The sequence below is a fragment of the Duganella sp. GW821-FHT07G03 genome, from assembly GCF_059418605.1.
On record NZ_JBWKQE010000024.1, the window covers coordinates 1 to 57671 of the forward strand.

At 66.2% G+C, this 57671-nt stretch carries 49 protein-coding genes (1 of these 49 running past the window's edge); 31 read left to right on the forward strand and 18 right to left on the reverse strand.

Annotated features, from left to right (window positions below; all coding sequences use genetic code 11):
- Positions 1-80 precede the first annotated feature (80 nt).
- Positions 81-629 carry a Crp/Fnr family transcriptional regulator gene (locus AC07OK_RS24710; protein ID WP_494692772.1) on the reverse strand — a complete coding sequence of 183 codons (549 nt, stop codon included), beginning with the start codon at positions 627-629 and terminating at the stop codon, positions 81-83.
- Between the two features lie 307 nt (positions 630-936).
- On the opposite strand from AC07OK_RS24710, the gene AC07OK_RS24715 reads away from it, so the two are divergent.
- Positions 937-2568 carry a methyl-accepting chemotaxis protein gene (locus AC07OK_RS24715; RefSeq protein WP_494692773.1) on the forward strand — a complete coding sequence of 544 codons (1632 nt, stop codon included), beginning with the start codon at positions 937-939 and terminating at the stop codon, positions 2566-2568.
- 35 nt (positions 2569-2603) lie between these two features.
- Here the strand turns inward: AC07OK_RS24715 and aqpZ are convergent, their stop codons facing one another.
- Together aqpZ and AC07OK_RS24725 are read right to left on the reverse strand one after the other, a co-directional pair.
- Positions 2604-3296 (reverse strand): aquaporin Z, encoded by a 693-nt coding sequence (aqpZ, locus tag AC07OK_RS24720; protein ID WP_494692774.1) that lies wholly within the window; start codon positions 3294-3296, stop codon positions 2604-2606.
- Between the two features lie 107 nt (positions 3297-3403).
- Positions 3404-4966, reverse strand: coding sequence for a response regulator (locus tag AC07OK_RS24725; protein ID WP_494692775.1), 1563 nt, complete (start codon positions 4964-4966; stop codon positions 3404-3406).
- Positions 4967-5318: 352 nt separating this feature from the next.
- On the opposite strand from AC07OK_RS24725, the gene AC07OK_RS24730 reads away from it, so the two are divergent.
- The 13 genes from AC07OK_RS24730 (at position 5319) to AC07OK_RS24790 (ending at position 19166) form a co-directional block, all read left to right on the forward strand.
- Positions 5319-6419, forward strand: a complete 1101-nt coding sequence (locus AC07OK_RS24730; RefSeq protein WP_494692776.1) for a methyl-accepting chemotaxis protein — start codon at positions 5319-5321, stop codon at positions 6417-6419.
- 44 nt (positions 6420-6463) lie between these two features.
- Complete coding sequence (locus tag AC07OK_RS24735) at positions 6464-6832, forward strand: response regulator (protein WP_026334860.1); 369 nt, start codon at positions 6464-6466, stop codon at positions 6830-6832.
- Between the two features lie 26 nt (positions 6833-6858).
- On the forward strand, positions 6859-7167 hold the full coding sequence (locus AC07OK_RS24740) for an STAS domain-containing protein (protein WP_494692777.1): 309 nt from the start codon (positions 6859-6861) through the stop codon (positions 7165-7167).
- 47 nt (positions 7168-7214) lie between these two features.
- Positions 7215-9410 carry a chemotaxis protein CheA gene (locus AC07OK_RS24745; protein WP_494692778.1) on the forward strand — a complete coding sequence of 732 codons (2196 nt, stop codon included), beginning with the start codon at positions 7215-7217 and terminating at the stop codon, positions 9408-9410.
- 16 nt (positions 9411-9426) lie between these two features.
- A complete protein-coding gene (locus AC07OK_RS24750; RefSeq protein ID WP_494692779.1) occupies positions 9427-10011 on the forward strand; it encodes a chemotaxis protein CheW in 585 nt (194 codons plus the stop codon).
- Between the two features lie 13 nt (positions 10012-10024).
- Positions 10025-10831, forward strand: coding sequence for a CheR family methyltransferase (locus tag AC07OK_RS24755; RefSeq protein WP_494692780.1), 807 nt, complete (start codon positions 10025-10027; stop codon positions 10829-10831).
- Positions 10828-11364 (forward strand): chemotaxis protein CheD, encoded by a 537-nt coding sequence (locus tag AC07OK_RS24760; RefSeq protein WP_494692781.1) that lies wholly within the window; start codon positions 10828-10830, stop codon positions 11362-11364. Before AC07OK_RS24755 ends, AC07OK_RS24760 begins: the two co-directional genes overlap by 4 nt.
- Positions 11361-12434 (forward strand): protein-glutamate methylesterase/protein-glutamine glutaminase, encoded by a 1074-nt coding sequence (locus tag AC07OK_RS24765; protein ID WP_494692782.1) that lies wholly within the window; start codon positions 11361-11363, stop codon positions 12432-12434. The genes AC07OK_RS24760 and AC07OK_RS24765 overlap by 4 nt, the downstream gene beginning before the upstream one ends.
- Positions 12435-12445: 11 nt before the next feature.
- Complete coding sequence (locus AC07OK_RS24770; RefSeq protein WP_494692783.1) at positions 12446-13714, forward strand: EAL domain-containing response regulator; 1269 nt, start codon at positions 12446-12448, stop codon at positions 13712-13714.
- Positions 13715-13756: 42 nt separating this feature from the next.
- A complete protein-coding gene (locus tag AC07OK_RS24775) occupies positions 13757-14281 on the forward strand; it encodes a chemotaxis protein CheW (protein ID WP_494692784.1) in 525 nt (174 codons plus the stop codon).
- A 31-nt stretch (positions 14282-14312) separates the two neighbouring features.
- A complete protein-coding gene (locus AC07OK_RS24780) occupies positions 14313-16013 on the forward strand; it encodes a methyl-accepting chemotaxis protein (RefSeq protein ID WP_494692785.1) in 1701 nt (566 codons plus the stop codon).
- A gap of 49 nt (positions 16014-16062) precedes the next feature.
- A complete protein-coding gene (locus AC07OK_RS24785) occupies positions 16063-17586 on the forward strand; it encodes a methyl-accepting chemotaxis protein (RefSeq protein WP_494692786.1) in 1524 nt (507 codons plus the stop codon).
- Between the two features lie 98 nt (positions 17587-17684).
- Positions 17685-19166, forward strand: a complete 1482-nt coding sequence (locus AC07OK_RS24790; RefSeq protein ID WP_494692787.1) for a methyl-accepting chemotaxis protein — start codon at positions 17685-17687, stop codon at positions 19164-19166.
- Between the two features lie 4 nt (positions 19167-19170).
- Here the strand turns inward: AC07OK_RS24790 and AC07OK_RS24795 are convergent, their stop codons facing one another.
- From AC07OK_RS24795 to AC07OK_RS24805, 3 genes are all read right to left on the reverse strand, one after another.
- A complete protein-coding gene (locus AC07OK_RS24795; RefSeq protein ID WP_494692788.1) occupies positions 19171-19875 on the reverse strand; it encodes a hypothetical protein in 705 nt (234 codons plus the stop codon).
- Positions 19872-20501, reverse strand: coding sequence for a hypothetical protein (locus tag AC07OK_RS24800; RefSeq protein ID WP_494692789.1), 630 nt, complete (start codon positions 20499-20501; stop codon positions 19872-19874). Before AC07OK_RS24800 ends, AC07OK_RS24795 begins: the two co-directional genes overlap by 4 nt.
- A gap of 123 nt (positions 20502-20624) precedes the next feature.
- Positions 20625-21437, reverse strand: coding sequence for a class I SAM-dependent methyltransferase (locus tag AC07OK_RS24805; RefSeq protein ID WP_494692790.1), 813 nt, complete (start codon positions 21435-21437; stop codon positions 20625-20627).
- Between the two features lie 432 nt (positions 21438-21869).
- On the opposite strand from AC07OK_RS24805, the gene AC07OK_RS24810 reads away from it, so the two are divergent.
- Genes AC07OK_RS24810 through AC07OK_RS24855 form a run of 10 tightly spaced genes read left to right on the forward strand, consistent with a single transcriptional unit; the run spans position 21870 to position 35189 of the window.
- Positions 21870-23507 (forward strand): TldD/PmbA family protein, encoded by a 1638-nt coding sequence (locus tag AC07OK_RS24810; protein WP_494692791.1) that lies wholly within the window; start codon positions 21870-21872, stop codon positions 23505-23507.
- A 17-nt stretch (positions 23508-23524) separates the two neighbouring features.
- Positions 23525-24862 (forward strand): TldD/PmbA family protein, encoded by a 1338-nt coding sequence (locus AC07OK_RS24815; protein ID WP_494692792.1) that lies wholly within the window; start codon positions 23525-23527, stop codon positions 24860-24862.
- Positions 24863-24916: 54 nt separating this feature from the next.
- Positions 24917-26554: a TldD/PmbA family protein gene (locus AC07OK_RS24820; RefSeq protein ID WP_494692793.1), complete on the forward strand. Its 1638-nt coding sequence runs from the start codon at positions 24917-24919 to the stop codon at positions 26552-26554.
- A gap of 3 nt (positions 26555-26557) precedes the next feature.
- On the forward strand, positions 26558-27895 hold the full coding sequence (locus AC07OK_RS24825) for a TldD/PmbA family protein (protein ID WP_494692794.1): 1338 nt from the start codon (positions 26558-26560) through the stop codon (positions 27893-27895).
- Between the two features lie 10 nt (positions 27896-27905).
- Positions 27906-28526: a DUF4159 domain-containing protein gene (locus AC07OK_RS24830; protein WP_494692795.1), complete on the forward strand. Its 621-nt coding sequence runs from the start codon at positions 27906-27908 to the stop codon at positions 28524-28526.
- Positions 28527-28528: 2 nt separating this feature from the next.
- On the forward strand, positions 28529-29527 hold the full coding sequence (locus tag AC07OK_RS24835) for an AAA family ATPase (RefSeq protein ID WP_494692796.1): 999 nt from the start codon (positions 28529-28531) through the stop codon (positions 29525-29527).
- Between the two features lie 9 nt (positions 29528-29536).
- Complete coding sequence (locus tag AC07OK_RS24840; protein ID WP_494692797.1) at positions 29537-30454, forward strand: DUF58 domain-containing protein; 918 nt, start codon at positions 29537-29539, stop codon at positions 30452-30454.
- Positions 30455-30467: 13 nt separating this feature from the next.
- Positions 30468-31514, forward strand: a complete 1047-nt coding sequence (locus AC07OK_RS24845; RefSeq protein WP_494692798.1) for a BatA domain-containing protein — start codon at positions 30468-30470, stop codon at positions 31512-31514.
- Complete coding sequence (locus AC07OK_RS24850) at positions 31498-33534, forward strand: hypothetical protein (RefSeq protein ID WP_494692799.1); 2037 nt, start codon at positions 31498-31500, stop codon at positions 33532-33534. Before AC07OK_RS24845 ends, AC07OK_RS24850 begins: the two co-directional genes overlap by 17 nt.
- 5 nt (positions 33535-33539) lie before the next feature.
- Positions 33540-35189 (forward strand): hypothetical protein, encoded by a 1650-nt coding sequence (locus tag AC07OK_RS24855; protein WP_494692800.1) that lies wholly within the window; start codon positions 33540-33542, stop codon positions 35187-35189.
- Positions 35190-35261: 72 nt separating this feature from the next.
- Here AC07OK_RS24855 and AC07OK_RS24860 read toward each other — a convergent pair whose 3' ends face one another.
- The 3 genes from AC07OK_RS24860 to AC07OK_RS24870 all read right to left on the reverse strand — a co-directional run bounded on the left by AC07OK_RS24860 (position 35262) and on the right by AC07OK_RS24870 (position 39936).
- Positions 35262-37988 (reverse strand): TonB-dependent receptor, encoded by a 2727-nt coding sequence (locus AC07OK_RS24860; RefSeq protein WP_494692801.1) that lies wholly within the window; start codon positions 37986-37988, stop codon positions 35262-35264.
- Between the two features lie 186 nt (positions 37989-38174).
- Positions 38175-39191: an alpha/beta hydrolase gene (locus AC07OK_RS24865; RefSeq protein WP_494692802.1), complete on the reverse strand. Its 1017-nt coding sequence runs from the start codon at positions 39189-39191 to the stop codon at positions 38175-38177.
- A 79-nt stretch (positions 39192-39270) separates the two neighbouring features.
- Entirely contained in the window at positions 39271-39936 is a 666-nt protein-coding gene (locus AC07OK_RS24870) for a pyridoxamine 5'-phosphate oxidase family protein (RefSeq protein WP_494692803.1), read from the reverse strand.
- Positions 39937-40017: 81 nt separating this feature from the next.
- On the opposite strand from AC07OK_RS24870, the gene pdxR reads away from it, so the two are divergent.
- Entirely contained in the window at positions 40018-41505 is a 1488-nt protein-coding gene (gene pdxR / locus AC07OK_RS24875; RefSeq protein WP_494692804.1) for a MocR-like pyridoxine biosynthesis transcription factor PdxR, read from the forward strand.
- Here pdxR and AC07OK_RS24880 read toward each other — a convergent pair.
- The 9 genes from AC07OK_RS24880 to AC07OK_RS24920 all read right to left on the reverse strand — a co-directional run bounded on the left by AC07OK_RS24880 (position 41502) and on the right by AC07OK_RS24920 (position 53036).
- Complete coding sequence (locus AC07OK_RS24880; protein ID WP_494692805.1) at positions 41502-43940, reverse strand: TonB-dependent receptor plug domain-containing protein; 2439 nt, start codon at positions 43938-43940, stop codon at positions 41502-41504. The genes pdxR and AC07OK_RS24880 overlap by 4 nt on opposite strands.
- Positions 43941-44156: 216 nt before the next feature.
- Entirely contained in the window at positions 44157-44930 is a 774-nt protein-coding gene (locus AC07OK_RS24885) for a spermine/spermidine synthase domain-containing protein (RefSeq protein ID WP_494692806.1), read from the reverse strand.
- A gap of 64 nt (positions 44931-44994) precedes the next feature.
- Positions 44995-45465, reverse strand: a complete 471-nt coding sequence (locus tag AC07OK_RS24890; protein ID WP_494692807.1) for an FxDxF family PEP-CTERM protein — start codon at positions 45463-45465, stop codon at positions 44995-44997.
- A 248-nt stretch (positions 45466-45713) separates the two neighbouring features.
- On the reverse strand, positions 45714-47075 hold the full coding sequence (locus AC07OK_RS24895) for a sensor histidine kinase (protein ID WP_494692808.1): 1362 nt from the start codon (positions 47073-47075) through the stop codon (positions 45714-45716).
- Positions 47075-48415: a sigma-54-dependent transcriptional regulator gene (locus AC07OK_RS24900; protein WP_494692809.1), complete on the reverse strand. Its 1341-nt coding sequence runs from the start codon at positions 48413-48415 to the stop codon at positions 47075-47077. Before AC07OK_RS24900 ends, AC07OK_RS24895 begins: the two co-directional genes overlap by 1 nt.
- A 47-nt stretch (positions 48416-48462) precedes the next feature.
- On the reverse strand, positions 48463-49698 hold the full coding sequence (locus AC07OK_RS24905) for an ABC transporter permease (RefSeq protein ID WP_494692810.1): 1236 nt from the start codon (positions 49696-49698) through the stop codon (positions 48463-48465).
- A 9-nt stretch (positions 49699-49707) separates the two neighbouring features.
- Positions 49708-51024 (reverse strand): ABC transporter permease, encoded by a 1317-nt coding sequence (locus tag AC07OK_RS24910; RefSeq protein WP_494692811.1) that lies wholly within the window; start codon positions 51022-51024, stop codon positions 49708-49710.
- A gap of 10 nt (positions 51025-51034) precedes the next feature.
- A complete protein-coding gene (locus tag AC07OK_RS24915; protein WP_494692812.1) occupies positions 51035-51745 on the reverse strand; it encodes an ABC transporter ATP-binding protein in 711 nt (236 codons plus the stop codon).
- 22 nt (positions 51746-51767) lie between these two features.
- Positions 51768-53036, reverse strand: coding sequence for an efflux RND transporter periplasmic adaptor subunit (locus AC07OK_RS24920; protein WP_494692813.1), 1269 nt, complete (start codon positions 53034-53036; stop codon positions 51768-51770).
- Between the two features lie 193 nt (positions 53037-53229).
- Between AC07OK_RS24920 and AC07OK_RS24925 the strand changes: the two genes are divergently transcribed.
- The 6 genes in view from AC07OK_RS24925 to AC07OK_RS24950 are tightly spaced (at most 54 nt apart) and all read left to right on the forward strand, a layout consistent with a single transcriptional unit that may run on beyond the window.
- A complete protein-coding gene (locus AC07OK_RS24925) occupies positions 53230-54783 on the forward strand; it encodes a MutS-related protein (protein ID WP_494692814.1) in 1554 nt (517 codons plus the stop codon).
- A gap of 54 nt (positions 54784-54837) precedes the next feature.
- Positions 54838-55365 carry a GbsR/MarR family transcriptional regulator gene (locus AC07OK_RS24930; RefSeq protein WP_494692815.1) on the forward strand — a complete coding sequence of 176 codons (528 nt, stop codon included), beginning with the start codon at positions 54838-54840 and terminating at the stop codon, positions 55363-55365.
- A gap of 1 nt (position 55366) precedes the next feature.
- Positions 55367-55765: a thiol-disulfide oxidoreductase DCC family protein gene (locus AC07OK_RS24935; protein WP_494692816.1), complete on the forward strand. Its 399-nt coding sequence runs from the start codon at positions 55367-55369 to the stop codon at positions 55763-55765.
- A gap of 47 nt (positions 55766-55812) precedes the next feature.
- Complete coding sequence (locus AC07OK_RS24940; protein ID WP_494692817.1) at positions 55813-56265, forward strand: cell division protein; 453 nt, start codon at positions 55813-55815, stop codon at positions 56263-56265.
- Positions 56262-56882, forward strand: a complete 621-nt coding sequence (locus AC07OK_RS24945) for a DUF4166 domain-containing protein (RefSeq protein ID WP_494692818.1) — start codon at positions 56262-56264, stop codon at positions 56880-56882. Before AC07OK_RS24940 ends, AC07OK_RS24945 begins: the two co-directional genes overlap by 4 nt.
- Positions 56879-57671, forward strand: partial view of a TIGR01777 family oxidoreductase gene (locus tag AC07OK_RS24950; protein ID WP_494692819.1) — the 5' portion only. It continues 656 nt past the right edge of the window; only the first 793 of its 1449 coding nucleotides appear in the window; its start codon is at positions 56879-56881; the stop codon falls past the right edge of the window. The genes AC07OK_RS24945 and AC07OK_RS24950 overlap by 4 nt, the downstream gene beginning before the upstream one ends.

Genomic DNA, 57671 nt, shown 5'->3' on the forward strand with positions numbered 1-57671 from the left:
CACCATCGCTCTTGGCGAGCTGAGATCGTTAATCGCTATCTTCAAAATTTGAGGGGAAGGTTCAGGACTTGACCCCAATTTTATTTGGACGGCGCGCCGTCGTTGCGCAGCAGCTGCGACATGTATTGCGGCGTGATGCCGAGGAACGATGCCACCACCTTTTGCGAGATGCGCTGCTCCAACCCCGGATACTCGCGGCGGAACGCGCTCAGCCGCCCCTGCGCCGGCGAGGCGCTCAGGTAGCGGCGCCGGCTCTGGTCGATGATGCCGCGCTCCGATACCTTCAAATAGTAATCGCGCAACAGGTTGTTGCTGTGCGCTAGCTTGCTGATCTCCAGCCAGTCCAGCCGATAGCCGTGCACCGCCGTCTCCGCCACCACGAAGTTGAGCGCCGGCTCGTCCTCGCGCGCGCGCAGCAGGTCGTCGTGCGCCGCCGCCGGTTCGCCGTCGGTCAGGAAGTGCAGCGTCACCTCGTTGCCGGTCTCGGTGATGAAACCGGTGCGCGCGACGCCGCTGTGCAGCCACACCACACTGTTGGCCAGCGTGCCGATGCGCTGCAAATACTCGCCCTTGCGCACGCTCACGGCCACCGCCAGCGGCGCCAGCATGCGCGTCACTTCGTCGTACATTTCAGGAGTGACTTTGTATCGGCGGGCAACAATATCCCGGTACTTTGCTCTGTGTTCTAAGAATGCCTGGTTCATTTTTCGTGGTCGTCTTCATCCCGGCATGTAAATGGCCGTACATATCAGGCGGAAGTGTAAACGTTTTCTCAGTCCTTCACGCAATTTTTGTTGTGATTTGGAATGGAAAACGAAAATATATTTTAAACTTCAACTAGATGAATGGCGCGCCGGATTGGCGTTACCATGGGGGCGCAGCACGCCAGCCGGCGGCCAAAGTCCGGCCTACAACGCACGCCCCAGGGAGACTGCCATGAAGATCACCGACCTCAGCATAGGACGGCGTCTGTCGCTTGGTTTTGCTGTCATTCTTGCGATTCTGATACTGAATACGGGGCTGGGGATTTACCGCCTGCAAGGCGTGGCGGCCTCGACCCGCGCGATGATGGAGCTGCCGCTGGCCAAGGAGCGCCTGATCGCCGACTGGTACCGGGTGGTGTTCGCCGGCATCCGCCGCACCACCGCCGTGGCCAAGAGCGCCGACCCGGCGCTGGCCACCTTCTTTGCCGACGAGGCCAAGAATTCCACCGCCTACGCCCAGGGCTTGATCAAGCAGATCGAGGCGCTGGCCAGCGACGACGACAAGGCGCTGATGGGCGACCTGGTCGCCACCCGCAAGGCCTACGTCGCCGGACGCGACGGCGTCATGAAGGCCAAGGCCGCCGGCGACGCCGCCGAAGCCACGCGCCTGCTCGACGCCGTCTACCTGCCGGCCGCCAAGGTCTACGAAACGATGTTGCAGAAAATGCTGGAGCACCAGCGCACCCAAATCGACGCCGCCGCCGCCCGCATCGACCAGGTGGCGCAGGACAGCCGCAACCTGTTGCTGGCGATGGCGGCGCTGGTGGTGGCCTTCAGCGTGGCGTTCGCCTGGTGGCTGACGGCGGGCATCACCCGCCCCATCAACGAGGCGGTGGCGCTGGCCGAGTGCGTGGCCGGCGGCGACCTGGTCGACCACAGCGGCCACGCCGCCAGCGGCTACAGCCAGGACGAGCCGGGCAAGCTGCTGCAGGCGCTGCACCGCATGTCGGGCGGCCTGGTGCGCATCGTCACCGAGGTGCGCAACGGCACCGACGCCATCGCCACCGCCTCGTCGCAGATCGCCGCCGGCAACCTCGACCTGTCTTCCCGCACCGAGCAGCAGGCCAGCTCGCTGGAGGAAACCGCCTCGTCGATGGAGCAGCTGACCTCCACCGTCAAGCAGAACGCCGAGAACGCCCGCCAGGCCAACCAGCTGGCGGCCTCGGCCTCGGACGTGGCCCAGCGCGGCGGCGCCGTGGTGGCGGACGTGGTGCACACCATGGCCTCGATCGACGCCTCGTCGAAGAAGATCGTCGACATCATCGGCGTGATCGACGGCATCGCGTTCCAGACCAATATCCTGGCGCTCAACGCGGCCGTCGAAGCGGCGCGCGCCGGCGAGCAGGGCCGCGGCTTCGCCGTGGTCGCCAGTGAGGTGCGCAACCTGGCGCAGCGCTCGGCCAGCGCGGCCAAGGAGATCAAGGCATTGATCGACGATTCGGTCGGCAAGGTGGCGGCCGGCACGCGCCTGGTGGGCCAGGCCGGCAGCACGATGGAAGAGGTGGTGAGCAGCATCGGCCGCGTGACCGCCATCATGGCCGAGATCAGCAACGCCAGCAGCGAGCAGACCAATGGCATCGAGCAGATCAACAATTCAATTACGCAGATGGATCATGTGACGCAGCAGAACGCCGCGCTGGTGGAGCAGGCCGCCGCGGCGGCCGATGCGATGCAGGAGCAGGCGGCCAAGCTGGCCGACGCCGTCAGCATCTTCAAGCTGGGCGACGCCGCGCCGAGGCGGGCGGCGCCATCGGCAACCCTGGGGCGCAGCGTGGTGCGCCCGAAGCTGGCCAGCAGCCGCTGATTCCGGCCTGGCGCGGCCGAAACCAGCTAAACGGTTTACGCCTTTTCCGGCGTACCGATGAAGCGGTAGATCGCCGCGCCCAGCAGCGCGCCGGCGATCGGCGCGACCCAGAACAGCCACAGCTGGCTGGTGGCCCAGTCGCCCACATACAGCGCCACGCCGGTGCTGCGCGCCGGGTTGACCGAGGTGTTGGTGACCGGGATGCTGATCAGGTGGATCAGGGTCAGGCCCAGGCCGATCGGCAGCGGCGCGAAGCCTTTCGGTGCGCGCTCGTCGGTGGCGCCCAGGATGATCAGCAGGAACATCATGGTCATCACCACTTCCGTCACCAGCGCGGCCAGCAGCGAGTAGCCGCCCGGCGAATGCGCGCCGTAGCCGTTGGAGGCGAAGCCGGCCATGACGTCGAAGCCGGGCTTGCCGCTGGCGATGGTGTACAGCACGCCGCCGGCGACGATCGCGCCCAGCACCTGCGCCACGATGTAAGGCAGCAGCTTATTGGCCGGGAAGCGGCCGCCGGCCCACAGGCCGATCGACACCGCCGGATTCAGGTGGCAGCCGGAGATGTGGCCGATGGCGTAGGCCATGGTCAGCACCGTCAGGCCGAAGGCCAGCGAGACGCCCAGCAAGCCGATGCCGACACCGGGAAAAGCCGCCGCCAGCACCGCGCTGCCGCAGCCGCCGAGCACCAGCCAAAAGGTTCCAAAAAATTCCGCGCCGTATTGTTTCATATGATTCCCCGTATTCAATAATTAGATCTTGATAGTCAATTTTGCATCATTATCATGCAACGTTGGCAATCTAACCGGGAAGCGCGCAAATGTCGAGTGCAGAGTTTTCAAGCGGACGGTAAACACAGCAGCAGGCGGGTGCGGGCGCTGTCGTCCTGGGCCGCCAGGGTGCCGCCCTGCACCTGCGCCAGCAGGCGCGCCGCGTACATCGTCAGCTCCGCCTCGCCGCCGGGCCGTTCGGCCTGGCCGTGCAGGCAGGCGCGCTGCGCGGCCGGCAGCACGCCGGCGTATTCCACCGTCAGCGCCCAGTTGCTCCCTTCCAGCGTGGCGCCCAGCACGATCGAGGTGCCGGCCGGCGTGTGCGCCGCCGCGTTCAGCAGCAGGTGCTCGCACAGCATGGCGCACAGCGCCGGATCGCCCAGCAAGGTGGCCGGCTGCGCCGGCAGCATCACCGGATGGGTGACGGCGATGGCGGCGGCGGCGTGCGCCAGCAGCGGGTTCAGCGCCACCGGCGCGGCCTGCGGCTGGCAGGCGCCCTGTTCGATGCGGCACAGTTCCAGCGACAGCCCGGCCAGCCGCAGCGCGCGCCGCGCCGCCTGGTCCAGCGCCTCGAGCCGGGCGCGCAGCGCCGGCGCCGCCGCCAGCGCCGGCTCGGCCATCAGCCGTGCGCTGGCGGCCAGCACCTCGGCCAGCGGCGTGGCCAGGTCGTAGCGGCTCAGGCGCTCGACTTCCTCGCGCAGCTGGGCGTTGTCGGTCACGGCCGAATTCTGCCGGCGCAGCTCGGCCATGGTGCCGGCCAGGCGCAGGTGGGTGCGCAGGCGCGCCTTGAGGATGGCCGGGTCGACCGGCTTGGTGACGTAGTCCACCGCGCCGAGCTCGAGGCCGACGATGATGTCGTCCGCCTGGTCCTTGGCCGACAGGAAGATCACCGGGATGTCGGCGGTGGCCGGATCGGCCTTGAGCCGGCGGCACACTTCGAAGCCGTCCATCTCCGGCATCATCACGTCGAGCAGGATGATGTCGGGCCGGTGCACGGGGATGATCTCCAGCGCCTTCTTGCCGGAGATCGCCACCTTCACGCCGTAGCCGTCCTCGGCCAGCATGCCGGCGATCACCTTGATGTTGGTGGCGATGTCGTCCACCACCAGCACGGTGGCCTCGCGCAGCCTTTCCTCCAGCGGGCGCTCCATGCCGATCAGCGGCGCCGGCGCGCTGGCCATGACGGCGGCGGGCAGGGCGGCGCGCCGCAGCGCCGCGCGGCGCGCGGCGGCGTCGCCGCGCGATTGGAACATGGCCTGCAGCTTGCTGTGGAAGGTGGCCAAGGTGAAGGGCTTGATCAGGCAATCGGTCACGCCGGCCTGGGCCGCCGCGCGCAAGCCGTCGCGGTTGGCCTCGCTGGGCAGCAGCATGAACGGCAGCTCGCGGTCGGAAAGATTGCTGCGCACCCATTGCAGCAGCTGCAGGCCGTTCATGCCCGGCATGTCGAGGTCGGAGATGACGGCGGCGATCGGCCGCTCGGCCAGGATGCGGCAGGCTTCCTCGCCGCTGCCGGCCAGGGAGACGTTGACGAAGCCCAGGTCGGCCAGGATGCCCTTGACCACGGAACGCATCTGCTGGTTGTCGTCCACCACCAGCAACGGCAGCGCAGGGTCGATATTCAAGGCGGGCATAGGCGGGTTCCAGCATGAAAGTAAATCGCCCGGCGGAGGGTGCTCCGGCGGGCGGTTGCGCGGGTGCAACAGGTGCGCCGGTGGCGGGCGCATAGGCCCACATCTTAACGTTAAATTATTTCCCTTCGGAAGCAATTTAAAGCGCTGTCGCGTAAAACAACCGATACAATTGAATTGCCACCTACATTGTGGCGCAGGCTGAGTTTCTGGGATACAGTTGGACTCACGGCATCCACCGAACGAGGTGCCGAGAGACTCTACAGCGGGGTGGCGTCCAGTGAAGAACACTAGCGGCTTCGATAGTAAGATTTTGCTCCCCTTCGGCCTGGCCGGGGGGGGCGCTCTGGGGACGATGTGGGCGGGGTGGGGCGCCTGGGGCTGGTACACGGTGCTGTGGTCGGCCGCGCTGCTGGCGGCCGCGGCATGGAGCGTGCGCGGCGCCGCCGCGTCGGCGCTGGGCGGCGGCGAGCGCGCCATGATCGAGGACTATCTCGACGCCCGCGAACGCTTCGGCGACGCCGTGCTGCCGATCTGGTGCCGCCACATCGAAAACTCCCGCACCCAGATGGAAGAAGCCGTGGCCGACCTGGCCGGGCGCTTCTCCAGCATCGTCGACAAGCTCGACGACGCGGTCCACGTCTCCAGCCACGACAGCGGCCAGGACGGCAAACACGACGGCAGCTCGATGACCGAAATCTTCTCGCGCAGCGAAACCCAGCTCGGCTCGGTGGTGACGTCGATGAAATCGGCCATGTCGTCCAAGCACGCCATGCTGGCCAAGATCAAGGACCTGGAACGCTTCACGCGCGAGCTGCGCGACATGGCCGAAGGCGTGGCCAGCATCGCCGCCCAGACCAATCTGCTGGCGCTGAACGCCGCCATCGAAGCGGCGCGCGCCGGCCCGGCCGGGCGCGGCTTCGCGGTGGTGGCGCAGGAAGTGCGCAACCTGTCGAGCCGCTCGGCCGAGACCGGCCGCAACATCTCCAACCGCGTCGGCCTGATCAGCAGCGCCATCCTGGCCGCCAGCCAGGCGGCCGAGCAATCGAGCGAGCAGGAAGACAAGTCGATGCAGTCGGCCGAAGGCATGATCGACTCGGTGCTGGGCGATTTCCGCCGGATGACCGACGCGCTGGTGCAGTCGGCCGACAAGCTCAAGCAGGACAGCATCGGCATCCAGGGCGAGGTGGGCGAGGCGCTGGTGCAGCTGCAGTTCCAGGACCGGGTCAGCCAGGTGATGGCCCACGTGCGCGAGAACATGGAGCTGCTGCCGGCGCTGCTGCGCGACAACCGCGAGCGCTACGCCGCCGACCAGGTGCTGGAGGCGCTGGACGCCCAGCTGCTGCTGCACGAGCTGCAAAAGACCTACGCCATGGCGGAAGAGCACGCGGTGCACGGCGGTTCCAACCACGCCGCGCCGGTCGCCGCGGCCGCCGACGAGATCACCTTTTTCTGACGCTTTTTTGACGCATTTTCTTACGATTAACCGAGGTAGACAAAATGGCTAAAACCATCATGGTGGTCGACGATTCGGCCTCCCTGCGTCAAGTGGTCGGCATCGCGCTCAAGGGCGCGGGCTACGAGGTCATCGAAGGGCGCGACGGCGTCGATGCGCTGTCCAAATGCACCGGCCAGAAGATCCATTTGGTGGTGTGCGACGTCAACATGCCCAATATGGACGGCATCACCTTCGTGCGCGAATTCAAGCAGCTGCCGCTGTACAAGTTCACACCGGTGATCATGCTCACCACCGAGTCGCAGGAGAGCAAGAAGGAAGAGGGTAAGGCGGCCGGCGCCAAGGCCTGGGTGGTCAAGCCGTTCAAGCCGGAAGTGCTGCTCGGCGCCGTCGCCAAACTTGTCATGCCATAACTCGTGCCATAACCACGGAGGACGCCATGTCCGATGAATCAGGAGTCGCCGTCGCCCGCATCGCCATCGACGGCGAGATGACGATCTACCGCGCCGCCGACCTCAAGGCGACCGTGCTGGACGCCCTGCGCAAGACCCAGGTGCTGGAGATCGACCTGTCCGGCATCACCGAGCTCGATACGGCCGGCCTGCAAGTGCTGATGCTGGCCAAGACCACCGCCAACGCCCACCAGCGCGAGCTGCGGCTGGTCAAGCACAGTCCGGCGGTGGTGGAAATCCTGGAAATGCTGGACCTGGGCGCCTTTTTCGGCGACGCCCTGCTGATACACACCTGAAGCACCTGAGCGATTCATCTGTTTAATTTTGTTCCGAGGGCATTGCCATGAACCTGGACGAAGCACTACAGACCTTCATCACCGAAAGCCGCGAGCTGCTGGAAGACATGGAGAACGCGCTGCTCAACGTCGACATCGCCGGCGACCAGGGCGAGGCGATCAACGCCATCTTCCGAGCGGCGCACACCATCAAGGGCTCGGCCGGGCTGTTCAGCCTGGACCACATCGTCGCCTTCACCCACGTGGTCGAGAGCCTGCTGGACGAAGTGCGCGACGGCCGCGTGACGCTCAACGATGAAATGATCGTGCTGCTGCTGTCCTGTTGCGACTACCTGTCCGGCATGACCGACGCGCTGGCCGCCGGCCAGCTGGAGGCCGATCCCGACACCGCGCCGGAAGGCGAGATGCTGCTGCAACAACTGCGCCGCCACATGGCCGGCGGCGCCGCCGACGCCCACGCCGAGCCGGTGGCCGACGGGACCTCGGCGCCGCTGGCGGTGCACGCCGAGCCGGGCGTCGAGCGCATCGACCAGCAACGTGGCGACAGCGACTACTGGCACATCTCGCTGCGCTTCGGCCGCGGCGTGCTGCAGAACGGCATGGACCCGATCGCCTTCCTGCGCTATCTGGCCAAGCTGGGCAAGATCGTCGGCATCGCCACCGTGCCGGACGCGCTGCCGACCGCCGACGACATGGACGCCGAGCTGTGCTACCTGGGCTTCGAGATCGCCTTCGACAGCACGGCCGACCGCGAAGCGATCGCCGGCGTGTTCGAGTTCGTGCAGGACGACTGCGAGATCCGCATCATCCCGCCGCACAGCAAGGTCTCGCACTACGTCGACCTGATCCGCGCGCTGCCGGAGCAGGCCGCGCGCCTGGGCGAGATCCTGGTGCGCTGCGGCAGCGTCACCTCGCACGAGCTGGAGGGCGCGCTGCACCAGCAATCCCATCCCGACAACGGCCACGACGAGATCATGCCGCAGCAGCTGGGCAGCATCCTGGTCGGCGCCGGCAGCGTGCCGCCGGTGGTGGTGGAGGCCGCGCTGGCCAAGCAAAAGCAGGTCAGCGAGCAGAAGGCGCAGGAGAGCCGCTCGATCCGCGTCGATTCCGACAAGCTCGACCGCCTGATCGACCTGGTGGGCGAGCTGATCATCGCCGGCGCGCGCGCCAACATGATCGGCCAGCACATCCAGAACACCGAGCTGCAGGAATGCACCTCGACCCTGTCCGGCCTGGTGGAGGAGGTGCGCGACGCCGCGCTGGAGCTGCGCATGGTCAAGATCGGCGCCACCTTCAACCGCTTCCAGCGCGTGGTGCACGACGTCGCGCGCGAGCTGGGCAAGGACATCGGCCTGATCGTCGACGGCGAGGATTCCGAGCTCGACAAGACGGTGGTGGAGAAGATCGGCGATCCGCTGATGCACCTGGTGCGCAACGCCATGGACCACGGCATCGAGCCGGGCGACATCCGGGTGGCCAACGGCAAGCCGGCCAAGGGCATGATCAAGCTCAACGCCTTCCATGAATCGGGCAGCATCGTCATCGAGGTCAGCGACGACGGCGGCGGCCTGCGCAAGGAGAAGATCCTGGCCAAGGCGGTCGAGCGCGGCCTGGTCGACGCCGACCGCAAGCTCACCGACAGCGAGATCTACAACCTGATCTTCGAGGCCGGCTTCTCCACCGCGGAAAAGATCACCAACCTGTCCGGGCGCGGGGTCGGCATGGACGTGGTCAAGCGCAACATCACGGCGCTGCGCGGCAGCGTCGACGTCTCCAGCAAGGAGGGCGCCGGCACCACCGTCACCGTGCGCCTGCCGCTGACCCTGGCGATCATCGACGGCTTCCTGGTGCAGGTGGGCGGCTCGGTGTTCGTGATCCCGCTCGACATGATCGAGGAGTGCATCGAGTACGCCACCGAGCCGGGCCAGGACTATTGCAATCTGCGCGGCCAGGTGCTGCCCTTCGTGCGGCTGCGCGAGTTGTTCCGCATCGGCGGCGCCTGCACCCGGCGCGAGAGCATCGTCGTGCTCAAGCTGGGCAACCACCGCGCCGGGCTGGTGGTCGACACCCTGCTGGGCGAGTTCCAGACCGTCATCAAGCCGCTCAGCCCGATGTTCAGCGAAGTCAAATGCATCAGCGGCTCGACCATCCTGGGCAGCGGCGAAGTGGCGCTGATCCTGGACGTGTCGGCGTTGATGCACACCGTCAGCGGCAAGGGCGCCACCGTCGCGCTGGCCGCCTAATTGGGAAGAGGACGAGATGAATACAGCAGCGACCGAATCAGTCAACAAGGCAGTTACTTACGGCGTCGACGCTGGCGCGTCGACCGCGATGATGGTGCTGCAAAGCGGCGCCGCCCTGCCCAGCCAGTTCCTGACCTTCATGCTGGGCGAGGACCCGTACGCGGTCGGCATCCTGCACATCAAGGAGATCATCGAGTACGGCGCGCTGGCGGCGGTGCCGATGATGCCGCCCTGCGTGCGCGGCGTGATCAACCTGCGCGGCGCGGTGGTGCCGGTGATGGACTTGTCGGCGCGCTTCGAGCGCGGCCCCAGCGTGATCGGCAAGCGCAGCTGCATCGTCATCGTCGAGGTCGACGGCGGCCCCGGCGACAACAAGCAGGTGCTGGGCATGCTGGTCGACGCCGTCAACGCGGTGGTGGAGATCGCCGCCGGCGACATCGAGCCGGCGCCGGCCTTCGGCACCCGCATCCGCCCCGACTTCATCGCCGGCATCGGCAAGTACAACGGCAAGTTCGTGATCCTGCTCGACATCGAGCATGTGCTGTCGAGCGAAGAAATCGTCGAGCTGGCGCGCGGCACCGTCGCCATGCACCATTGCTGAAGCGGCCGACGCCATGCCTGCAGTGACCATCACCGAGCGCGAGTTTTCCCAGTTCCAGCGCTTCATCTACGAGGCGGCGGGGATCTGCATGGCCAACGGCAAGCAGGCGCTGGTGAGCGGGCGCCTGGCCAAGCGCCTGGCGCACTACCAGCTGGAGAGCTATAGCGACTACCTGCGCCTGCTCGAGAGCCGCGCCCAGCCGGCCGAGCTGCAGGTGGCGGTCGACCTGTTGACCACCAACGAGACCTATTTCTTCCGCGAGCCCAAGCACTTCGCGCTGCTGCGCGAGCTGGCGCTGGAGGCGCGCGACAAGCGGCAGACGCCGCGCATCTGGAGCGCGGCCAGCTCCAGCGGCGAGGAAGCCTACAGCATCGCCATGGTGCTGGCCGACGTGCTCGACGAGGGCCCGTGGGAAGTGCTGGGCACCGACATCAGCACCCGCGTGCTGGAGCGCGCGCGCTGCGGCCACTACCCGCTCGAGCGCGCCAGCCAGATGCCGCCGGCCTACCTGAAGCGCTTTTGCCTCAAGGGCCAGGGCAGCGAGACCGGCACCCTGCTGGTCGAGCGCGCGCTGCGCCAGCGGGTGCAGTTCCGCCACCTGAACCTGAACGAGCCGCTGCCCAAGCTGGGCAGCTTCGACGTGATTTTCCTGCGCAATGTGATGATCTACTTCAACCTGGCCACCAAGCGCCAGGTGGTGGCGCGGCTGCTGACGCAGCTGCGCCCGGGCGGCTATTTCCTGATCGGCCACTCGGAAACGCTGAACGACATCAACGACACCCTGGTTGCGGTGGCGCCCTCGATCTACCGCAAGCCATGATCGTGACGCTGACCATGCCCGAGGCTAAGCTCATCGATATCTTCCTGATGCCCGGCGACTATTTCGTCGGCGATGAGCGCTATCGGGTGCGCACCTTGCTGGGCTCGTGCGTGTCGGTCACGCTGTGGCATCCGGCGCTGCGCATCGGCGCCATGTCGCACTTCCTGTTGCCGGGCAGCGGGCGCAAGAAGTGCCACGACAAGCCCGGCATGTACGGCGCCGACGCCATGGACCTGCTGATGCGCGGCATGGCCCGCCACGGCGTGCCGCTGACCCAGTGCCAGGGCAAGATCTTCGGCGGCGCCGCCATGTTCCCGCGCAGCATCAGGGTGCGCGACATCGGCATGCAGAACGGCGACTATGCCCGCACGCTGTTGCAGCAGCACGGCATCCGCGTGGTGTCCGAAAGCCTGTTCGGCGAAGGCCACCGTCAATTGATCTTCACCATCCGCAGCGGCGAGGTGTTGAGCCGCCAGGTGCCGCCGGAGGCTGCCGTCGGCGGCACGGCGGGGCCGGACAAGGAGAAGGCATGAGCGCAATCAATGTCATGATCGTCGATGACTCGGCCGTGGTGCGCCAGGTGCTCAGCAGCCTGCTGAACGCGGCGCCCGGCATCGTGGTCGGCCACGCGGTGGCCAACCCGCTGCTGGCGATGGAGCGCATGAAGGTGCAGTGGCCGGACGTGATCGTGCTCGACGTCGAGATGCCCAAGATGGACGGCATCACCTTCCTGCGCAAGATCATGAGCGAGCGGCCGACCCCGGTCGTGATCTGTTCGACGCTGACCGAGAAGGGCGCGCAGACCTCGGTCGAGGCGCTGTCGGCCGGCGCGGTGGCCATCATCACCAAGCCGCGGCTGGACCTCAAGCAGTTCCTGCACGATTCGGCCGACGAGCTGGTGTCGGCGGTGCGGGCGGCGGCCGGCGCCCGCGTCGGCAAGCTGGTCAACCGTCCGCCGCCGCCGCCGGTGACGGCCAAGCTGAACGCGGACGCGGTGCTGCCGCCGGTCGATCATCGGCCGATGACCGCCACCACCGAGCGGGTGGTGGCGATCGGCACCTCGACCGGGGGCACCCAGGCGCTGGAGGAGGTGTTGACCTCGCTGCCGCGGGTCTCGCCCGGCATCGTGGTGGTGCAGCACATGCCGGAGAAATTCACCGCCGCCTTCGCCGCCCGCCTCGACAGCGTGTGCCAGGTGCGGGTCAAGGAGGCGGCCAACAACGACCGCGTGCTGCAAGGGCTGGTGCTGATCGCGCCGGGCGGCAAGCACATGCTGCTGCGCCGCACCGGCGCCCAGTACTTCGTCGAGGTGGTCGACGGCCCGCTGGTCAACCGCCACCGGCCGTCGGTGGACGTGCTGTTCCGCTCGGCCGCGCGCGCGGCCGGCGCCAACGCGCTGGGCGTGATCATGACCGGCATGGGCGACGACGGCGCCGCCGGCATGCTGGAGATGCACAAGGCCGGCGCCCGCACCGTGGCGCAGGACGAGGCCAGCTGCGTGGTGTACGGCATGCCCAAGGAAGCGGTCAAGCGCGGCGGCGTCGAGAAGTCGCTGCCGCTGAACGCGATCTACCGCGAAATCCTGCAACAGTTGTCCTACTGATGGCCGCCACCATGCCCACCCTGACCTTCGCCGACAGCCTGACCGCGACGGCGCGCGCCTGGACCGGCCAGCGGGTGCTGGTGGTGGAGGACAGCCTGGTGCAGCGCGGCTACCTGGCCGGCCTGCTGCGCCAGCTGGAATTCGGCGAAGTGCTGGAGGCGGCCGACGGCAACGAAGCCTTGCAGGTGCTGGAGCGCCAGGGCGGCGAGGCGATCTTCCTGGTGCTGACCGACCTGGAGATGCCGGGCATGGACGGCATCGAGCTGACCTGCCAGCTGCGCGAGCGGCAGCTGGCGCAAAACCTGATCGTGGTCAGCGCGCGCGATCCGCGCCTGCTGGAGATCATCGAGAGCATGAACTTCGACGACGCCTGCATGGACCTGCTGGGCACCCTGCTCAAGCCGGTGCAGCTGGACGCGCTGGCGATGCTGCTCGACCGCGCCGGCAAGAAGGCGCTGCCGAGGGCGGCCTGCGCCAAGCCGGACCTGCCCAGCCCGGACGAGCTGGCGCAGGCGGTGGCGCGGCAGGAGTTCCTGCCCCACTTCCAGCCCAAGGTGACGATCCAGAACGGCCACCTGAAAGGGCTGGAGGCGCTGGCGCGCTGGCAGCACCCGAGCCGCGGCCTGCTGGCGCCGCAGTACTTCATCGACGCCATGGAGGGCACGCCGCTGATGGCGGAGTTCACGCTGAGCATGGTGCGCCAGGTGCTGGACCGGCTGCTGGAATGGACCAAGCACGGCCTGCCGTCGCTGACGGTGTCGGTCAACCTGTCGGCCGACAACCTGGCCGAGCGCGGCTTCATCGACCGCCTGATGGCGCTGGTGATGGCCTCCGGCGTGCCGCCGTCGGCGCTGGTGTGGGAGGTGACCGAGACCAGCGTGATGCGCCAGCTGTCGCAGGCGCTGACCAATATGGGGCGCTTGCGGCTGATGGGCTTCGGCCTGGCGATGGACGATTTCGGCATCGGCTATTCGTCGATGCAGCAGTTCGCCCGCTGCCCCTTCACCGAACTGAAGATCGACCGCGCCTTCGTGCACGGCGCCTCGCAATGGCCGAACCGCCACGTGGTGCTGAAAAGCGCGCTGGACCTGGGCCAGAGCCTGGGCGTGGCCACCGTGGCCGAGGGCGTGGAAACGCTGGCGGACTGGAAGCTGCTGCGCGAACTGGGCTGCGACATGGCGCAGGGCTACCTGTTGGCCAAGCCCATGCCGGCCGAAGAACTGGTGACCTGGATCAAGCAGGACCGGCGCCGCCTGCGCGCGCTGGCGGAGCAGCCGTAGTTAAAAAAATATCCGTTTTGTAAAATTCTGAGCGAGGCAGCGATGAATACTTTGACTGTATCCGAGACCCGGCAACTGGCCGCCAGCGGCCCTGCGCAGTACCTCAGTTTCATGCTGGGGCAGGACATGTTCGCCATCGGCATCCTGGCGGTGCGCGAGATCCTGGAATTTGCCGGCGTGACGCCGGTGCCGCAGATGCCGGCCTGCATCAGCGGCGTGATCAACCTGCGCGGCACCGCCGTGCCGGTGCTGGACCTGGCGCGCCGGCTGGAGCGCGAGCCGTCGCCGATCGGCAAGCGCACCTGCATCATCGTGGTCGAAGTCGACAGCGATGAGGGCGCCTTTGTGATCGGCATCCTGGTCGATGCCGTCAACGCGGTGCTCGATATTCCACCGTCCGACGTCGAGCCGGCGCCCAGCTTCGGCGCCCAGGTGCGCGCCGAGATGCTGCAGGGGATAGGCAAGGTGCAGGGGCGCTTCGTGCTGCTGCTCAACGTGCAGCACGTGGTCGCCGCCAGCGAGCTGGCGGCGCTGGCCTCGGGCGGCGCGCTGCCGCTGGCCTCATAACACTGACAACGCAGGCAACCGGGAGTCGCACATGTTTTCTACCATAACCGTCAGGACCAAGATCCTGACACTGATCGCCGTCGCCGTGCTGGCGCTGTTGCTGGTGGTGCTGATCGCCTTCGCCGGCCTGAAAAAAGAGGGCGCCATGCTGGACGAGATCGGCAAGAACCGCATGCCGTCGGTGCAGGCGCTGATGGAGATCAACGAGGCCAAGACGGCGATCCGCTCGGCCAATCGCGGCGCCGACGCGATCGCCATGTATCCGGAAGATGTGGCGGAAATCGCCTTGCAGATCAAGCGCCGCGCGGAAATTTTCGCCCAGGTGGAAAAATCCTGGAAGATCTATGACGCGCTGCCGCAGACCAGCGAGGAAGCGGCCTTGTGGAAGACCTTCGTCAAGCAGTGGGACACGTGGAAGCGGCGCAATGACGAGTTCACCGACATTCTCAAGCAGATCCAGGGCGCCGATGGCGCCAAGCACAAGGAGCTGTTCATCGCGCTGCACCGCAACCTGATCGACAACCGGCCGTCCTTCCACGAGGTCGAGGACAGCCTGGACAAGCTGGTGGCGATGAACGTCAAGTACGGCGAGGAAGCCGTGGCCGAGGCCGACGTGGCGTCGGCCAGCGCGCTGCGCAGCATGTACCTGGCCTCCGGCGTGGCGCTGGCGCTGCTGGTGGCGCTGGGCATGCTGATCCTGCGCGGCATCCTCAAGCAGCTGGGCGGCGACCCGGGCTATGCGGCCGAGATCGTGCGGCTGGTGGCGGACGGCGACCTCAGCGCCGAGGTCGCGCTCAAGCACGGCGACACCACCAGCCTGCTGGCGGCGATGAAGGGCATGATCACCAAGCTGTCGCAGGTGGTGCAGGAAGTGAACAACGGCGCCGAGGCGCTGGCCAGCGCCTCGGAGGAAGTGAGCGCGACCGCGCAATCGCTGTCGCAGGCGGCCAGCGAGCAGGCCGCCGGCACCGAGCAGACCAGCGCCTCGGTGGAGCAGATGACGGCCTCGATCTCGCAGAACACGGAAAACGCCAAGGTCACCGACGGCATCGCCAGCAAGGCGGCGCTGGAGGCGGCCGAGGGCGGCGAGGCGGTCAAGTCGACGGTGGCGGCGATGCGCCAGATCGCCAAGAAGATCAGCATCATCGACGACATCGCCTACCAGACCAACTTGCTGGCGCTGAACGCGGCGATCGAAGCGGCGCGCGCCGGCGAGCACGGCAAGGGCTTCGCGGTGGTGGCGGCCGAGGTGCGCAAGCTGGCCGAGCGCAGCCAGGTGGCGGCGCAGGAAATCGAACAGGTGGCGTCGAGCAGCGTGCAGCTGGCGGAAAAGGCCGGCAACCTGCTCGACGCCATGGTGCCGAATATCCGCCGCACCTCCGACCTGGTGCAGGAAATCACGGCGGCGTCGGAGGAACAGTCGGCCGGGGTCGGCCAGATCAATTCGGCCGTCACCCAGCTGAGCCAGACCACCCAGCAAAACGCCTCCAGTTCCGAGGAGCTGGCCGCCACCGCCGAAGAAATGAGCGGGCAGGCCGAACAGCTGCAGCAGACCATGTCCTTCTTCAAGCTGGCCGGCACGTCGCGGCCGATCCGCACGGTGGTGGCGCCCAGGACCGCCAAGCCGCGCAAGCCGGCGGGCCGGGCGGGCGCCAGTCCAGCCGTTGCGGCCAGCAGCCGCACCATGACGGATATGAGCGAACCGGACGAATCGCATTTCGTTAAATTCTGAGCCCGGCCGCCGGTTGCGGCCCACCCCACATCCTGACCAGGGAGATGTCATGCTGCGCCAACTGAAAATCAGCACGTATCTGGGTTTGTCGTTCGGGTTCATCGTCGTGCTGCTGATCGGCGGTATCTTCCTTGGCATCTCCAGGCTGGGGGCGATCAACGACCTCAACAACGTTGTCATCCAGGACCGCTATCCCAAGGTGGTGCTGACCTATAAGTGGATCGGCGACGTCAACCTGATTGCGCGTTCGCTGCGCAACGCCATCATTTTCACCGACCCCAAGACGGTCAACCAGGAACTGGAACGCATCGCCACGGCCGATGGGCGCATCGCTGAAAACGTCAAGAAACTCCAGGAGATCGTGCGCAACCAGAAAGGCAAGGACTTGCTGGCCAAGACGCTGGAGGCCGAGAAGCACTACCTGGCGGTGCGCGCCGACTTCATGGCCCTGGTGCGCGCGGGCAAGCGCGACGAGGCCCGCCCCGTCCTGATCGACACGCTGCGACCGGTGCAGAATACTTATTTCGGCGCGCTCGACGCCATGAACGATTACCAGGCCGAGGCGATGGCATCGGCCGACAAGGAAACCGACGAGCAGTACGACAGCGCGCGCCGGCAGTTGATCAGCACCGGCGCGGTGGCGGCCGTCGTCGCCACGCTGCTGGCCTTCCTGATCGTGCGCGGGCTGATGCGCCAGCTGGGCGGCGAGCCGGCCTACGCGGTCGACGTCGTGCGCGCCGTCTCCGAGGGCGACCTGAGCATCGAGGTGCAGCTGCGCGCCACCGACCGCAGCAGCCTGCTGGCGGCGATGCAAGTCATGATCACCAAGCTGTCGCAGGTGGTGCAGGAAGTGAACACCGGCGCCGAGGCGCTGGCCAGCGCCTCCGAGGAAGTGAGCGCGACCGCGCAATCGCTGTCGCAGGCGGCCAGCGAGCAGGCCGCCGGCACCGAGCAGACCAGCGCCTCGGTGGAGCAGATGACGGCGTCGATCTCGCAGAACACGGAAAACGCCAAGGTCACCGACGGCATCGCCAGCAAGGCGGCCGAGGAGGCCACCGAGGGCGGCGAGGCGGTCAAGTCGACGGTGGCGGCGATGCAGCAGATCGCCAAGAAGATCAGCATCATCGACGACATCGCCTACCAGACCAACCTGCTGGCGCTGAACGCGGCGATCGAGGCGGCGCGCGCCGGCGAGCACGGCAAGGGCTTCGCGGTGGTGGCGGCCGAGGTGCGCAAGCTGGCCGAGCGCAGCCAGGTGGCGGCGCAGGAAATCGAACAGGTGGCGTCGAGCAGCGTGCAGCTGGCCGAGAAGGCCGGCAGCCTGCTCGACGCCATGGTGCCGAACATCCGCCGCACCTCCAACCTGGTGCAGGAGATCACGGCGGCGTCGGAGGAACAGTCGGCCGGGGTCGGCCAGATCAACGCGGCCGTCACCCAGCTGAGCCAGACCACCCAGCAAAACGCCTCCAGTTCGGAGCAGCTGGCCGCCACCGCCGAAGAGATGAGCGGCCAGGCCGAGCAGCTGCAGCAGACCATGTCCTTCTTCAAGCTGGCCGGGGCCGGACACCGCTGACGTGGGGTGTACGCCACAAGTGAGTATTGGTGAGATTTGCCGCAGGGAATAGGTTCACAATGGCATGTGACCCTCCCCGCCGATTGGAGAAATCGCTCATGTTCAAGCATATGAAAATGGAAACCCGGCTGCATGCCGGCTTTGGCGGCATCGTGCTGCTGGTGATCGCGCTGGGGGTGATAGCCTTCTCCAAGCTGAGCTCGCTGCACGAGCACTGGAACGACTTCGAAACCGTCACGCTGGTGCGCAAGAACGCCGTGCTGGAGGGACTTACCGCCCAAGGCAATGCGATCCATCATTTCAAGAACTACATCCTGCGCGGCGGCGACTACAACGGCAAGTTCCGCGCCGACCTGGCCGCCATCGACAAGGAAATGGCCAACTACAAGGCGGCGGGCAACGTCAGCGCCGACGAGCAGACCCTGCTGAACGAAGTCGTGGCCGGCACCAAGGCCTACGGCGACAGCATGACCCAGCTCGAAGCGATGCACGAGAAGGGCATGGCGGCGCAGGACATGGACAAGGCCATCAAGGGGGCCGACGCGGCCATCGCCTCCGCCTTCCGCAAGCTGCTCAAGGTTAACGACGGCGAAACCAAGGCCGCATCGGCGGCCATGACGGACGTGAGCGACTCCGCCAAGCGCTTGATCCTGGGCATCGACATCGCGATCGCGGTGCTCGGTTGCGTGCTGGCGCTGTGGCTGGCGCGCAGCCTGTCGGGCATCGTGCGCGAAGTGCAGGCGGTGGTGGGCAGCCTGGCCGGCGCCTCGGAGGAAGTGAGCTCGACCGCGCAGTCGCTGTCGCAGGCGGCCAGCGAGCAGGCGGCGGGCGTGGAGGAGACCAGCGCCTCGATCGAGCAGATGACGGCGTCGATCGCGCAGAACACGGAAAACGCCAAGGTCACCGACGGCATCGCCACCCAGGCGGCGGTGGACGCGGCGCGCGGCGCCGAAGTGGTCAAGGCCACGGCGGCGGCGATGAAGCAGATCGCCAGCAAGATCAGCATCATCGACGACATCGCCTATCAAACCAACCTGCTGGCGCTGAACGCGGCGATCGAGGCGGCGCGCGCGCATGAACACGGCAAGGGCTTCGCGGTGGTGGCGGCCGAGGTGCGCAAGCTGGCCGAACGCAGCCAGGTGGCGGCGCAGGAAATCAGCAAGGTGGCGTCGGACAGCGTCGAGCTGGCCGAGCAGGCCGGCCAGATGTTCGATGCGCTGGTGCCGAATATCCGCAAGACGTCGGAGCTGGTGCAGGAGATTTCGGCGGCGTCGGAGGAACAGAGCTCCGGCGTGCGGCAGATTAACAGCGCGGTCGGTCAGCTCAGCCAGACCACCCAGATCAACGCGGCCAGCTCCGAGGAACTGGCGGCGACGTCGGAAGAGATGAGCGCGCAGGCCGAGCAGCTGACCCTGCTGATGGCGGTGTTCAAGCAGTATGCGGTCGAGGAGTTGCCGCGCGCCGGATCGACGCGCCGGCCGGTGGTGCTGAAGACTGGCGCCAGGCATGCGCGCCCGGCGCGCAAGCTCGACCTGGTGGCCGAGGGCGCGCCCGACGAGCACAAGTTTACGCGCTTTTAGCCGCTTAAGGTTTCAGCGCTTCGACAAGCGCCCACGAAAAGTTATTGCAGTAGACGATCTTCGCATTGATGAACTCGCTATCCAGTGGAGCTCGGGGCGCGTTTGGCGGCCCGTAGTCAGTTGAGTTGTTCGTGACAAATACAGCTTTTCTCGCGTAACCGGCGTTGCGCAGCCGTCGAACCAGTTCAAGGAAGTGTTCGACGATCAGGCAGTCTTTCGATTCGCTTTTCCCTCTGCTTGCTGGCGCATTATGCACTTCGACCCGGTCATGCGCCCGATGACCGCAATCCAGGTCACGCTGGAGGATGATGGAATGAGCGAGCAAGTCGGTGGAGTATTGTGATAATTTTTTTGACAGGGTTGCCCCTTGTAGCGAACCGGTGGCCATTAACGGGATGCCGGCGAAGGCACTCGCCCGGGTGTAGTGGCCTGTCCTGTCCTCCAGGGACTTCGCGTTGTTTTCCAAGTCGTCACAAGTCGTGCTCAGGTGCTCGTTAAACTCCGTCTTTATGGTCGTTGTCACCACCATGTGAAGCTCTCCCGCCGCAATCTTGGCAAGTATCTCGATACCGCCTTTTATATGATCCGGGTTAAGTTTGTCGCGAACGGGCGTGCGTATCACGTCGAGCAGCGAGCATGTATCGACCAGTAATATCGGCTTGGATGACGCTCCGATTATTTGCGCAGCGGTCGGAATATCGCAAATCATTCCCCGCGCTCCGCTGACGCGAGCGCATGTTGCATAGCGCGGAGTCCATACGAGAAATCTGCGGCTAGATCCTGCGCACTTTGTTCATCCCAGCCATCTTCTTGCAAGAAAAACTGAAGATCGTCTGCATCGAGCGACTCGCGGTGCTTTGCCACGCTGTAGACGAAGTCCAGCCAACGTGCATCGTCGAGAGGATGGCTGTGGCCGGTCGACTTGTTTGCGCAGCTTGAAAATGCATGGAATTTTTCTGAGGACGCCTTGCTTATCAGGTCGACAAGTTTAACGTCAGGATTGCTCATCTCATATTTAAAATGCCCATTGATGGCATCGTGAACAAATAGGCCAAGGATTTCATTGTACTCATCAGGGGTCAACTCCGACTTATCAATCGGCACGATATTTCTCACCGAAATCCCGCCATCTGACGGCGCGGCCCAAAGTCTTGCGGCGCCCGCAGGGCTCGCTTTGATTTCGAAGCAGAAGAATTTACCGCCCACATTCAAGACGATATCCGCCTCCCTTTTTGCATCGCGCATCCATTGCGGAGGCAGGTGTGTAGCAATGGCGCTGACGGCTTCTTCCGGTGTGCTATTCGTTTTGATGGTTAGTTCTTGGAACTTCTTCATGATCGTCTCTTTTCAAGGCTGTGAGAATGACCGACGCTGGCCGTCGAAGGCCAGGTCGATATGTCACCTTAAATCATATGCCATTCCTGCGAGACCGAGGTTGGAATACTGGCGAAGAGATGTTCAAGGCTTGACGAACTTCAGCGTCATGCGGTCGCTCTCGCCGATGGCCTTGTACATGGCGCGGTCCTCGTCCTTGTTGCCGTAGGTCGGCGGCAGCGCCCAGACACCGCCCTTGTGCTCGGCGTTGTCCTTGGGATTGGCGTTGACTTCCGACTTGTCGGCCAGCTTGAAGCCGGCCGCCTCGGCCAGGCCGATCACATATTTCTCGTGCATATAACCGCTGCTGGCGTCCTTGTCCTGCACCTTGGCGGCCGGCAGGCGGTGCTCGACCACGCCGAACACGCCGCCTTTCTTCAGGCTGGCGTAGACGCTGCCGAACAGCGTCTTCATGTTGTCCGGGCCGGTTTCCATCCAGTTGTGGACGTTGCGGAAGGTGACCACCATGTCGACGCTGCCGGCCGGCGCCAGTTCATACTTGCGCGGCGGCGAGAACACACCCAGCGCCACCTTGTTGTACACCTCGGGCTTGGCGTTCAGGCGCGCCATGAAGCGCTCGGCGGCCTTGCGCTCGTTGGCGTCGGGCGAAGCGAGGTCGTTGCCGGCGGCGATCAGCTTGCCATGGTCGCGCAGGTAGGGGGCCAGGATCTCGGTGTACCAGCCGCCGCCCGGTTCCAGCTCGACCACCGTCATGCTCGGCTTGATGCCGAAGAAGCTCAGCGTTTCATACGGATGGCGGTAGACGTCGCGCTCGACGTTGGCTGGCGTGCGCGACGGCGCGGCGATGGCGGCCTTCAGTGCCGCATCTTCGGCGGCAAAGGCGCCGCCCGCGATCAACATGGTGGCGGCCAGGGCGGCAAGTACGGTTCGTTTCATGCAAAGTCTCCTGAGGGTTCGTTGGTTGGGACGATGCGCAGCCGCTCGCCCTGCGCGATCATGGTGCAGGCTTGCCTGAAGGTCAAGCGAATTGGGACGGCGCTCCGCGCTAGCGTGACGGCCAGCCCAGGCGGACACTCGGCGGACACTTTCGGACACTGGCGGACAGTCGAACGGACAGATACGCGGACACTCCTGCCTGAATATCCTGCCTGCCGCACCAACTTGCAACATGAATACCCGTGGCACACATTTTGCCTATCTCCTTCCTTAATCCGGCGCTAATATTGCTAAACCGGCGGAAACGGCGGCGGATATTCAGGTGTAGTGCAAAGCAACGAGCGGTAACGAAGTAGTTCCAGCTAGAAAAGCAAATAAAAAGCAGAACCCCGGGCGACCGGCCCGCAATCTTGTTACGTTTTTGGAGATACGATGGAACGACGTGCATTCCTCAATGTTAGTAGTCTGGCCCTGGGCACGATGCTGCTGCCCGCCTTCGGTCGCGCAATCGCGGCGGAAGAACTGCTCAAGCCAGTCGCCCTGCAATTCAAGAAAATGCTGGCCGATACCGCGCTGACCGCGGCGACCCAGGCCGGCGCCTCCTACTGCGACGTGCGGGTAGGGCGCTACCTGAACCAGTTCATCACCACCCGCGACCTGAACGTCGAGAACGTGGTCAACACGGAATCGGCCGGGGTCGGCGTGCGCGTGATCGCCGGCGGCGCCTACGGCTTTGCCGCCACCAACGACATGAGCCCGGACGGCGTCGCCGCCGCCGCGCGCCAGGCGGTCGCCATCGCCAAGGCCAACGCCAAGCTGCAGACCGAGCCGGTCATCCTGGCACCGGTCAAGGGCGTCGGCGAAGTGTCGTGGGCCACGCCCATCGTCAAGGACTGGCGCACGGTCGCCATCAAGGACAAGGCCGAGCTGCTGATCGCCGCCAACAAGGCCGGCATGGAGGGCGGCGCCAGCTTCATGCAGTCGCTGCTGTTCCAGGTCAACCAGCAGAAGTACTTCGCCTCCACCGACGGCTCCTACATCGACCAGGACGTGCACCGCCTGTGGATGCCGGTGTTCGCCACCGCCGTCGACCAGAAGACCAACAAGTTCCGTTCGCGCCAGGGCCTGTCGTCACCGGTCGGCATGGGCTACGAATACCTGGACGCGCGTCCCGAGCACAAGATCAAGGCGGCCGGCGGCGTGACCACGCTGTACACCAAGTCCTACGACCTGATCGAAGACGCGCGCGCGGCCGGCAAGCAGGCCAAGCAAAAGCTGAGCGCCAAGTCGGTCGAGCCGGGCAAGTACGACCTGGTGCTGTCGCCGGAACACCTGTGGCTGACCATCCACGAATCGGTCGGCCACCCGACCGAGCTCGATCGCGTGCTCGGCTACGAGGCCAACTTCGCCGGCACCAGCTTCGCCACGCTCGATAAATGGCAGTCGAAAAAATTCAAGTACGGTTCGGACCTGGTCAACATCGTCGCCGACAAGACCACCCCCGGTTCGCTGGCCAACGTCGGCTACGACGACGAAGGCGTCAAGTGCAAGCGCTGGGACATCATCAAGGACGGCATCCTGGTCAACTACCAGGCCACGCGCGACCAGGCGGCCATCATCGGCGAGAAGGAATCGCACGGCTGCTCGTATGCGGACAACTGGAGCAGCGTGCAGTTCCAGCGCATGCCCAACGTCTCGCTGCAAGCCGGTAAGAAGAAGATGACCCCGGACGAGATGGTCAAGGACGTCAAGAAGGGCATCTACATCGTCGGCGACGGTTCCTTCTCGATCGACCAGCAGCGCTACAACTTCCAGTTCGGCGGCCAGTTGTTCTACGAAATCAAGAACGGCAAGATCGGCGAGATGCTGGAAGACGTGGCCTATCAATCGAATACCCAGGAGTTCTGGAATGCCTGCGCCGGTCTGTGCGACGAGCGCGATTGGCGCATGGGCGGTTCCTTCTTTGACGGTAAAGGCCAGCCTTCGCAGGTGTCGGTGGTGTCGCATGGCGCCAGCACGGCGCGCTTCAACGGCATCAACGTCATCAACACCGCACGCAAAATCGGCTAAGCCCTGGAGACCACGAGATGAAGAATTTGAGTCAAGACGAAGCAAAACGTATCAGCGACAAGGTCCTGTCCTTCTCCAAGGGCGACCAGTGCGAAGTGAACATCACCGGCAGCCGCAAGGGCAATATCCGCTACGCGCGCAACGCCGTGTCGACCGCCGGCTTGATCGAGGACACGCAGCTGGTGGTGTCGGTCGCCTTCGGCAAGAAGCAGGGCACGGCCACCATCAACGAGTTTGACGACAAGTCGCTGGAAAAAGTGGTGCGCCGCGCGGAAGACCTGGCCCGCCTGGCGCCGGAAAATCCGGAGTTCATGCCGACGCCGACCAAGCAGCAATACAAGGCCAGCGAGACCTTCTTCCAGAAGACCGCCGACATCGATCCCGAATTCCGCGCCCAGGTGGCGGCCTACAGCATCGAGAACAGCAAGAAGAACAAGCTGGTGGCGGCGGGCTTCTTCAGCGACAGCACCAAGTTCAACACCATCGCCAACTCGAACGGCGTGTTCGGCTACCAGCAGGACACGGGGCTGGACTTCACCGTCACCGTGCGCACCGAAGACGGCCGCGGTTCGGGCTGGGTCAAGCGCAGCGTGGGCGACGTCAGCAAGTTCGACGCGCGCGAAGCGTCCAACGTGGCGATTGAAAAAGCGCTGCGTTCGGTGGAGGCCAAGGCGCTGGAGCCGGGCCGCTACACGGTGATCCTGGAGCCGGCGGCGACCTCGGACCTGCTGGCCTTCATGTTCAACGGTTTCGACGCGCGCCAGGCCGACGAGGGCCGCAGCTTCCTGTCGAAAAAGGGCGGCGGCAACCGCATGGGCGAGAAGCTGTTCGACGAACAGGTCAACGTCTGGGCCGACCCGTGGGACAAGGACGTGGCGGTGCTGCCATGGGACGGCCAGAACATGCTGGCGCGCGAACGCCAGGACATCATCAAGGGCGGCAAGATCGCCAACCTCGATTACTCGACCTACTGGGCCAAGAAGCAGGGCAAGCGCGCCGTCGGCTCGCCGGGCAACATCATCATGGCCGGCACCAACAAGTCGACCGAGGAGCTGATCGCCAACACCAAGAAGGGCGTGCTGGTCACCCGCACCTGGTACATCCGCATGGTCGATCCGCAGTCGGTGCTGCTGACCGGCTTGACCCGCGACGGCACCTTCTACATCGAGAACGGCAAGATCAAGCATCCGATCAAGAACTTCCGCTTCAACGAAAGCCCGGTGACGATGTTGAACAACATCGAGGAGCTGGGCCGGCCGGAGATCCTGTCGGGTGACGAGTCGCAGTTCCAGTTGCTGATACCGGCGATGCGGGTGCGCGACTTCAACTTCACCTCGTTGTCGGACGCGGTTTAAAGCATCAAGGGCCGGATCTGATTCCGGCCCTGTTACATTTATCAGGGAGTTAATGTGGAACGACGTTCATTTCTAAAAGTTAGCGCGGCCGCCGGTGGCAGCTTGCTGATACCGGTCTTCGGCAACGCCATCGCGGCCGAAGAGCTGCTCAACCCCATGGCCGTGCAGTTCAAGAAATCGCTGGCCGACGCGGCGATGAACGCCGCCACCAAGGCCGGCGCCAGCTACTGCGACGTGCGCATCGGCCGCTACCTGAACCAGTTCCTCACCACGCGCGACCTGAACGTGGAAAACATCGTCAACACCGAATCCTCCGGCGTCGGCGTGCGCGTGATCGCCAACGGCGCCTACGGCTTCTGCTCGACCAACGTCATGACGCTGGACTCGGTGGCTGCCGCCGCACGCCAGGCGGTCGCCATCGCGCGCGCCAACGCCAAGCTGCAAACCGAGCCTGTGGTGCTGGCCCCCGTCAAAGGCGTGGGCGAAGTGGCGTGGGCCACGCCGTTCAAGAAGGACTGGCGCACCGTGGCGATCAAGGAAAAGGCCGAGATGCTGATCGCCGCCAACAAGGCCGGCCTGGATGCGGGCGCCAGCTTCATGTCGTCCAACCTGTTCCAGGTGAACCAGCAGAAGTACTTCGCCTCCACCGACGGCTCCTACATCGACCAGGACATCCATCGTCTGTGGTCGCCGCTGACCGCCACCGCCGTCGACAAGGCCACCAACCGCTTCCGCACGCGCGACGGCTTGTCCTCGCCGGCCAGCATGGGCTATGAATTCTTCGACGCGAAAGAGCCCAACAAGGTCAAGGCCGCCGGCGGCGTGACCACGCTGTACCAGGGCGCCTACGATCTGGTGGAAGATGCGCGCGCCGCCGGTCGCCAGGCCCGCGAAAAGCTCACCGCGAAAACCGTCGAACCGGGCAAGTACGACCTGGTGCTGTCGCCGGAGCACCTGTTCCTGACCATTCACGAATCGGTCGGCCACGCCACCGAACTCGATCGCGTGCTGGGCTACGAGGCCAACTACGCCGGCACCAGCTTCGCCACGCTGGACAAGTGGAAGAGCAAGAACTTCAAATACGGTTCGGACCTGGTCAACATCGTCGCCGACAAGACCACGCCAGGCTCGCTGGGCTGCGTGGGCTACGACGACGAAGGCGTGGCCTCCAAGCGCTGGGACCTGATCCGCAACGGCATCCTGGTCAACTACCAGGCCACGCGCGACCAGGCGGCCATCATCGGCGAGAAGGAATCGCACGGCTGCTCGTACGCGGACAGCTGGAGCAGCGTGCAGTTCCAGCGCATGCCCAACGTGTCGCTGGAAGCGGGCAAGAAGCCGCTGACGCCGGACGACATGGTCAAGGACGTCAAGAAGGGCATCTACATCCTGGGCCGCGGCTCGTACTCGATCGACCAGCAGCGCTACAACTTCCAGTTCGGCGGCCAGCTGTACTTCGAGATCAAGAACGGCAAGATCACCAACCAGCTGGAAGACGTGGCCTACCAGTCCAACACCCAGGAGTTCTGGAACGCCTGCTCGGCGCTGTGCGATGAACGCGACTGGCGCATGGGCGGCTCCTTCTTCGATGGCAAGGGTCAGCCTTCGCAGGTCAGCGCCGTATCGCACGGGTCGCCGACCACGCGCTTCAACGGCATCAACGTCATCAACACCGCTCGCAAGATAGGATAATCCATGAAGATGCTGAACCAGGAAGAAGCAAAACGCATTAGCGACAAGGTGATGTCGCTGTCCAAGGCCGACGAGTGCCGCGTGCAGATCAGCGGTAGCCGCAACGGCAATATCCGTTACGCGCGCAACGCCGTGTCGACCGCCGGCCTGACGGAGAATACCCAGCTGACCGTCAGCGTCGCCTTCGGCAAGCGCCAGGGTACGGCGTCGATCAATGAGTTCGACGACAAGGCGCTGGAACGCGCCGTGCGTCGCGCTGAAGACGTGGCGCGCCTGGCGCCGGAGAATCCCGAGTTCCAGCCGGCGATCAAGAAGCAGGAGTACAAGTCTTCGGCCACCTACAGCGAAGCCACCGCCGCCATCGATCCCGAATACCGCGCCGAAGTGGCGGCCGTCAGCATCAACGCCTGCCGCAAGCAGGGCCTGATCGCGGCGGGCTTCTTCAGCGACACCACCGGCTTTGAAACGGTGGCCAATTCGAACGGCGTGTTCGGCTACCAGACCTTGAGCAACCTGGGTTTCACCATCACCACCCGCACCGAGGACGGCCGCGGTTCTGGCTGGGCCACGCGCTCGGCCACCGATGCGAAGAAGTTCGATGCGCGCGAGGCGTCCGAGATCGCGATTGAGAAAGCGTTGAAATCGGTGGAGGCCAAGGCGCTGGAGCCGGGCCGCTACACGGTGATCCTGGAGCCGGCGGCGACGTCGGAAATCATCGGCCGCATGTTCGGCGCCTTCGACGCGCGCCGCGCCGACGAGGGCCGCAGCTTCCTGTCGAAGAAGGGCGGCGGCAACCGCCTGGGCGAGAAGCTGTTCGACGAGCAGGTCAACGTCTGGGCCGATCCGTGGGACAAGGACGTGCCGGTACTGGGCTGGGACGACGCGTCGATGCTGGCGCGCGAGCGCACGGACGTGATCAAGGGCGGCAAGGTGGCCTCGCTGGACTACACCCGCTACTGGGCCGAGAAACAGGGCCAGCGCGCCGCCGGCCGTCACGGCAACATGATCATGGCGGGCGGCGGCAAGTCGACCGAGGAGCTGATCGCGTCGACCAAGAAGGGCGTGCTGGTCACCCGTACCTGGTACATCCGCATGGTCGATCCGCAGTCGCTGCTGCTGACCGGCTTGACGCGCGACGGCACCTTCTACATTGAGAACGGCAAGATCAAGCATCCGATCAAGAACTTCCGCTTCAACGAAAGCCCGGTGTCGATGCTGAACAATATCGATGAACTGGGCAAGCCGGTGGTGATCGGCGGCGACGAGGTGCGGTTCCAGATGCTGATCCCGCCGATGAAGGTGCGCGACTTCAACTTCACCTCCTTGTCCGACGCGGTATAAAGGTCGGGTTGTGGCCAACTACGATTTTTACTTCACCCGCCTGACCTACGAGTCGGGCGACTGGGATGTCGATATCCGCATGCCGAGCAACGTGCTCAACTCGCTGGTCGAATACACGACCTTGCGGGTTGATCCCGTTGAACGCATCGTCGCGCTGTCCGATCCGAAGATGCTGGAGGCGCCGTTCTGCTATTTCGCCGGCCACAAGCTGGTGCAGTTCACGCCGGCCGAGCGCAAGAACCTGGAGCGCTACGTCAAGGGCGGCGGCTTCCTGTTCGTGGACGACTGCAACCACGATATCGACGGCCTGTTCTCCAAATCGTTCGAGGCCGAAATCGCCCGCATCTTCGGGCCGAAGGCACTGCACAAGATCCCGAACACGCATCCGGTGTATTCGAGCTTCTTCCATTTCGACGGCCCGCCCAACACCAGCGTGGAGCTCAACGGCTGGGGCGACGATCTGGTGCACGACTACCTGAAGGCGGTGGAAGTCGGCGGTCGCGTGCGGCTTTTGTACAGCAACAAGGACTACGGCTGCGAGTGGGACTACGACTTCCGCAACAAGCGCTGGCTGGTGGTCGACAATACCCGCTTTGCGGTCAATATCATTCAATATGCGTTGGGAGCTTGATCTTGGATAGTGCAATCGCCTGGAGCGAAAATGAAATCGGCGCGCTGAGCGCCAAGGTGGCGGCGCTGAAGGCGAGCATGTCCCGTGTGATCATCGGCCAGGAAAACGTGATCGATTCGTTGATCATCTGCCTGCTGGCCGGCGGCCACGCATTGGTGGAAGGCGTGCCGGGACTGGGCAAGACGCTGCTGGTGAAATCGCTGTCGCAGGCAACCGACATGGACTTCCACCGCGTGCAGTTCACACCCGACCTGATGCCGTCCGATATCGTCGGCACCGAGATCCTGGAAGAAGACCACGCGACCCGCAAGCGCGAGTTCCGCTTCCAGCGCGGCCCGGTGTTTACGCAGGTGCTGCTGGCCGACGAGATCAACCGCGCCCCGCCGAAGACGCAATCGGCGCTGCTGGAGGCGATGCAGGAACGCAGCGTGACCTTCGCCGGCCAGACGCACATGCTGCCCAAGCCTTTCTTCGTGCTGGCGACGCAGAACCCGATCGAGCAGGCCGGCACTTACCCGCTGCCGGAAGCGCAGCTGGACCGCTTCCTGCTGCGCATCGACGTGGTGTATCCGACCGAGGAAGAGGAGATCGCGATGGTCTCCGCCACCACCCACGCCGGCCTGAAAGACGCCGACCCGGTGATGGACGTGGCGACCTTGCTGCGCTTGCAGCAGCTGGTGCGCGACATCGAAATCGGCGACCACCTGCTGGCGTATGCGACGCGGCTGGTGCGCGCCACCCGTCCGGCGCTGACGACGGTGCCGGCGGTGACAAAGCATGTGGGCTGGGGCGCGGGTCCGCGCGCGGGACAGGCGCTGGTGCTGGCCTCCAAGGCGCGCGCGCTGATGCACAACCGCCTGGCCGTCACCCGCGAGGACATCGGCGAGATGCTGCTGCCGGTGCTGGCGCACCGCGTGATCCGGAACTTCGAGGCGGAGGCGGACGGCGTGGCGATCGCAGACATCCTGCTGGCGCTGCGCGAGCACATTCGCCCGGAATAACAGGCCGCGATGCAATCGACCTTTAAACCGTCCACCGCCGCCGCCATGACGGCGATGATGGCGCAGACCAAGGACCTGGAGCTGGTGATCCGCCACGTGCTGGCGGGGCTGGGCCACGGCCTGCACGCGGGTCGTGAGCGCGGCGCCGGCGTCGAGTTCTCCGAGTACCGGGCCTACGCGCCGGGCGACGAGTGGCGCCGCGTCGACTGGAAGCTGCTGGCGCGCGCTGACCGCTACTTCGTCCGCGAGGCGGAGCGCGACAGCCACGTCGCCACCTGGCTGTGGCTGGACGCCAGCGCGTCGATGGCGGAGCCGAGCCGCGAGATCAATGGTGTCGACAAGCTGTGGTTCGCGCGCACCGTGCTGGCCTGCGTGGCGGCCATCGCGCAGCGGCAGGGCGATGCATTCGGGCTAGTGGTGTGCGGCGGCGGCAAGGTCGAATTCACACAAGCCTCGCGCGGGCCGCGCCAGTTGCAGCGCGTGCTGGCGCAGCTGGCCAAGGCCAAGCCGGAAGGCAGCCTGCCCAGCGCCGAGGTGCTGAAGGCCAATCTGCATTTCGCCCGCTCGCCCAGTTTGATTTTCGCCGCCAGCGATTTCCTCGACTGGCCGTCGCCGTTGAGCGAAGCTTTGCTGCGGCTGCGCAGCCTGCGGCACGACGTGCGCCTGCTAACCCTGCGCACGCAAGCGGAGGTGGACGCCAGCTTCAAGGCCGGCACGGCCTACCGCGACCCGGAACAGAGCGACGGCTTGCACCGCATGAGCAACGCCGACCGCGAAAGCTACAGGCAGCAGAGCCGCGCGCACTTCGATGCGGTGGCCACCAGCTGCCGTCAAAACAATATCGTCCACTACGAGGCGCGTATCGAGCAGCCTCTGGGCAGCGTGCTGCGCAGCTGGTTGCAGCTGGCCGGAGCGCGCGCAAAATGAAGATGGGTTGTCGATGCTGAGTTCTTATCCCTTGTGGTGGCTTGCGCTGCCGGTGCTGTTGCTGCCGGTGTGGTGGCATCGCCAGAAGCGCCAGCGCCTGAAGGCCGAGCCGCTGGCGACGGCGCGCTTCCTGCCTTCGGCCGCGCCGGAGCAGCTGCGCGTCTGGCAGTGGCGCGACCGCTTGCTGTTGCTGGTGCGCTGCCTGATGCTGGTGGCGCTGATCGCCTGGCTGGCCGCGACCATCTTCCCGTGGCGCGGCGATACCGCGCTGCTGGACGTCGGCGCCGACAAGGCCTGGGCCGAGCAGCAGATCGCCGCCGCCGGCATGGGCGCGGCGCAGCGCATCGAGCTGCCGACTAACGGCCTGCAATGGCTGCGCCAGCACGAGCGCGACTGGCGCTCCGGCGCGCGCTTGCTGATCGTCGTCCGCGCCGACCAGCTGGCGATGCCGGCCCGCGTGCCGCAATTCAGCCACCAGGTGGAACTGCGCACCAAGCCACCGGCCGTCGCTGCCACTGCGCCGACGCCGACCGAGCACCACATCGTGCTGGCCGGCGCGCAGGAGCAGGGCGCGGCCTGGCGTTCGCTGTTCGCCGCCTTCAACCGCGCCGGCGATGGCGCCAGCCGCTACACGCTCGCTGACGAACCAGGCGCAAAAACCGAGTTGATCGTCTGGGAATCCGCCGCCACGCCGCCCGCCAACTGGCGCGCCCCGCACTGGTGGATCGCCGCGCCTACCGTTTTCCCCGAACTGGCAAATGCCGCAACGCTGACCATCAACGGCATCGTGCTGAAATACGCCGACTCCCCGCGCGGCCGCCTGTGGACCTCCGACGCCATGCCGCCGCGCGACGCCGACACCGCGCGCGCCCTCCATGAAGCCTGGCGGCAGCTCCGCCCAGCCCCCGCGCCGGCCTACCCGATGCCTTCGCAAGCGCTGTCCGCAGCGCGCAGCGCGCTCCCCGCCATCACCGACGCCAAGCCCGCCGCCTGGGTCGCGCTTGCGCTGCTGGCGCTGTTTTTACTCGAACGGATACTGACCCATGCACGGCGAAACTGACACCCTGCGCCGCCACCTGTGGGCCGCCGTCCTGCGCCGCCGCGCGCCGCAATGGCTGGCCGCACTGGCGCCGCTGGCCATCGCGCTGGTCCTGCTGCATGCAGCCCGTCCGCTGGTGGTCGCGGCGATACTGCCGTGGGCGATCTGGCTGGTCATCGACATCTATCGCTGGCGCCTGCGCATCAAACGCGAATGGACCTCGTGGCTGAACGCCGCCATCCCCGCGCTGGAAGACAGCAGCACGCTGCTGGCGGCCGACGCCACCACGCCCATCGCCATACTCCAGCAGCAACGCCTGCAAGCCCGCCTGGCCTCCGTGCTGGGCGAGAGCGACTACCGCAGCATCGCCCGCAGCCGCGTGCGCATCAGCATCGTGCCGGTGCTGCTCAGCCTTGCGGCGGCGGGCGCCGCCTGGGGCTACCACGGCAAGCAGACCGCCGCCGTCGCTACCCCCGTCGCCAGCCAGGCGGCCAAGCCCATCGTCGACGGCGAGATCTATCTGCGTGTCGCGCCGCCAGCCTACACCGGCGTCCAACCATTCGAGACCGCCGCCCGCGACATCCAGGTGCCGCAATTCTCCGAAGTGCGCTGGTGCGTGCGCAACCCAAGCGGCCCCCAGCCTGCTGTGGAATTGGGCGATGGGCTCAGCCTGCCGATCACCGAAGCCTGCGCGATGAAGCGCGTGGAGGAATCACTGTTCTGGCGCGCCCGCGGCAAGAACGGCACCCGCTACAACATCCGCGTGACGCCGGACCAGGCGCCGCAAGTGACTATCATCGAACCCACGGAATTGATACACATCCTCGCCAAGGATGCGAAGACTGTACAGATCTCCGTCACTGCCCGCGACGACTACGCCATCGTCCGCGCCAGCCTGCACATGACGCTGGCGCGCGGCAGCGGCGAGAACATCCGCTTCAGCGACCGCGAAGTGCCGCTGCCGCAATCGTCCGACCCCAAAGTCCGCAGCTGGAAAAAGCAGTGGACCTTGACGGAGCTGGGCATGGAGCCAGGCGACGAGCTGTACTTCTTCGTGCGCGCCACCGACAACGCGCCGGACAATCCGCACACCGCCCAGTCGCCGACCTACACGCTGCGCCTGCCGGCGCCGGAAGCGGAGAGTCTGGACTCGACCGCGTTGCCGTCGATCGCCAAGTCTGAAAACCTGCGCAGCCAGCGCCAGATCATCATCGACACCGAGCAGTTGGTAGCCGACATGCAGGCCCACCCCAACATGCCGGCGGCCACGCTGCGCGAGCGCAGCGAGACCATCGCCTCCGACCAGGCCAAGCTGCGGCTGCGCTACGGCCAGTTCCTCGGCGAGGAATCCAGTATATTCGGCGATGAACACGAACACGAAAGCGAAGACCGCCACGCCAGCAAGCCTGGCTTCGGCAACGACATGTCGGTGCTGAAGGAGTTCGGCCACGCGCACGACCAGGAGGACAACGCCACCATCTTCGACCCCAAGACCAAGGCGATATTGAAGCGCGCGCTGTCGGCCATGTGGGATGCGGAGAAATCGCTGCGCGCCATCTCGCCCAAGCCCGCGCTGCCGCCCGAGTACAAGGCGCTGGACGCGATCAAGGAATTGCAGGCGGCGGAGCGCATCTATTTGCACCGCACCGCCTTCGTGCCGCCCGCGCTGAAGGAAGAAAAGCGCATGAGCGGCGATATCGTCGGCGTGTTGAGCTACAAGCGCGCGCAGGGCTCCGCCGGCGACACCGTGCCGGCCGAAGTGCGCGACCTGGTGCAAGCCCTGTCGCAGGACGGCGCGCTGCCGGCCCTGTGGAGCAAGGCCGCGCGCGACGCCATCGCCGCCCGCATCACCGACCAGGAACAGAAACTGAGCGCACAACGCGCGGTGCAGGATGTGCAGGATGGCTGCGTCGCCTGTCGCGGCGAGCTGCGCGCATGGCTGCGCGGCACGCTGCTGGATGCACCGGTGCTGCTGCAGGCGCGGCCTTCGACGGATACGCCGTTCCGTCAGGCGTGGAATGGCAAGGAGCAGCCGAAATGATCAACATGGAACTCGCCGCAATCGCCGCGCCGGCGGCGGTGCTGGGCGTCGGCGCAGTCAGCGCCATGCTGTATGGCCGCAAGCGCAATTGGATCAACGCGTCGTTGGTCGTCGTGGCGTCGGCAGCGCTGGCGGTCTCGCTGGCCGACATACGTTTGCCGCAAGCCGGCGAGAATATCGTGGCGGTAGCGATTGGCGCAAACGGCGACATCAGCGAAGCATCGTTGCTGGCGATACCGCGTGCACAGGCCATCAGTTTGAGCGGCGACGGTCTGCGCACAGCCGAGTGGAGCGACCTGCCCGCGCGGCGCGTGCAGTGGCAGCCTGCCGCCGCCGACATGCTGTGGCTGGACTTCCCGCGTACGATGCCGCTGGGCCGCATCTTCACCTTGACGGTGCGGCGCGCACAGGCGCAGGCGGGCTGGCGCCTGCAGCTGCTGGCCGAGAACAAGCAGGTGCTGGCGGATTCGAATCTCGCCGCTTCAGCCACATCGCAGCTGAGCGTGCAATGGCTGCCACCGGTGGCGGAGGCGATGGTGTTGCAGGCGCGCCTGCTGGACGCCGCCGGAAAAGTGATCGCGCAAGGCCCGGTGCCGTTGCAGGTGAAGGATGCGCTGCCCTTGCAGATACAGGGCCGCTTCGACGCGCCGTCGTTCGACGCCCGTGCGCTGAATCAGCTGCTGGCCGACGGCAGCGCGATACTCGACTGGAACGTCGCACTGGGCAAGGCAGTGGCGCGCAGCGAAACCGCCCGCGCGCCGCTGACGGCGCCCAACGCGGTGTTTGTCGATGCCGCCTACGTCGAGCACATGAATCCCTCGGCGCGCGGCGCGCTGCTGGCGCAGACGCGGCAAGGCGTGCCGCTGGTGGTGTTGGGCGCGAACGCGGCCGACGCTTCCATGTGGCAGCGCGAGTTCGGCCTGCGCCTGCATCCGCAATCGCCGACCACGGAGAAGGAGGACACGCGCCAGTTCACCGTCGCCGGCGCAGCGCTGGCGATGCCGCCTGCCGGCCTGAACCCTGACGACAACGCGGCCGCGCCGTGGTCCGTCGTGGCGCGCGACGGCAAGAAGCTGCCGTGGCTGTGGCAGCGCGATTTGCAGCAGGGCCGCGTGGTGTGGGTAGGCGTATCGGACTGGCACCGCTACGCCATCAGCGCGCCGCAAGCGCTGGCCTTGTGGTGGCAGGGGGCGATGGACAAGATCGCGCTGGCCAGCGTGCAGAAAACCGGCTGGCGGCTGCCGGACACTATGCCCGTCCCTGGCCTGCGCAGCGAAGTGTGCGTCGAAGGCGGCGCCGTGGCGAGCGTGCAGCCGGCCGACGGCGGACCCGCCATCCCGTTGCAGGCACGCGCCGACAAGGCCGATGCGCGCTGCGGCGCCTGGTGGCCGCAGCGCGCCGGCTGGGCGAAGTTCAACGCGGCGGGCATGGATGCGCCGGCGTTCGAGTATGTGTATGACGTGAAGGATTGGCCAGGCTGGCAGCGGGCCTTGCGGCGCGACGCGACGGCGGTGTATGCGGCGCGGGCTGCGGGTGCGGATGGCAAGGGCCACGGCGCGGCAGTGGAGCGTCCACTGCCGGCTGTGCCTTTTGCGCTGTTGTTCGCCCTGTGCATGCTGGGCTTGTGGTATCGCGAGTCGGCGCAACGCCGGTAAAAAAGATCCTGCAACCGCGGTTGCAGGATCAAAACCGGCCTGGTATTTCGGCCGGCATCCTTGGACCTGGCGTCAGAACTTGTAGTTCACACCAAACAGAACCGTGCGGCCATACTTCGCATATTCCAGCTGACGGTCCTTGCTGTTGGCGTAGGTTTCATACGCCTCGTTGGTCAGGTTGTTCACCTGCAGCAGCACGCCCAGGCCCTTGTAGGCGCCGTCGTTGAAGGTGTAGCCGATCTGGAAATCGACCGGGCTGTCGCCCACCACGTAACGCAGCTGGCGGTCGCCGGCGAAGTTGCCGATCTCACCCACATAATCCGAACGACGACGCGTGCTCACGCGGGTCGAGAAGCCGTTCTTTTCGTAGTACATCGTCAGGTTGGTGACGTTGCGCGACAGGCCAGGCAACTGGATCTTGCCGATGGTGGCGTTGACCTGCTTGATGTCGATGCCGCTCTGGGTGTACGAGCTGCTGGCCAGCACGCCGAAGCCGTTCAACGCAGGCGTCAGCAGTTCCAGCGGGATCGATACCGACACTTCGGCGCCCTTCAACATGCCGCCGCCGCCGTTGTAGGACGTGGTGTACTGGCCCATGTTGCTGATGGCGTTGGTGCCCGGCGTGTACTGCGAGAAGTCGCGGGTTTCCGAGAAGGTGTAGATGTAGGTGTCGAGCTTTTTGTAGAAGCCCGCCAGCGCCACGTAGCCCTTCTTGGCGAAGTACTTTTCCCACGAGATGTCGAAGGCCTTGGCGCGCCATGGATCGAGGCGCGCGTTGCCGCCGCTGCCGCTCGGCAGGCGGGTGCCGGCATCGACGGTGAAGTTGAAGCCGGCGTTGAGCTGGTCGACGCGGGCGCGGGCGATCTGCTTGGCCACCGACAGGCGCAGCGTCTGCTCGTTCGGCAGGCCGAAGGCCAGGTTCATGCTCGGCAGGACGTCGTTGTAGGCCTTGCCGTCGGCGATAGGATGGGCCGCGCCGCCGTTGTCGGCGTACAGCGACTGCGAGGACTGGTCGGTGTGCACCAGTTGCGCGCCGAAGTTGCCGCGCACGGTCACGCCGCCCCAGTCGCTGTCGATGTTGGCGCGGGCGTAGCCGGTGCTGATTTTCTCGGTCACGTCCCACGCGCGGCTGATGGTGCCGGCGTTGTTGGCCAGGCTGTAGTCGATCGGGTTGAAGTACTTGGCGATCACGCCCGGCACGTTCCACGAGGGGACGATGCCGGAGCCAGCGAAGCCCAGGTCGACCGGCGCGTACAGCAGGTCGCTGGAGATGGTCGGATTACCCTTGGCGAACAGCTGGCCGGACGGCTGGCGCTTGGTCTTGGTGCGGTCGCTGTAGTTCATGCCGATGTCGAAGCCGGACAGGTATTTGTCCATCATCTCCGGCGCCGGCAGCGTGGCGGCCAGCTTGAAGCTCTTCAGCGTGTCCTTCAGGTGCGGCGAGTAGGTGCTGCCGTAGCCGTAGATCGAGTTGCCGGTGTAGAGCTTGGTCGGGTCGCTGTAGCTGAGCTTGCCCGCGATGGTGGCGAATTGGCCCGGCGCCCAGCCCACCGTCATCAGCGGGTCGTTGAAGGCGCCGCCGGTGGCGCTTTGCAGCTGCAGGTTGTTTTCGAGGTAGGTCTCGTCGCGCTTGGCTTCCGAGTAGTTGGCGTCGGCCAGCAGCGACCAGCCGCCGAAGTTGAACTTGTTGGCCCAGCCGGCGGTGCGGATTTCATCCTTGCGGTTGTTGTACTGGCCGCGCACCAGCGGATAGGCGCCGGTGGCGGTGCCGCCCAGCAGCGTGCCGTTGACGATGTTGGTGCTGTTGTAGTTGAAGCCGACCGGGTTGTTGCTGCCGTTGTAGCCGCCCAGGTTGACCTCGAACTGGTTGTTGGTGTCGACCTGCTTGAACTCGGAGGCAAAGATGTCCAGCGTGCTGGTCCACATCTTGTTCGGGCGGTATTCCAGCACGCCGATCAGGCCGGTGCGCTTGAGGGTGCCGCTCTTGGCCAGCGACTTGACGCCGGCGGTGACGTAGGTGCCGGACGGCACGCCGGAGACCTTGCTCTGGTCGAAAGGCTCGTAGGTGCCGGTCTCGTTGTCGAGGATAGGCGATTCCATGTTGGCGATGCCGAGCGCGACGCCGACCGTGCGGTTGGCGAACTGGTCGATGTAGCTGGCGCTGAAGCGGTGGCCGGTGTCCTTGGCGTTGGCGATCTTGCCCATCGAGTTGTTCTCGCCGCGCAGGTTGACCGACATGGTGCGGCCCGGGAAGGCCAGCGGACGCACGGTCTGCATGTCGATGGTGCCCGACAGGCCCTGGCCGACCAGGCCGGCGTCCGGGGTTTTGTAGACGGTCACGCCGCTCAGCAGCTCGGACGGGTACTGGTCGAACTCCACGCTGCGGTTGTCGCCGGTGCTGACCTGTTCGCGGCCGTTGAGCAGGGTGGTGGCGAAGTCCGGCGACAGGCCGCGGATGCTGATCACCTGCGCGCGGCCGGCCACGCGCTGCGCCGCCAGGCCCGGCAGGCGGGCGATCGATTCGGCGATGCTGACGTCGGGCAGTTTGCCGATGTCTTCGGCGGAGATCGATTCGACGATGGAGGTCGAGTCGCGTTTGACCGAAATCGCGTCCTCGATGCCGCGCCGGATGCCCGACACCACCACGGTCGACATCGGCGCGTCGGCCGCCTGCGGCGCGCCGTTGGTTTCCGCGTGCAGCGGCGCGGCCAGTGCCGAGATCAGGACCGCGCAAGCGGCGGCCACCGGGGTCAGGGGGAGGGCGGCACGGACGCCGGACGGATGCGTGTTCAACTTCATTTGGAGGTCTCCTGGTGTTTGTAAAGGTCGTTTCTGAACGGCATTCTGAGGCCGCTTGGAAACGATCTTGTATTAAAACTAGAAACCAAGTCAAACGAATATTGGTGCCCTGACATCAACAATCTGTAGGTTTAGCCACAATCACGCTGCGGAAGCGCTTCCATGTTGTATTTTTGTGTAAGTAAACTACATTGGAAGTCGGCGCGCCCACGATGCGATGCGCTCCGCGACCGCCGGATCGCTGACGCTGTCGAGCGCCATCGACTGCAGCGGCGAAATGCCGGGCGGCGCGACCTTGTAGAAGTGGGTCAGGCCGGGGAAGCGCGCCAGTTCGGTCGGCAGTTTTCCGCGCCCCTGGTGGAGACTGTCGGCATGCGCCGGCGGCACCGAGGCATCCTGTCCGCCCTGGACGATCAGCACCGGCTGGCGCACGCGCGCCAGTTCTGCCACGGGATCGACGCGGTCGGTGCTGCGCAGATAATCCAGGCTGAAGGCCGGCATGGCCGCCAGCATCGCCGTTTGCGGATCGGTCTTGGCGCCGGCCGGCAGCGGCTGGCCGGCGCGCAAGGCGGCGACAGTCTGGTCATACATCGCCAGGTCGGCGCCCGGCGGCGTCATCGCGGCCAGCTGCTCGCGCATCAGGCTGAGCAGCGGCGTGGCGGGGCCGGACAGCATCACCACGCCGGCTATGGCCGGCGCATCGGGGCCGCTGGCCAGCATGGAGGCCACCAGCGCGCCTTCGCTGTGGCCGGCCACGATCAGCGGATGGACCGGCGCGCTCTGGCGCAGCAAGGCCAGCCCGGCCGAGGCGACCTCGGCCCGGGTGGGGAAGGCCGCGTGGCGGGCGGCCGCTTGCGGGTCCAGCGTGCGCGAGCCGGTGCCCGGGCCGATCTTGGCCATCCGCAGCACGGCGTAGCCGCGCTCGCCGAGCTGCGCGGCCAGGTCCGCATACAGATGCGGCTTGAGGTGCATGGCGGGGTAGTTGCCGTCGACGTCGCTGAAAAGCGAGCCTGGCAGCAGCAGCACCGCGCCCTGCGGTGTGCCGGCGGGGAAGGTGAGGCGGCAGGCGATCTCCACGCCGGCGACGGTGACGGTGTCGTCCTGCTCGCGCAAGGGAGCGGCGCCGGCGCTGCCGGCCGGCGCGATGATGGACAGGGTGAGCGCGCCGACGGCGGCCATGGCAATCTGTTGGAACATACGCATGATGATCTTCCTTTGCTGGTAAAGCACCCAGATTGAAGTATCACGCGACGTGAATGTCAAACAGATCTTGTCGCCGCTGTTACCACTTCTGCCAGCCGATCACATAGGCCGGCGCGGCATGGCTGCAGGCCGGATCGGTGATGGGCTTCATCTGCATGCGCGCGAACGGCAGCACGCCCGCCCACACCGGCCAGCTCATGTCGTCCTCGTCGTCCTCCGGGGCGCCGGCGCGCACCTTGCAGGCCGCCTCGTCCAGCGTGATGCGCATGATGGTGGTGGCCGCGTATTCCTTGTCCGAGCCCGGACGGATATCGGCCTGGCGGCCCGGCAGCAGCTTCTCCATGAACGCCTCCATCGTGCGGCGCCGCTCGCCTTCGTCCTCCACCACCTCGAAGCGTCCATAGATCATCGCCGAGCGGTAGTTCATCGAATGATTGAAGGCCGAACGCGCCATCACCAGGCCGTCGAGGTGCGTGATGGTCACGCAGATCTCGCTCTCCGTCAAACGCTTGAGCATGCGGCTGCCGTTGGAGCCGTGGATGTACAGGTGATCCCCTTCGCGCCAGCAGGCGGTGGGAATGCAGTGCGATCCTTTGTCGTCGGCGAAGGCGATGTGGCACAGGTAGGCGTCGTCGATGATGGCGTGCAGCGTGGCCGTGTCGTAGTGCGCGTAGGTCGGAATGCGGCGGACGCGGGTGCGTTCGCTCGGTGCGGCTTGGTGTGCTGGTTCGGTCATGATCTCCATCCAAAAAGGTTGAAGCCGCAATATAATGGCTGGCTGGCCCCTGCGACAGGTCCAGAAACAGTCATTTTAATGGAGCCACGAATGGACTTTGCCTTGCTGATCGACGGCTACGCCGCGCAGAACCGCCATCGCGGCTGGCCGCGCCAGCGTTTGCTGCATGAATGCCTGCGCGCCGCCATCCGCAACGGCACGCTGGCGGCGGGCACGCGGCTGGCCGCCTCGCGCGCGCTGGCCGAGGAGCTGGGCCTGGCCCGCAACACCGTGCTGTACGCCTACGAGCAGCTGGCCAGCGAAGGCTTCGTCACCACCGACCGGCGCGGCACCGTGGTGGCCGCCGTGGCGCCGGACCGCAAGCCGGCCGCGCCGCAGGCGGCCGCCGTGCCGCAGGCCGGGCTGTCGCAGCGGGCGCGCGCCCTGCGCCCGCCGCAGGGGCCGGCCGACATGATGGGCGCCTTCGTGCCCGGCGTGCCGGCGCTCGACCATTTTCCGCTGACGCTGTGGCGCCGCATGCTGGAACGCGCCTTGCGCGCCATGACGGTGGCGCAGCTGAACTACGGCGATCCGGCCGGCGAACCGCAGCTGCGCGAAGCCATCGCCGACCACCTGCGCGCCGCGCGCGGCGTGGTGTGCGAGGCGGCGCAGGTGTTCATCACCGACGGCACCCAAAGCAGCCTGGATCTGTGCGTGCGCGCGCTGGCCGACGTCGGCGACACCATCTGGATCGAGAATCCCGGCTACGGCGGCGCGCTGGCGGCGGCGCGCGCTGCCAGCCTGAGCGTGGCCGGCATCGACATCGACGACGACGGCATCGCGCCCACCGACGACGACTGGCTGCTGCGGCCGCCGCGCCTGGTCTACACCACGCCGTCGCACCAGTACCCGGTGGGCAGCGTGCTCAGCCTGCGCCGCCGGCTGGCGCTGATCGCCGCCGCGCGCGACGCCGGCGCCTTGATCATCGAGGACGACTACGACAGCGAGTTCCGCCACGACGGCGCGCCGCTGTCGGCCATGCAGGGCCTGGCGCCGGACGCGCCGGTGGTCTACCTGGGCACCTTCAGCAAGACCATGTTCCCGTCACTGCGGATCGGCTTCGTGGTGGTGCCGCCGTGGCTGGCCGAGTCCTTCGCGCAGATGCGCGCGCAGTCGTCCGCGCGCGGGCGCGTGGCCGAGCAGATGGCGCTGGCCGAGTTCCTGCGCAGCGGCCAGTTCGCGCTGCACCTGCGGCGCATGCGGCGGCTGTACCGGCAGCGGCGCGACGCGCTGGTGGCCGCGCTGGAACAACATCTGGGATCGGTGGCGACGGTGCACGGCGGTTCGGCCGGCATGCACCTGGCGCTACGCTTCACGCAAGCGGACCTGGACGACCACGCGATCAGCGCGCAGGCGCTGGAGCACGGCATCGTGGCCGAGGCGCTGAGCGGCAAGGACACGCAGGGAACGTCGGGCTGGAAGGGACTGATGCTCGGCTACGCACAAGTGCCGGCCGAGCAGATGGAAGGACTGGTCAAACAGTTGGCGGCGATACTGCACCTGGCGGCGTTCGCCGCCAACCGTTCAAGACGACATTAAAACGCGGTGTCGGCGCGGATGTACATCGAGCGGCCGTTGACGCCGATCGGGCAGGTTTCCCAGCAGCGGGTGAAGCCCAGTTTCGGGAACGCGCCGCCATTGGTCCACTCCGACGGCAGCTGGTTGAACAGGTTGTTCACGCCGACGCTGAAGAAGGTGCGCTTGGTGTAGGCATAGCGTACCGAGGCGTCGACCAGCCACTTGGCGTCCCACTTCTGCAGCGGGCTGAAGTTTTCCGCTTCCACTTCGCCGTAGTAGTTGGCGCGGGTGTTCAGGTTCCACTGGCCGGCGCTGTAGTCGGCCGCCACCACGTGGTGCTTGCGCGGCTGGCCGTGTTCGATCAGCGTCACTTGCGACTTGTCGAACAGCTGCTCGCCGGTCAGCACCGACGACGTCGAATGACGCTTGGTGACTTCGGTCTTGTTGAAGCCCAGCTGGCCCGACAGCACCAGCGTCGAGGCCGCGAACTTCGAGGTGTGCTCGGCCACGATGTCCAGGCCGCGCGTGCGGGTGTCGACCGCGTTGGTGAAGAACTGCGCCTGGCCCACGCCCAAAGGCTTGAGGATGTTGGCGATCGGGCCGCCGCCGGCTTCCGGTGCGATCTCGCTCGAGAACACGATGCGGTCCTTGATCTTGATCTGGTACAGGTCGGCGGTCAGCGACATATTCTTCGCCGGACGCAGCACCATGCCGACGCTGCCGCTGGTCGAGGTTTCCTCTTTCAGCGGCGCGATGCCGAAGGCCTGGGTGACGGCGCTGCCCTGGCGCGCGGTCAGGGTTTCGGTCAGCACGCCGTTGTTCAGGTTGGTCGACACGGAGCTGTAGAACTCCTGCTGCACGCTCGGCGCGCGGAAGCCGGTGGACAGGCTGCCGCGGAAGCCGACTTCCTTGGTCGGGTCGAAACGGGCACTCAGCTTGCCGGTGACGGTGCTGCCGAAGTCCGAATACTTCTCGTAGCGCACCGCGCCGGCCAGGGTCAGGTTGTCGACCGGCTTGGTTTCGGCGTCGAGGAACAGCGCGATGTTGTGGCGGCCCGAATCGACCGCGGTGGCCGGCGTGTAGCCCGGGAAGCCCTGGATGCCGGAGGCTGCGGTGGCGCCGCTCGGCGTGGTGATGGCGATCGCGGGGTTGTTGGTGCGGCCGTACTGGTAGGAGACCGGGTCGCCGGCGACGATCTGGTAGTTGTCGGCGCGGTATTCGAAGCCGGTGGCCAGGAACACGTTGTTGTCGCCGAGCTTGACCGGACCCTTGACGTCGGCGTTGAAGGTCAGCTGGTTGAACTTCAGGGTGCCGGTGTTGGCGTCGCGCGGCGATTCGCCGTAGATGGCGCCGTTAGCCTTTTTCTCGTACCAGTAGCTGACGTTGACGCTGTCCGATTCATGGAAGCCCAGCTCGCTGGCGCCGTAGTTGATGCTGACGTCGGCCTTCCAGTCGTTGGCCAGGTCGCGGCGGTAGCCGAAGGCGAACGAGGCGTCCTTGATGTCGGTCTTGATGGCCGGCAGGTAGCCGTTCGGCGAGATCGCCGGGATGGTGCGGTCGTCGCCGGCCGAGCGGAAGAAGCCGTAGGAATCGCTCTTGCGCTTGGAGACGCCGCCGAAGGCGTAGAACTCGCTGGCCTTGTCGATCGGCAGCGCGGCGTTCCACCACAGGTAGCCGTCCTTGGTGTTGCTGTCGCCGATGTGCTGGGTCACGCGCGGCGGATTGACGCGCAGCGAATCGGGGCCGGCGCGGTTGGTCTCGCCGCGCTTGCGCGCCTCGGCCGTCAGGTTGAGGAAGCCGCCGTCCTGGCCCAGCGCGAAGCCGGTGTTGGCGGTGCCCGAGTAGAGGTCGCCGTCGCCTTCGGAGGTGGTGCCGTAGCTGCCGCTCAACTGGGTCTCGTTGACCTGCGACTTGAGCACGATGTTGATCACGCCGGCGATCGCGTCGGAGCCGTACTGGGCGGCGGCGCCGTCGCGCAGCACCTCGATGTGGTGGATGGCGCCCAGCGGAATGGCGTTGATGTCGGTGCCGGCCGAGCCGCGACCGATGGTCTGCTGCACGTTCACCAGCGCCTGCTGGTGGCGGCGCTTGCCGTTGACCAGCACCAGGACCTGGTCAGGCCCCAGCGAACGCAGGGTGGCCGGACGGATCGAATCGGTGCCGTCGCTGATGAAGGTGCTGGAGAAGTTGAACGATGGGTCCAGCGTCTGCAGCAGCTTGCCCAGTTCCAGCGGGCCGGCGGTCTGCATGTCTTTCAGGCTGATCAGGCCGACCGGGGACGAGGTGTCGAGCGCGGTCTTGGCGACCGAGCGCGAGCCCAGCACCACCACGGTTTGTTCCTGGGCCGGCGCTGTGTCTGCTGCCGCGGCGGCGGTTTGGGCGCTGCCCTGGCCGGCGGCCAGCAGCAGGATCGCGCTGGCGACCAGCGTGCGTTTGAAGTGCGGTGCTCTTGTCATGTATCTCTCTCGTTGTTGTGGACGCGCGCGGATAGCACGGTCGAGAAAAATACTATCGTGGCCGCTCACCGGGCGGCAACGCGGCATGCACCATATTGTTGCAGAATATGCACATTTGATAATATTTCGTGCCTTATACGATGACTTGGCGTAATCTGGCCGACGGGCTGCCGCAAAATGGTGCAAAACTGTGGTGCGGACGCATCAGTAAACTGTTTATTGCTGATCCAACATCCAGGCCTTCAAACCGTTGACCCAGGACTTGGCCGGCAGGTTCAGGCTCTTCTTGATGGCGCCGGCGCGCTCGTACAGCACGCTGAAGTCCAGCACCGGCGACTGCTTGAAGGCGATCACCACGATGTTGGCGTCGTGTACCTCCGGCAGCCAGACCACGGCGTCGAACACCTGTTCCATCGCGTGCAGGTTCTTGTCGTAGTTGGCGAAGTCGCCGAACACATTGGTGGTCATCATGCCGCCGTCGCGCAGGCAATCGAAGCAGGCCTGGTAGAACTCGGGCGAGTCCAGCACCGGGCCGCGCGCCTCCTCGTCGTACAGGTCCACCTGCAGGATGTCGACGCTGGCGTGGTTGGTCGGATCGAGCACGAAATCCATGGCGTTCATTTCCAGCACGTTGAGGCGCTCGTCGTTGGACGGCAGGCCGAACTGCGCGTTGCAGATGGCGATCACGTTCGGGTTGAGTTCGACCGCGGTCACGCGCGCGCCGGGCAGGCGGCGGTAGCAGAACTTGGTCAGCGCGGCGCTGCCCAGGCCCAGCTGCACGATGTGGCGCGGCTGGTCGTTGAACAGCAGCCACATCATCATCATCTGCACGTATTCGAGTTCGATATTGTCCGGCTTGGACAGACGCATCGCGCCCTGCACCCAGGAGGTGCCCAGGTGCAGGCTGCGCACGCCCTCGAATTCGGTGGTGGTGGCCGGCGGGTGGCCGGGCGCGTCGTAGCGGGAGGGGGCGGCGGGAATCTTGGACATGGCGGCAGTCTACCAGCCGCTGCGGCGTAAAAAAAGACGCCGCAGCGTCTTTTGGGGGGAGCGTTCAAGATTTGCGTCGCCGCGCGACCATGCCCATCAGCGCCAGGCCGCCCAGCAGCATGCCATAGGTGGCGGGCTCCGGTACGGCCGAGGTGATGTCCAGCGTGCCGCTGTAGCTGGCGATGCCGTGGTCCTTGCCTTTGATGACCAGTTGCACCACGCCGCTGACCGGGACGTTGAAGAAGAAGCTGCCCGACAATAAGCCGTTGGCCACGGGCAGCGCCGTGCCGTCGAGGGTCGCCGAATTGAAATGGATGAAGGTGGGCGGCGTCACCAGGAAGTTTTTCAGGTTCAGGAAATAGCCCTGCGCCGTGCCCGGCAAGCCGGAGTACGCAAAGGTAAAGGTGTCGGTGAAAAGCTGGCCGTCGGTGTGCGATGTACCGAAATCGGCGGTCCAGTCGGCCGGGCCGCCATCCATGTTGATGACTGGCGACGTATAGTTGTTCGCCCAAGCCCCACCTGCCAGCGCAGCCATTAACGCGCCTGCCAATATTGATTTTAATTTCATTTTATCCCCGCGAAAGATCAGACAAAATTCATGAAACCCCCGTACCACTCATGCAAAGTACGCCTGGGAATTTTCGATGTCAATTGGCTATTTTTTGATCGCGGAAGAAAGACTGATAGAGCGCAACTAATGCACGGGCTGGACCATAAGAACTTACTATCATTCAATTTCCGTTGTGCAAATTATCAACTTAATTTCAATTTGGTAATCACGGATTAGTTGCTGGCTGCCGACACTGGCAAGATCAAGGTCACGCTCAGGCCGCCGCCGTCGCGGTTGGCCAGCGTGATGCGGCCGCCGTGGGCTTCGGCGATTTCGCGCGCCAGCGCCAGGCCCAGGCCGGTGCCGCTGCGCTTGGTCGAGTAGAACGGCACCAGCGCGTTGGTCAGCACGGTGTCGCTCATGCCGGGGCCGCGATCGTGCACGTCGATCCGCACCGCGCCGTGCAGGCGCCGCACCTCCAGGCTGACCTCGCCGGCCGGCGAGCCCGATTCATGGGCGTTCTTGAGCAGGTTCAGCAGCGCCTGCTCCAGCTGCGAGGGATCGAAGGCGCAGGGCTCGTCGGGCGGCGCGCCGGCGATGCTGAACTCGACCTGGGCCGCCAGCTGGGCCAGGAAGCCCGGCCACGCCTGCAGCTCCAGGCGCGGCGTCGGCAGCTTGGCGAAGCGCGCATAGCCGAGGATGAAACTTTCCAGGTGGCGGGTGCGCTCCTCGATGGTGGCGAGGATTTGCGGCAGGCGCTCGGTCTGGCCGCGCCGCACCAGCTCGGCGCCGGAATGGGCCAGCGAGGTCAGCGGCGCGAGCGAGTTGTTCAGCTCGTGGCTGATGACGCGGATCACCTTTTTCCAGGTCTGCACTTCCTGCCGGCGCAATTCCATGGTCAGTTGGCGCAGCAGCAGCAGCTCGTGCTTGCGGCCGTTGAGGTTGAAGCTGCGGCGCGCCAGGTGGTAGACCTCTTCCTCGTCGACCTCGGTTCCGGCCTCCTTGGTGGTGAACAGGCCGTCGCCGCCGCGCGCCAGCGCCTCCAGCAGCGCCGGCGAGGCGTGCGCCAGGATGTCGTCGAGGCGGTGGCCCTCCAGCTTGCGGCCCTGGTTGAGCAACTGGCGCGCCGCCAGGTTGGCGTAGACGATGGGGCCGGCCTCGCTCACCAGCAGCATCGCCACCGGCGTGTTCTGCACCATGGTGTCGAGCAGCAGCTCGCGCTGCACCAGGTCCAGGCGCTGCTGGCGCAGCACGTCGCCCAGCGCGTTGTGGGCCGCCACCAGGTCGCTCAGTTCGTCGTTCTGCGGCCAGTGCAGGCTGAACGAGAAGTCGCCGTCCTGGTAGCTGGTGACGGTGCCGGTCAGCGCGCGGAACAGCGACAGCATGTACTCGAGCTGGGCGCGGATGGTGATGATGGAGATCGGCAGCACGCACAACAGGCACACCGCCAGCACCAGGCCGGGATGGTCGGGGAAGAAATGGGTCAGCGTCAGCGCGATCAGGATGCCGACCGTCAGCAGGGTGCCGACCATCGCGGTCCAGCGCGTCAGCAGGGAGAGGCGCGAGGCGCCCAGGCGGCGGCCGGCGTGGTCCATCAGGGGCGGGCGATGCCCAGCCGCTCCATGCGGCGGTACAGCGCCTGGCGCGACAGGCCCAGCTCGGCGGCGGCCTGGGCCACCACGCCGCCGGCGCGGCTCAGCGCCAGGCCGATGCTGTCGCGGTCCGGCTCGCGCGCGCCGTCGTCGGCGACGGCGTTGGCGGCGGCCGGCAGGCCGAGGTCGGCGGCCTTGATGAGGTCGCCGGCGGCCAGCAGGCCGGCGCGCGCCATGACGTTTTTCAGTTCGCGCACATTGCCCGGCCACGGGTGGGCCAGCAGCGCCTGTTGCGCCGACGGGTGCAACTGCTTGCCGTCGCCGAGGAAGTGCCGGGCCAGCGGCAGGATGTCGGCCGGCCGGCCGGCCAGCGGCGGCAGCCGCAGCTCGATCACGTTGAGGCGGTAGAACAAGTCTTCGCGGAAGCTGCCGGCCCTTATCATGGCCTGCAGGTCGGCGTTGGTGGCGCTGACCACGCGCACCTTGACCTGGCGCTCGCGGTTGGAGCCGAGCCGCTCGAAGCGGCCGGTCTCGAGCACCCGCAGCAGCTTCATCTGCCCGGCCAGCGGCAGGTTGCCGATCTCGTCGAGGAACAGGGTGCCGCCGTCGGCCGCCTCGAACTTGCCTTCGCGCGCCTTGGAGGCGCCGGTGTAGGCGCCGGCGTCGGCGCCGAACAGTTCGGCCTCGATCAGCTCGGCCGGCAGCGCGCCGCAATTCAACACCACGAAGGGGCCGTCGCGCACGGCGGAGTTGGCCTGTATGATCTCGGCGATGCGCTCCTTGCCGGTGCCGTTGGGGCCGCTGATCAGCACCGGCACGTCGGCGCGCGCCACCTGGCAGGCCAGGTGCACCACGCGCTCGGTGGCCGGGTCTTGCCACACCATGCCGCGCAGGTCGTAGCCGCGTTCGAGCTCGCGCCGCTGGCGCAGCTCGGTCTGCAGGCGCTGCTGCAGGGCCCGCTTGGCCTGGCCCAGCTCGATCAGATTGTGCACCGTGGCGATCAGGCGGTTGTCGTCCCAGGGCTTGGCCAGGTAGTCGGCGGCGCCGGCCTTGACCAGGTCGACCGCCGCGTCCAGGTGGGTCCAGGCGGTCAGCAGGATCACCGGCAGCTCGGGGTGGCGCTCGCGGATGGCGCGGAACAGCGCCGTGCCTTCCTGGCCCGAGGTGGTGTCGGCGGAAAAGTTCATGTCCTGCAGCACCAGGTCGACGCTGTGGCGTTCCAGCAGCGCCAGTCCGGCTTCGGGGGAGGCGGCGCGCAGCGCGTCGATGTCGTGCAGCGAGAACAGCACTTCAAGCGCGATGGCGACGGCGGCGTTGTCGTCGATGATCAATACGGTAGGCATGCCGTAAGCATAACATTGTCGCGGCATGCCCGGTACAGCAATCACGGCTAGGCGCTGCGGGTGGCGGTGGCCGGCGAGATCGAGGCCGCGCGCCAGGCCGGACCGTACACGGCGGCCACGCCCAGCGCCCAGAACACGGCGGCGCCGGCGATCAGGTAGCCGGCCGGCAGGCGCGCCATTTCCAGTTGGCTCACCAGCAGCTGGTTCAGGCCCAGCGCCAGCAGCACGCCGGCCGCCACGCCGACGCTGGTGATCATCACGTTCTCGGTGACGAAGTAGCGCAGGATGTCGAGCCGGCGCGCCCCCAGCGCGCGCCGCACGCCGATCTGCTTGCGCCGCTGCGTGACCCACAGGCTGGCCATGCCGACGATGCCGCTCGAGGTGATCAGCAGCAGCAGCACGCTGACCGTCACCAGCATCCACGCCAGCGCGTTGTCGGCGCGGTAGCGGTCGCGGCGCAGTTCCAGCATGGTCTTGACCTTGGTGATCACCGGCGTCGGCGAGGCGGCGCGCAACGCCGCCTCGGCTTCCTTGATCACGCGGTCCAGCTGGCCCGGCTCGGCGCGCACCGTGTAGCCGCTGGCGTTGTCGCCGGTCAGGCGGGTCGGCACGATGGTGGAGTAGTCGCCGCGCTCGCCGATCTGGGCGCTCGGCGTTTGCAGCCGCTCGACCACGCCGATCACGCGCGCGTCCTTGGCGCTGTCGCCGACCCCGAAGTAAAAGGTCTTGCCGACGAAGCTGGTCGCGCCCGGCCACAGTTTTTCACCCTGCTGGCGGGTGATGATGCCGACCGTGGGAAACTCGTGGCTGGTGATCTCGTCGATCTCCAGGATCTCGGCGGGCAGGAAGTCGCGCCCCTCGATCAGTTGCAGGCCCCAGGTTTTCACCAGCGAATCGGCGGTGATGTAGGTGCTGGTGGTGGCGGTGGACTTGAATTGCTTGCGGTCGGTCGCCAGGCCGGTGTAGTTGCCCGAGCGCGACAGCGGCATCTGCGAGGTGGAGGCCACCGAGACCACGCCCGGCACCGCGCGCAGCGTCGCCGTTTCGCGGTGCTGCGCCGCCAGCTGTTCCTGGTGGCTGGCGTCCTTCAGGCGGCGCACCAGCACGGTGAAGACCTCGGCTTCGTTGGCGATGCCGCTGGCGCGCGCCGAGACGGCCTGGCGCACCTGCACGATGTGCAGGGCGTTGGCCAGGATGGCCAGGCTGAGGGCGACCTGCACCGCCACCAGGATGGGGCCGGTCTTGTTGCGCAGCAGCGTCGACAGGATGGGACGGATTTCCATGATGAGTCCTTATTGGGATTTGAGTTGCAGGGCGGGCGTGACCTGGCAGGCGCGCCAGGTCGGCAGCAGGCCGGCCAGCACGGCCGACAGCACCGCCATCGCGAAGGTGGTCAGCAGCATGATCCAGTCCATATGGGCCACCACCGTCAGCGCCTTCGACTGCATGGCGATCAGCGCCAGCGCGCCGAAGGCCAGCAGCAGGCCGAGCGCGCCGCCGACCAGGCCGACCACCGTGGTCTCGATCAGGAACTGGTGGAAGATCTCGCGGCGCGAGGCGCCCAGCGCGCGGCGGATGCCCACTTCGGCGGCGCGCACCGAGAACTTGGCCAGCAGCAGGCCTATCGTGTTGACCAGGCACAGCACCAGGAAGCCGAACGCCAGCCAGGCCGACAGCTTGCTGTCGTTGCCGACCACCTTCATGAAGTCCAGCCATTCGCGCACGTCGTACAGCTTGTTGGCGGCCTTGCGCGGCAGGCGGCCCAGCTTGCGCTGCTCGGCGGCGTAGCTGTCGAGGTAGTTCTGCAGGGCCGCGCGCTCGCCGGCGCTGCGGGTCTCGAACCAGAACTGGATCCAGGTGCATTCGGAATCGAGGAAGGCCTGGTAGCCGGGGCCGATGTCGTCGGTGCAGCTGGTGCTGCCGTTGCGCGGCATTTCATTGCGGACCGCCGCCGTGAACGGCACGAACATCTCGTCCTCGTCGCTGAAGGCGCCGTCGGCGCTGCCGATGATGCGGTGGAAGCGCGGCACCACTTTCCAGCTGTCGAGCACGCCGACGATCTGGTACTGCTTGCCGCTCAGGGTGAGGCGCTGGCCGACCGGGTCGGTGTCGCCATACAGCTTGTCGGCCAGCTTGCGGCCCAGCACCACGACATTGGCGGCGGCCTTGTCGTCGGCCGGGCTCCAGGCCTGGCCGTGCAGGAAGGGCGCGTCGAACATATTGAAGTAGTCTCCGCCCACGGCCAGGCCGCGCGCGGTGAACACGCCGATGTCCTTGCGCTCCGGCTCGACCGCCACGCTGGTGCCGTAGATCGCCGTGGCGCGTTCGGCCGCTTTGCTGTTGAGGAGGTTCCTGGCGTCGGTGTAGCTCAGCTGGTTGTCGTTGGGTTCGTCGCCGGGCTTGTAGCCCTGCAGCGGGCCGTTGTCGACCAGCGGCACGAACAGGCGCTCGCTCTTGGCCGGGATCGGGTCGCCCGACATCACGTGCAGGATGGTCAGCGTGGCCACGCTGGCGGCCACGCCGACCGCCAGCGTCAGCACCATCAGCGCGGTCAGGGCCGGGTTGCGGCGCAGGCTGCGCAGGCCCAGCAGGAAGTAGTATTGGAACATGTTGCGCTCCTTATGCGACATGGGAATTCGCGTCGAACAGCGTCGGCGCCTTGCGCACCAGGTCCGACACCTGGCCGTCGATGATGTGGACGTTGCGCTGCGAGCGCACCGCCAGTTCCGGGTCGTGGGTCACCATCAGTATCGTGGTGCCCTGGGCGTTGATTTCCTCCAGCAGCTCCATCACGCCGCGCGCCATCTGGGTGTCCAGGTTGCCGGTCGGCTCGTCGGCCAGCAGCAGCTTGGGCGAGCCGGCCAGCGCGCGCGCGATCGCCACGCGCTGCTGCTGGCCGCCGGACAGTTCGGCCGGGTAGTGCTTCATGCGCGAGGCCAGGCCGACCTTGGACAGCGCGTCCTCGATGCGCTCCTTGCGCTCGGCGGCGTTGAAGCCGCGGTAGCGCAGCGGCACGTCGACATTGTCGAACAGCGACAGGTCGGGGATCAGGTTGAAGCCCTGGAAGATGAAGCCCAGCTTTTCGTTGCGCAGGCGCGAGCGGGCGTTGTCGTCCATGCCCTTGACGTTGACGCCGTCGAGGATGTACTCGCCGTCGGTGAACTCTTCGAGCAGGCCGGCGATGTTGAGGAAGCTGGTCTTGCCGGAGCCGGAAGGGCCGGTCACGGTGACGAACTCGCCCTGCTTGACGTTGATCTCGAAGCCGCGCAGCGCGTGGGTTTCGATCATGTGGGTACGGTAGACTTTGCTCAGGTTTTGCATGCGCAGCATGGAGGGCCTCTTGGGAAAAAAGTTATTGGTTGATCGAGACGCGTTCGGCGTTCTCGAAGGTTTCGGTGCCGGAGATGACGACCTTGTCGCCCTGTTTCAAACCGCCGAGGATCTCCACCGCGGAGACGCTGGTGGCGCCCATTTTGATCGGGGTGCGGATGGCGATGCCGTCGCGCACCACATAAGCGAAGCGGCCGCCTTCGGACTCCACGAACGGGCCGCGCTGCAGCATCAGCGTGTTGGGTTTTTCATCGATCAGCAGGCGCGCGGTGACGCGCTGGTTCTGGCGCAGGCCGGCCGGCTGGGCGGCGGTGAAGCGCACCCGCGCCAGCACCTGGTTCTTGACCACTTCCGGCGACAGCGCCGACAGCTTGGCGTTGGCGGTGCCGGTGCCGAAGTTGACTTCGGCGTTCATGCCCAGGCCGATGTCGGACACATAGGTTTCCGGCACTTCCAGCTCGACTTCCAGGCGCGACAGGTCGACCAGGGTCATCAGCGGCGCGTTGGCCGGCACCACGCTGCGGTTGGCTACCGACAGCGTGCCGATGAAGCCGTCCACCGGCGCGCGCACGGTCAGCTCGTCGACGCGGCGCTGGGCGTTGGCCAGCGACAGCCGTTGGCGGTCCAGCTCGTTCATCTTGGTCTTCAGCTCCAGCGCCACGTTGTCGCTTTCCAGCTCGGCCGCCTGGCCGGCGTGCTTGGCGCGGATCTCGGCCGAGTTCAGCGCGTCCTTGGCCTTCTGGTATTCGATCTTGGCGATGATGCCTTCGTTGGAGACGGCGTTGTAGCGCTCCAGGGTGCGCAGCGCGGACAGGCGGTCGATCTCGGCGGTGTCGGCGTCGCGGCGGGCCAGCAGTTTCTGCTTGCGGGCCAGGATCTTCTGGCGCTCGACCTCGGCTTCCAGCTGCAGGAAGCTCGATTGCTCGCGCTTGAGGGCGTCGGTCAGGTCGGGCGATTCCAGCACCGCCAGCACGTCGCCCTTTTTGACGGTGTCGCCGGCGGCCGCCTTCAGCGTCACCGTGGCCGGCGAGGCCGAGTACAGCGTCGGGCTGATGGCGGCGACGATGCGGCCGTTGACGGCGGCGTCGCGGATCAGCGTGCCGCGGCCCACTTCGGCGATGCGCAGGCGCGACAGGTTGACCGAATGGTCGCTGCCGCGCCAGGAGTGCAGCACCGAGTAGGCGGCCGCCACTAGGGCGATGGCGCCGACGGCGACGACGAGGCGGCGCTTGGCGGCCAGGCCCTTGGGGGCGGCGATGACGGCGTCTTGATTGGAGGTGTCGCGTATCATGATGGTGTAAGTGTGTGTAGATGTACAACGTTATGCAGAAACCGTGCCAGCACTTAAGTGTTTGATTTGATTGATGTTGGCTGCCGCTGTCCGTTGTCCGCGCCCTTGTCCGGTCGTCCGCCTTGTCCGGCCGCGCTTGATAAAACGGCAAGCGTGACCATGTGCAGCGCTGTCGCCCCCACCCGAGTACCGTATGAGCTTGCTTGACCGTTTGATCCGCTTCCTGCTGCCCGCCGAAACGCCTATCACCGACTACCCCTTCGTCGCCAGCGACGTCGCGCTGTACCAGCGCACCGCCCACGCCGACGCCGGCGCGCTGGACGCGCAAACCTGGGACGACATGCTGCTGCCGCAGTACAGCGCGCAGCTGGCGCGCGCGACCAGCATCTTCGGCCAGCAGGAGCTGCACCGGCGCCTGCACGCGGACGGCGGTGCCGTGGCCGCGTCCGCCGTCCGCGTGCGGACACTGGCGCAGGACGCCGGACTGCGGCAACGGCTGCACGCCGCCTGCTCCGGCTTGCGCCGCGCCGATTGCGAGGTCAGCGCGACCCTGTTCGGCGCCGCCCTGCCGCCGGCGCCGCGCTGGATAGCGCTGCTGCCGTGGCTGCCGCTGGGCTTGCTGCTGTCGGTGGCGCTGGCGCTGGTCACCGGCGTGGTGGCCTTGTGGGGCGTGGTGGTGGTGCTGTGGATGGTGTTGTTGGCGGTGCAGATGCGCTATCACGAAGCGGTCGAGGCATGGCGCCGCATCCTGGCCACGCTGCAGCAAATGCTGCGCGCCCACAGCCTGCTGGCCGCGCTGGACGATCCGCTGACGGCCGGCTTGCGCGCGGACGCGGCGCAGGTGGGCAAGCTCAATCGCAAGATCGCCCAGTCGGTGGCCGGCAACCTGCCCGGCGTGCGCGAATACCGCGACTGGCTGTGGCAGATGAATGTGCGCCATTACTTCGACAGCCGCGACGCGGTGCGCGGCCACCTTGAATTCCTGCGCGGCAGTTTCCAGCGGGTGGCGGCGCTGGAGGCCGACCTGTCGCTGGCGCGCCACCTGGCGCAGACGCCGCGCTATTGCTGGGCCGAGCAGGGCGGCGCCGTCACGCTGGAGCAGGTGGTGCATCCGCTGCTGGCGCAGGCCGAGCCGTTGTCGTTCGCGCTGGCGGGGCAGGGCGCCTTCATCTCCGGGCAGAACGGCATCGGCAAGAGCACCTTGCTGCGCGCGGTGGGACTGAACCTGATCGTCGCCCGCGCGTTTGGCTTTTGTTATGCGGAGCGGGCGGTCGCGCCGCTGCTGCCGGTGTATTCCAGCATGCAGAGCGAGGATGCGCTGGAAGGCGGCGAGAGCCTCTACATCGCCGAGCTGCGCCGGGCGCGCGAGCTGCTGGCGCTGGCCGAGCGGGCGCCGGCGGTGTTCATCATCGACGAGATTTTCCGGGGCACCAATCACCTGGAGTCGATCTCGGCGGCGGCGGCGGTGTTGCACACGCTGTCGCAGCAGGGCACGGTGATCGTCTCCTCCCACAACCTGGTGCTGGCGCCGCTGCTGCAGGAGCGTTTGACGCCGTGGTGCGTCAGCCGCGTGGGCGACGGACTGCGGGTGGCGCCGGGGGTGCTGCGCGAGACCAACGGCATCGCCTTGCTGGCCACGCGCGGCTTCGACGCCGCCATCTCGGCCAAGGCCAAGCGCGTGTTCGACTGGCTGAGCGACTACATGGCGCATCCGGCCGATTGCGAGGGCATACGGAATAGTCTTTGACATTTGCGGATTGCAGTTCTATGATTTCTGTAATGACAGAAATTAAGGATTGCCATGACGCTCGCGCCGACCATCCAGAAATACATCCTGCACTGGGGGGAGATGGGCACGCGCTGGGGCGTCAACCGCACGGTGGCGCAGATCCATGCATTGCTGTTCCTCGTCAACCGCCCGCTGCCGGCCGAGGAGATCGCCGACACGCTGGGCGTGGCGCGTTCCAACGTCAGCAACAGCCTGAAGGAATTGCAGGGCTGGGGGCTGGTGCGCATCACCCACATGGCCGGCGATCGCCGCGACCATTTCGTCGCCCTGCAGGATGTGTGGGAAATCTTCCGCGTCATCGTCGAGGAACGCAAGAAGCGCGAGATCGATCCCACGCTGACGGTGCTGCGCGAATGCGCGCTGGAGGCCGAGAATGATCCGGCGCTGGAGGCGGCCACCAAGGTCAAGATGGACCAGGTGCTGGACTTCCTGGAAATGCTGACCACCACCTACGGCGACTACAAACACCTGCCGCCCGCCACCATGCAACGCTTCCTGAAGATGGGCGGCAAGGTGGCGCGCCTGCTGGGCGGGGACTGACATGGACAAGCTGACGCTGTACTACGACGGCCAATGCGGCATTTGCCGCGCCGAGATGGCGCGCCTGCGCGGCTGGGATCATGCGAACCGCCTGGACTTTGCCGATATCGCCGCGCCGGGCTTTGTGCCGCCGCCGGGCGCAAGCCTGCGGGCGCTGGGCACGGAGATGCATGCGCGGACCGTTGAGGGCCGTCTGCTGGTCGGCATCGACAGCCTGCTGGCCGCCTACAGGCTGGTGGGGCGCGGCTGGATGGTGGCGCCGTTGCGCGTGCGGCTGCTGCGGCCGGCGTTCGCCGCGCTGTATCGGGGCCTGGCCCGCAACCGCTATCGCATCTCCGGCTGGCTGGGCCGGCCCGGTTGTGCCGATGGCGTGTGCGCCTACAAGCATCCATTGCGCTAAACATTTCACTTTATATTTCTGTTTTTACAGAAATTACGGACAAAATCATGGTGGCGAGAACCTGGCTGGTGCGGTGGATTTACTTGACGGTGGCGACGCACCTAGTGGTCGGCGTGCTGTTGCCGCTGTGCGCGGGGGCCGCCATCTCGGAGGGCTATCGTCGCGGCATCGAGGCCTTTTTCTTCGGCATGGATACGCCAGCCGCCGGTAAGGCGCTGCATGTGTGGTGGCTCTCGCTGTTCGGCCCGACGGTGCAGGCGGCGGCGATCTGGATGGCCGGCCTGGCCGTCATCGGCGACAAGCAACGCAATGCCTTCGCCTGGGCCATGCTGATCCTCGGCGTGCTGGTGTGGGCGCCGCAGGACATGCTGATCTCGGCGCGCGCGCATTGCTGGATCAACCTGTGGATCGATACGCTGGCGCTGGCGGTCATGCTGCCGCCGCTGCTGTGGCTGTGCAAGCTCGACCTGGCATTCGAACATAGAAAGGCAACGTCATGATGATCCCCTCCGAAGGTGAGCTGTTCAAGAAGATCATGGGGCCGGAGTGGCGCCGGCTGCATCCCGACATCCAGGCCCGCTTCGACAAGAATCCGTTGCCGGGCAAACCGCTGCACTACAGCGGCAGCCTGTCGGAGCTGACCTGCTCGCGGATCGGTCGGCTATTGGGCTACCTGACCATGCCGATGATCCGGGGCGCGCTGATGCCTTACAACGACGCCGATTTTCCGGTCGATATCCAGGTCTATTCCAAGCCCGACTGCGCATCGATCTTCAAGCAGCGCATCTACCGGCTCAACGGCCGCAAGCCGGTCATGTTCACCTCGTTCATGGCCGAGAGCAGCAAAGGCGAAGTGCTGGAGTATGTCGGCATGGGGCTGGGCATGAAGCTGGTGCTGGACGTCCGCGACGGCAATCTGCACTTTGAGAGCGACGGCTATTTCTGGCAGGTGCTGGGCGTGCGCATTCCGCTGCCGGGCCTGCTCACGCCCGGCAAGACCTTCCTGTGCCACCGCAATCACAGCGCCAACCAGTTCGACATCCGCATCGAGATCCGGCACGCGCTGTTCGGCACCACCTTCACGCAGGCCGGCGTGTTCCGCGAGGTGGCGGCATGAATACCCATCTGCTGGCCTTGCAGCTGATGGCCTTCCAGGGCTGTCTGGGGGCGTTCGACACGCTGTACCACCACGAGCTGACCGAAGCGTTGCCCGGCCGCGCCAGCGCGCGGCGCGAACTGGCGATCCACGCGGTGCGGGCAATGATCTACAGCGCCTTGTTCGTCGGCCTGGCCGGCTGGGCGTTCCACGGCGCGTGGGCCTGGGTGCTGCTGGTGGTGTTCTCGGTTGAGATCGTGCTGACCCTGTGGGACTTCGTGGTCGAGGATCGTACCCGTCTGCTGCCGGCGACCGAGCGCGTGACCCACACCGTGCTGGCGATGAACGGCGGCGCCTTCATTGCGCTGCTGGCGCTGAACACGCCGCAGTGGCTGGCCATGCCGACCGCGCTGGCCTGGCAACCGCAAGGCGCGCTGAGCGTGTTCCTGGCGTTGTGCGGCGTGGGTGTCGGCCTGTCCGGCGTGCGGGATGCGTTGGCCTCCAGGGCGATCGGCAAGCTGGCGCTGCGCGACGGCGCCGCCACCGAGTTGCGTTTCGGCCCGCCGGGGCGCAGCTTCCTGGTGACCGGCGCCACCGGCTTTATCGGCCAGCGTCTGGTGCGCGCGCTGCTGCGCGACGGGCAGCGCGTGACGGTGCTGACCCGGCAGGTGCGCCAGGCCGCGTGGCTGTTCGACGGCTGTGTCGATTGCGTGGACAGCATGACGCAATTGCCACCGTCGCGCCGCATCGATGTCGTGATCAATCTGGCGGGGGCGCGCATCCTGGGCTGGCGCTGGACGGCGGCACGGC

Bases quoted from the DNA above. Each gene is read 5' to 3' on its own strand.
- AC07OK_RS24710 (WP_494692772.1), bottom strand. From the start codon at position 629: ATGTACGACGAAGTGACGCGCATGCTGGCGCCGCTGGCGGTGGCCGTG.
- AC07OK_RS24715 (WP_494692773.1), top strand. From the start codon at position 937: ATGAAGATCACCGACCTCAGCATAGGACGGCGTCTGTCGCTTGGTTTT.
- aqpZ (WP_494692774.1), bottom strand. From the start codon at position 3,296: ATGAAACAATACGGCGCGGAATTTTTTGGAACCTTTTGGCTGGTGCTC.
- AC07OK_RS24725 (WP_494692775.1), bottom strand. From the start codon at position 4,966: ATGCCCGCCTTGAATATCGACCCTGCGCTGCCGTTGCTGGTGGTGGAC.
- AC07OK_RS24730 (WP_494692776.1), top strand. From the start codon at position 5,319: ATGTGGGCGGGGTGGGGCGCCTGGGGCTGGTACACGGTGCTGTGGTCG.
- AC07OK_RS24735 (WP_026334860.1), top strand. From the start codon at position 6,464: ATGGCTAAAACCATCATGGTGGTCGACGATTCGGCCTCCCTGCGTCAA.
- AC07OK_RS24740 (WP_494692777.1), top strand. From the start codon at position 6,859: ATGTCCGATGAATCAGGAGTCGCCGTCGCCCGCATCGCCATCGACGGC.
- AC07OK_RS24745 (WP_494692778.1), top strand. From the start codon at position 7,215: ATGAACCTGGACGAAGCACTACAGACCTTCATCACCGAAAGCCGCGAG.
- AC07OK_RS24750 (WP_494692779.1), top strand. From the start codon at position 9,427: ATGAATACAGCAGCGACCGAATCAGTCAACAAGGCAGTTACTTACGGC.
- AC07OK_RS24755 (WP_494692780.1), top strand. From the start codon at position 10,025: ATGCCTGCAGTGACCATCACCGAGCGCGAGTTTTCCCAGTTCCAGCGC.
- AC07OK_RS24760 (WP_494692781.1), top strand. From the start codon at position 10,828: ATGATCGTGACGCTGACCATGCCCGAGGCTAAGCTCATCGATATCTTC.
- AC07OK_RS24765 (WP_494692782.1), top strand. From the start codon at position 11,361: ATGAGCGCAATCAATGTCATGATCGTCGATGACTCGGCCGTGGTGCGC.
- AC07OK_RS24770 (WP_494692783.1), top strand. From the start codon at position 12,446: ATGCCCACCCTGACCTTCGCCGACAGCCTGACCGCGACGGCGCGCGCC.
- AC07OK_RS24775 (WP_494692784.1), top strand. From the start codon at position 13,757: ATGAATACTTTGACTGTATCCGAGACCCGGCAACTGGCCGCCAGCGGC.
- AC07OK_RS24780 (WP_494692785.1), top strand. From the start codon at position 14,313: ATGTTTTCTACCATAACCGTCAGGACCAAGATCCTGACACTGATCGCC.
- AC07OK_RS24785 (WP_494692786.1), top strand. From the start codon at position 16,063: ATGCTGCGCCAACTGAAAATCAGCACGTATCTGGGTTTGTCGTTCGGG.
- AC07OK_RS24790 (WP_494692787.1), top strand. From the start codon at position 17,685: ATGTTCAAGCATATGAAAATGGAAACCCGGCTGCATGCCGGCTTTGGC.
- AC07OK_RS24795 (WP_494692788.1), bottom strand. From the start codon at position 19,875: ATGATTTGCGATATTCCGACCGCTGCGCAAATAATCGGAGCGTCATCC.
- AC07OK_RS24800 (WP_494692789.1), bottom strand. From the start codon at position 20,501: ATGAAGAAGTTCCAAGAACTAACCATCAAAACGAATAGCACACCGGAA.
- AC07OK_RS24805 (WP_494692790.1), bottom strand. From the start codon at position 21,437: ATGAAACGAACCGTACTTGCCGCCCTGGCCGCCACCATGTTGATCGCG.
- AC07OK_RS24810 (WP_494692791.1), top strand. From the start codon at position 21,870: ATGGAACGACGTGCATTCCTCAATGTTAGTAGTCTGGCCCTGGGCACG.
- AC07OK_RS24815 (WP_494692792.1), top strand. From the start codon at position 23,525: ATGAAGAATTTGAGTCAAGACGAAGCAAAACGTATCAGCGACAAGGTC.
- AC07OK_RS24825 (WP_494692794.1), top strand. From the start codon at position 26,558: ATGAAGATGCTGAACCAGGAAGAAGCAAAACGCATTAGCGACAAGGTG.
- AC07OK_RS24840 (WP_494692797.1), top strand. From the start codon at position 29,537: ATGCAATCGACCTTTAAACCGTCCACCGCCGCCGCCATGACGGCGATG.
- AC07OK_RS24845 (WP_494692798.1), top strand. From the start codon at position 30,468: ATGCTGAGTTCTTATCCCTTGTGGTGGCTTGCGCTGCCGGTGCTGTTG.
- AC07OK_RS24850 (WP_494692799.1), top strand. From the start codon at position 31,498: ATGCACGGCGAAACTGACACCCTGCGCCGCCACCTGTGGGCCGCCGTC.
- AC07OK_RS24855 (WP_494692800.1), top strand. From the start codon at position 33,540: ATGGAACTCGCCGCAATCGCCGCGCCGGCGGCGGTGCTGGGCGTCGGC.
- AC07OK_RS24860 (WP_494692801.1), bottom strand. From the start codon at position 37,988: ATGAAGTTGAACACGCATCCGTCCGGCGTCCGTGCCGCCCTCCCCCTG.
- AC07OK_RS24865 (WP_494692802.1), bottom strand. From the start codon at position 39,191: ATGCGTATGTTCCAACAGATTGCCATGGCCGCCGTCGGCGCGCTCACC.
- AC07OK_RS24870 (WP_494692803.1), bottom strand. From the start codon at position 39,936: ATGGAGATCATGACCGAACCAGCACACCAAGCCGCACCGAGCGAACGC.
- pdxR (WP_494692804.1), top strand. From the start codon at position 40,018: ATGGACTTTGCCTTGCTGATCGACGGCTACGCCGCGCAGAACCGCCAT.
- AC07OK_RS24880 (WP_494692805.1), bottom strand. From the start codon at position 43,940: ATGACAAGAGCACCGCACTTCAAACGCACGCTGGTCGCCAGCGCGATC.
- AC07OK_RS24885 (WP_494692806.1), bottom strand. From the start codon at position 44,930: ATGTCCAAGATTCCCGCCGCCCCCTCCCGCTACGACGCGCCCGGCCAC.
- AC07OK_RS24890 (WP_494692807.1), bottom strand. From the start codon at position 45,465: ATGGCTGCGCTGGCAGGTGGGGCTTGGGCGAACAACTATACGTCGCCA.
- AC07OK_RS24895 (WP_494692808.1), bottom strand. From the start codon at position 47,075: ATGGACCACGCCGGCCGCCGCCTGGGCGCCTCGCGCCTCTCCCTGCTG.
- AC07OK_RS24900 (WP_494692809.1), bottom strand. From the start codon at position 48,415: ATGCCTACCGTATTGATCATCGACGACAACGCCGCCGTCGCCATCGCG.
- AC07OK_RS24905 (WP_494692810.1), bottom strand. From the start codon at position 49,698: ATGGAAATCCGTCCCATCCTGTCGACGCTGCTGCGCAACAAGACCGGC.
- AC07OK_RS24910 (WP_494692811.1), bottom strand. From the start codon at position 51,024: ATGTTCCAATACTACTTCCTGCTGGGCCTGCGCAGCCTGCGCCGCAAC.
- AC07OK_RS24915 (WP_494692812.1), bottom strand. From the start codon at position 51,745: ATGCTGCGCATGCAAAACCTGAGCAAAGTCTACCGTACCCACATGATC.
- AC07OK_RS24920 (WP_494692813.1), bottom strand. From the start codon at position 53,036: ATGATACGCGACACCTCCAATCAAGACGCCGTCATCGCCGCCCCCAAG.
- AC07OK_RS24925 (WP_494692814.1), top strand. From the start codon at position 53,230: ATGAGCTTGCTTGACCGTTTGATCCGCTTCCTGCTGCCCGCCGAAACG.
- AC07OK_RS24930 (WP_494692815.1), top strand. From the start codon at position 54,838: ATGACGCTCGCGCCGACCATCCAGAAATACATCCTGCACTGGGGGGAG.
- AC07OK_RS24935 (WP_494692816.1), top strand. From the start codon at position 55,367: ATGGACAAGCTGACGCTGTACTACGACGGCCAATGCGGCATTTGCCGC.
- AC07OK_RS24940 (WP_494692817.1), top strand. From the start codon at position 55,813: ATGGTGGCGAGAACCTGGCTGGTGCGGTGGATTTACTTGACGGTGGCG.
- AC07OK_RS24945 (WP_494692818.1), top strand. From the start codon at position 56,262: ATGATGATCCCCTCCGAAGGTGAGCTGTTCAAGAAGATCATGGGGCCG.